34 protein-coding genes (1 of these 34 running past the window's edge) are annotated in these 55,117 nt (G+C 66.7%); 16 read left to right on the forward strand and 18 right to left on the reverse strand.

The genetic code is table 11. The features are described from left to right. Positions 1 to 293: the beginning of a sigma-54-dependent Fis family transcriptional regulator gene (locus BMY53_RS26740; protein WP_310732123.1), read on the reverse strand. Its footprint begins 829 nt before the window's first position; only the first 293 of its 1,122 coding nucleotides appear in the window; its start codon is at positions 291 to 293; the stop codon falls past the left edge of the window. A gap of 239 nt (positions 294 to 532) precedes the next feature. Here BMY53_RS26740 and BMY53_RS18380 point away from each other — a divergent pair, with 239 nt between their 5' ends. Next, positions 533 to 2,053: an acetaldehyde dehydrogenase ExaC gene (locus BMY53_RS18380; RefSeq protein WP_092947932.1), complete on the forward strand. Its 1,521-nt coding sequence runs from the start codon at positions 533 to 535 to the stop codon at positions 2,051 to 2,053. Between the two features lie 153 nt (positions 2,054 to 2,206). On the opposite strand, the gene BMY53_RS18385 is transcribed toward BMY53_RS18380, so the two are convergent. Beyond that, a complete protein-coding gene (locus BMY53_RS18385) occupies positions 2,207 to 3,778 on the reverse strand; it encodes a methyl-accepting chemotaxis protein (RefSeq protein ID WP_092947933.1) in 1,572 nt (523 codons plus the stop codon). A 353-nt stretch (positions 3,779 to 4,131) separates the two neighbouring features. On the opposite strand from BMY53_RS18385, the gene BMY53_RS18390 reads away from it, so the two are divergent. From BMY53_RS18390 to BMY53_RS18425, 7 genes are all read left to right on the forward strand, one after another. Beyond that, on the forward strand, positions 4,132 to 5,220 hold the full coding sequence (locus BMY53_RS18390) for a carbohydrate kinase family protein (RefSeq protein WP_092947982.1): 1,089 nt from the start codon (positions 4,132 to 4,134) through the stop codon (positions 5,218 to 5,220). Positions 5,221 to 5,374: 154 nt separating this feature from the next. Continuing rightward, the gene (locus tag BMY53_RS18395; protein ID WP_092947934.1) at positions 5,375 to 6,328 is read left to right on the forward strand and encodes a pseudouridine-5'-phosphate glycosidase; all 954 of its coding nucleotides are present in this window, start codon (positions 5,375 to 5,377) and stop codon (positions 6,326 to 6,328) included. Positions 6,329 to 6,576: 248 nt separating this feature from the next. Next, positions 6,577 to 7,833: an efflux RND transporter periplasmic adaptor subunit gene (locus BMY53_RS18400; protein ID WP_177200944.1), complete on the forward strand. Its 1,257-nt coding sequence runs from the start codon at positions 6,577 to 6,579 to the stop codon at positions 7,831 to 7,833. A gap of 10 nt (positions 7,834 to 7,843) precedes the next feature. Beyond that, positions 7,844 to 10,960, forward strand: a complete 3,117-nt coding sequence (locus tag BMY53_RS18405; protein WP_092947936.1) for an efflux RND transporter permease subunit — start codon at positions 7,844 to 7,846, stop codon at positions 10,958 to 10,960. A 34-nt stretch (positions 10,961 to 10,994) separates the two neighbouring features. Continuing rightward, positions 10,995 to 13,718, forward strand: a complete 2,724-nt coding sequence (locus BMY53_RS18410; protein ID WP_092947937.1) for a hypothetical protein — start codon at positions 10,995 to 10,997, stop codon at positions 13,716 to 13,718. A gap of 260 nt (positions 13,719 to 13,978) precedes the next feature. Further along, positions 13,979 to 16,558: a hypothetical protein gene (locus BMY53_RS18415; protein WP_092947938.1), complete on the forward strand. Its 2,580-nt coding sequence runs from the start codon at positions 13,979 to 13,981 to the stop codon at positions 16,556 to 16,558. A 71-nt stretch (positions 16,559 to 16,629) separates the two neighbouring features. Next, entirely contained in the window at positions 16,630 to 19,338 is a 2,709-nt protein-coding gene (locus tag BMY53_RS18425) for a hypothetical protein (protein WP_143074133.1), read from the forward strand. 69 nt (positions 19,339 to 19,407) lie between these two features. Here the strand turns inward: BMY53_RS18425 and BMY53_RS18430 are convergent, their stop codons facing one another. The 3 genes from BMY53_RS18430 to BMY53_RS18440 form a co-directional block, all read right to left on the reverse strand. Next, on the reverse strand, positions 19,408 to 19,887 hold the full coding sequence (locus BMY53_RS18430; RefSeq protein WP_092947941.1) for a low molecular weight protein-tyrosine-phosphatase: 480 nt from the start codon (positions 19,885 to 19,887) through the stop codon (positions 19,408 to 19,410). A gap of 2 nt (positions 19,888 to 19,889) precedes the next feature. Continuing rightward, positions 19,890 to 20,576 (reverse strand): ribulose-phosphate 3-epimerase, encoded by a 687-nt coding sequence (rpe, locus tag BMY53_RS18435; protein WP_092947942.1) that lies wholly within the window; start codon positions 20,574 to 20,576, stop codon positions 19,890 to 19,892. A 124-nt stretch (positions 20,577 to 20,700) separates the two neighbouring features. Continuing rightward, positions 20,701 to 21,477: a substrate-binding periplasmic protein gene (locus BMY53_RS18440; protein WP_177200945.1), complete on the reverse strand. Its 777-nt coding sequence runs from the start codon at positions 21,475 to 21,477 to the stop codon at positions 20,701 to 20,703. Positions 21,478 to 21,786: 309 nt separating this feature from the next. On the opposite strand from BMY53_RS18440, the gene apaG reads away from it, so the two are divergent. The 3 genes from apaG (at position 21,787) to BMY53_RS18455 (ending at position 25,551) form a co-directional block, all read left to right on the forward strand. Further along, entirely contained in the window at positions 21,787 to 22,128 is a 342-nt protein-coding gene (apaG, locus tag BMY53_RS18445; RefSeq protein ID WP_404947889.1) for a Co2+/Mg2+ efflux protein ApaG, read from the forward strand. Next, positions 22,128 to 24,140, forward strand: a complete 2,013-nt coding sequence (locus BMY53_RS18450) for a site-specific recombinase (RefSeq protein ID WP_092947945.1) — start codon at positions 22,128 to 22,130, stop codon at positions 24,138 to 24,140. Before apaG ends, BMY53_RS18450 begins: the two co-directional genes overlap by 1 nt. Before the next feature lie 289 nt (positions 24,141 to 24,429). Further along, positions 24,430 to 25,551, forward strand: a complete 1,122-nt coding sequence (locus BMY53_RS18455) for a murein transglycosylase A (RefSeq protein WP_310732124.1) — start codon at positions 24,430 to 24,432, stop codon at positions 25,549 to 25,551. Positions 25,552 to 25,573: 22 nt separating this feature from the next. Here BMY53_RS18455 and BMY53_RS18460 read toward each other — a convergent pair whose 3' ends face one another. Beyond that, the gene (locus BMY53_RS18460) at positions 25,574 to 25,855 is read right to left on the reverse strand and encodes a DUF427 domain-containing protein (RefSeq protein ID WP_092947947.1); all 282 of its coding nucleotides are present in this window, start codon (positions 25,853 to 25,855) and stop codon (positions 25,574 to 25,576) included. An 11-nt stretch (positions 25,856 to 25,866) separates the two neighbouring features. On the opposite strand from BMY53_RS18460, the gene BMY53_RS18465 reads away from it, so the two are divergent. Further along, complete coding sequence (locus tag BMY53_RS18465; RefSeq protein ID WP_092947948.1) at positions 25,867 to 26,121, forward strand: hypothetical protein; 255 nt, start codon at positions 25,867 to 25,869, stop codon at positions 26,119 to 26,121. A gap of 165 nt (positions 26,122 to 26,286) precedes the next feature. On the opposite strand, the gene BMY53_RS18470 is transcribed toward BMY53_RS18465, so the two are convergent. Then, complete coding sequence (locus tag BMY53_RS18470) at positions 26,287 to 28,014, reverse strand: GDYXXLXY domain-containing protein (RefSeq protein WP_092947949.1); 1,728 nt, start codon at positions 28,012 to 28,014, stop codon at positions 26,287 to 26,289. After that, a complete protein-coding gene (locus BMY53_RS18475; protein WP_177200946.1) occupies positions 28,011 to 28,955 on the reverse strand; it encodes a DUF2157 domain-containing protein in 945 nt (314 codons plus the stop codon). The genes BMY53_RS18470 and BMY53_RS18475 overlap by 4 nt, the downstream gene beginning before the upstream one ends. Positions 28,956 to 29,117: 162 nt before the next feature. Here BMY53_RS18475 and BMY53_RS18480 point away from each other — a divergent pair, with 162 nt between their 5' ends. After that, positions 29,118 to 30,578, forward strand: coding sequence for a M28 family metallopeptidase (locus BMY53_RS18480; protein ID WP_092947951.1), 1,461 nt, complete (start codon positions 29,118 to 29,120; stop codon positions 30,576 to 30,578). Between the two features lie 329 nt (positions 30,579 to 30,907). Here BMY53_RS18480 and BMY53_RS18485 read toward each other — a convergent pair whose 3' ends face one another. The 7 genes from BMY53_RS18485 to BMY53_RS18515 form a co-directional block, all read right to left on the reverse strand. Continuing rightward, positions 30,908 to 31,231, reverse strand: coding sequence for a methylglyoxal synthase (locus BMY53_RS18485; protein ID WP_255370276.1), 324 nt, complete (start codon positions 31,229 to 31,231; stop codon positions 30,908 to 30,910). A 212-nt stretch (positions 31,232 to 31,443) separates the two neighbouring features. Beyond that, positions 31,444 to 32,832 (reverse strand): glycoside hydrolase family 18 protein, encoded by a 1,389-nt coding sequence (locus tag BMY53_RS18490; RefSeq protein ID WP_143074134.1) that lies wholly within the window; start codon positions 32,830 to 32,832, stop codon positions 31,444 to 31,446. Between the two features lie 221 nt (positions 32,833 to 33,053). Then, positions 33,054 to 33,785, reverse strand: coding sequence for a hypothetical protein (locus tag BMY53_RS18495; RefSeq protein WP_143074135.1), 732 nt, complete (start codon positions 33,783 to 33,785; stop codon positions 33,054 to 33,056). A 50-nt stretch (positions 33,786 to 33,835) separates the two neighbouring features. Continuing rightward, positions 33,836 to 34,705, reverse strand: a complete 870-nt coding sequence (locus tag BMY53_RS25495; protein ID WP_143074136.1) for a hypothetical protein — start codon at positions 34,703 to 34,705, stop codon at positions 33,836 to 33,838. Positions 34,706 to 34,734: 29 nt separating this feature from the next. Then, positions 34,735 to 35,625 carry an EamA family transporter gene (locus BMY53_RS18505; protein WP_092947955.1) on the reverse strand — a complete coding sequence of 297 codons (891 nt, stop codon included), beginning with the start codon at positions 35,623 to 35,625 and terminating at the stop codon, positions 34,735 to 34,737. A 399-nt stretch (positions 35,626 to 36,024) separates the two neighbouring features. Continuing rightward, the gene (locus BMY53_RS18510; RefSeq protein ID WP_092947956.1) at positions 36,025 to 42,387 is read right to left on the reverse strand and encodes a YDG domain-containing protein; all 6,363 of its coding nucleotides are present in this window, start codon (positions 42,385 to 42,387) and stop codon (positions 36,025 to 36,027) included. Between the two features lie 30 nt (positions 42,388 to 42,417). After that, complete coding sequence (locus tag BMY53_RS18515) at positions 42,418 to 44,136, reverse strand: ShlB/FhaC/HecB family hemolysin secretion/activation protein (protein ID WP_218151262.1); 1,719 nt, start codon at positions 44,134 to 44,136, stop codon at positions 42,418 to 42,420. 208 nt (positions 44,137 to 44,344) lie between these two features. Between BMY53_RS18515 and BMY53_RS18520 the strand changes: the two genes are divergently transcribed. Together BMY53_RS18520 and BMY53_RS18525 are read left to right on the forward strand one after the other, a co-directional pair. After that, complete coding sequence (locus tag BMY53_RS18520) at positions 44,345 to 45,157, forward strand: response regulator transcription factor (protein WP_177200947.1); 813 nt, start codon at positions 44,345 to 44,347, stop codon at positions 45,155 to 45,157. A gap of 83 nt (positions 45,158 to 45,240) precedes the next feature. Beyond that, positions 45,241 to 47,598, forward strand: coding sequence for a sensor histidine kinase (locus tag BMY53_RS18525; RefSeq protein WP_092947959.1), 2,358 nt, complete (start codon positions 45,241 to 45,243; stop codon positions 47,596 to 47,598). A gap of 75 nt (positions 47,599 to 47,673) precedes the next feature. Here the strand turns inward: BMY53_RS18525 and BMY53_RS18530 are convergent, their stop codons facing one another. Together BMY53_RS18530 and BMY53_RS18535 are read right to left on the reverse strand one after the other, a co-directional pair. Then, positions 47,674 to 48,417, reverse strand: coding sequence for a class I SAM-dependent methyltransferase (locus BMY53_RS18530; protein WP_092947960.1), 744 nt, complete (start codon positions 48,415 to 48,417; stop codon positions 47,674 to 47,676). A gap of 95 nt (positions 48,418 to 48,512) precedes the next feature. Beyond that, a complete protein-coding gene (locus BMY53_RS18535; protein WP_255370277.1) occupies positions 48,513 to 49,019 on the reverse strand; it encodes an Lrp/AsnC family transcriptional regulator in 507 nt (168 codons plus the stop codon). 338 nt (positions 49,020 to 49,357) lie between these two features. Between BMY53_RS18535 and BMY53_RS18540 the strand changes: the two genes are divergently transcribed. Continuing rightward, a complete protein-coding gene (locus BMY53_RS18540) occupies positions 49,358 to 52,915 on the forward strand; it encodes an indolepyruvate ferredoxin oxidoreductase family protein (protein WP_092947961.1) in 3,558 nt (1,185 codons plus the stop codon). An 85-nt stretch (positions 52,916 to 53,000) separates the two neighbouring features. Here BMY53_RS18540 and BMY53_RS25995 read toward each other — a convergent pair. Then, positions 53,001 to 55,117: hypothetical protein (locus BMY53_RS25995; RefSeq protein WP_177200948.1), on the reverse strand; the 2,117-nt coding region annotated here is incomplete at its 5' end.

Raw genomic sequence — 55,117 nt, forward strand, 5'->3', positions numbered from 1 at the left:
TAGCCGAACAGTTCGGCCTCGATCAGGCCCTCGGGCAAGGCGGCGCAATTCACGGCGACGTAGGGGCCGTGGCGGCGGGCGCCGCTGTCATGCACGGCACGGGCCAACAGGTCCTTGCCCACGCCGGATTCGCCCTGCAGCAGCAGGGCAATCGGCTTGTCCAGCACCTTGCGCAGTCGGCGAAGCAATTCCTGCATCACCGGGTCCCCGGCATCCAGAGCGGTCAACGCATCCGAAGGCTTGCCGTCCTGGACAGTGTCCGATACCGCCGGGGCGGTCGCGCGTTGGGTCATGGCGTGTCTCCTCGCGGCGGTGGACCCGCCTGTTCCATCCTGGAACACCTGTGCCCAGCTGTTCCATTCCGGTACGGGCGATCCTGACCGTTCGCGGCCGGGATGAAAAGGGGCCTTGCGCCCACTGAAGGGGAATTCGGGGGCATGCGCTGGCGGGGCGCAGGCGCCTCCGGGCCAACCCTCACTGGCACGTTGCCTGCAACTCCAGGGAGGCATTCCAACCAAGACGGAGACATTCCATGATCTATGCCCAGCCCCAGCAGCCCGGCGCACCAGTGCAGTTCAAGCAGCGCTATGACAACTTCATCGGTGGCCAATGGGTCGCCCCCCAGGAGGGCCAGTACTTCGACGTCATCACGCCGATCAGCGGCAAGGTTTACACACGAGCGGCGCGTTCCACGGCGGCCGACATCGAGCTGGCGCTGGATGCTGCGCACGCGGCGGCGGCAAAGTGGGGCGCCACCCCGGCCGCCGAACGTTCCAACGTGCTGCTGCGCATTGCGGACCGTATCGAGAGCAACCTGGAGTTGCTGGCCTATGCCGAGTCGGTGGACAACGGCAAGCCCATGCGTGAAACGCTGAATGCGGACGTGCCGCTGGCCGTGGACCACTTCCGCTACTTCGCGGGCTGCCTGCGGGCGCAGGAGGGGGCGCTGAGCGAGATTGATGGCAACACCATCGCTTATCACTTCCACGAGCCGTTGGGCGTGGTGGGCCAGATCATTCCGTGGAATTTCCCGTTGCTCATGGCGGCCTGGAAGCTGGCGCCGGCGCTGGGCGCAGGCAATTGTGTGGTGCTCAAGCCGGCGGAGTCGACCCCGGTGAGCATCCTGCTGATGGCCGAGCTCATTGCCGACCTGCTGCCGCCGGGGGTGCTCAACATCGTCAACGGTTATGGCAAGGAAGCTGGCATGCCGCTGGCGCAGAGCAAGCGCATTGCCAAGGTGGCCTTCACCGGCTCCACGGCCACGGGCCGCATCATTGCGCAGGCGGCGGCGTCCAATCTCATCCCGGCCACCTTGGAGCTGGGGGGCAAGAGCCCCAACATCTTCTTTCCTGACATTGCGGCGCAGGACGACGACCTGCTGGACAAGGCCATCGAGGGTCTGGTGCTGTTTGCGTTCAACCAGGGCGAGGTCTGCACCTGCCCGTCGCGCGCGCTCATCCACGAATCCATCTATGACCAGTTCATCGCTCGTGCCATCGACCGGGTCAAGGCCATCCGCCAGGGCAATCCGCTGGACACTGAAACGATGATGGGCGCGCAGGCCTCGTCCATGCAGCTGGACAAGATCCTTTCCTACCTGGAGATTGGCAAGCAAGAAGGTGCGGAGTGCCTGATTGGGGGTGGGCGCACGCAACTGGGCGGCGAGCTGGCGGGGGGTTATTACATCCAGCCCACCCTTTTCAAGGGTAACAACAAGATGCGTGTATTCCGGGAGGAGATCTTTGGCCCGGTGCTCGCCGTGACCACCTTCAAGACTGAGGAGGAGGCGCTGGCCATTGCCAACGACACGCCGTATGGACTTGGTGCGGGTGTCTGGTCTCGCGACATCAACACGGCATTCCGCATGGGCCGTGGCATCCAGGCGGGCCGGGTGTGGACCAATTGCTATCACGCCTACCCTGCGCATGCCACCTTTGGCGGCTACAAGGAATCCGGCATTGGGCGTGAGACCCACAAGATGATGCTGGACCATTACCAGCAGACCAAGAACCTGCTCGTCAGCTACTCACCAAAGGCTTTGGGATTCTTCTGACCCATCACACCAATCAGCCACCCGCGACGCGCCAAGTGTTTCGTCGCACTACGCTGTGAAATGTTGATAACAACGTTCGGCGGCATGTTTCGTCGCCATGCGCGGTGGTTTGAATCAGGGCAAGGGGGCCCATTTCCGCAAGGAACCTCTGCATCACTCCCGCGAGCCGAGGTGGCCCCCAAGCCGAAAGACTGACACCGCCTGCACCAGCTGCGTTGCCTGTTTCTCCAGGCTATCGCTCGCCCCCACCGAGCGCTGCACCAATGCGGCGTTCTGCTGGGTGGTCTTGTCCAGGTCGCTCACCGCCGCGTTCACCTGCGAGATCCCGGCGGCCTGTTCCCGCGTGGCGTGGCCGATGGTCGAGATCAGCCCATTGACTCGTTGTACCTGCTGCACGATTTCCGTCATCGCGCGGCTGGCCTCCGTCACCTGCCGCCCCCCGGCCTCCACCCGTTCCACGCTGTCGCTGATCAGTGTCTTGATCTCCCGAGCCGCTTCTGCGCTGCGCTGGGCCAGCGTCCGCACCTCACCGGCCACCACCGCGAACCCACGTCCCTGCTCCCCGGCCCTGGCCGCTTCCACGGCGGCGTTCAGCGCCAGGATATTGGTCTGGAACGCGATCCCGTCGATCACCCCGATGATGTCGCCGATGCGTTTGCTCGACGCCGTGATGCCTTCCATCGTCGTATTCACTTCCCGCACCACGTCGCCGCCTTGCGCCGCCGCAGCACTGGCTTGCACCGCCAGCTGTTCCGCCTGTTGAGCCGCATCGGCATTGCTCTTCACCGTGGCGCTCATCTGCTCCATGGAAGCGGCCGTCTGCTGCAGGCTGGCAGCGGCCTGCTCGGTGCGCGCGCTGATCTCGTTGTTCCCGGTGGCGATATGCCCGCTGGAGGTCTTCACGGTCACCACCTGATCCGCCACGTCGTCGATCACCCAGCGGAACATCAGCCCCAGCTGGTTCACCGCCCGTAGCGCCAGGCCAATCTCATCCACGCGGTCCAGATGCAGGGATTCCCGCGACTCCCCGGCCGCCACGCGCCGGGCGTGGTCCGCAATGGCCTGGATCGGCTTCACGATCTGGTGCTCCAGGAACACCATGGTCCCGATGGCCACCACCACAAACGCCGCGGTCCATTCAATCGAGGCCATGATGCTGGCCGAACTCAGCAGCTGCGCCAGCACCGCCATCACCAGCAGCAACAGCAGCGGCAGCCGCAGGCGCCAGCTCACCGGCATGGTCTTGAGCCAGTTCGTGGCCCACCCCATTCCCCCCTTGAGCACCACGCCCTTGTGGAAACGCAGCCCCTTGGCCCGCCCTTCGCGGATGTCCCGGTACAGCGTCTCGGCGCCTGCCACCTCGTCAGCGGTCGGCTTGGTGCGCACCGACATGAAGGCGATGGGGCGCCCGTTGCGAAGAATCGGCGTGGCATTGGCCCGCACCCAGTAATGGTCACCGTCCTTGCGACGGTTCTTGACCAGGCCGGTCCACGACTGCCCGGACTTCAGCGTTTCCCACATGTCGCGAAACGCCTCGGGCGGCATGTCAGGGTGGCGCACCAGGTTGTGCGGCTGGCCCATGATCTCTTCGGCACTGAAACCGCTGGCCTCGATGAAGGCGTCGTTGGCATAACTGATGTGACTGCTGGGGTCCGTGGTGGACATCAGCGTGGCGTCTGCGGGGATTTCGTAGGCGCGTTGGGTCACCGGCAGGTTCTGTCGCATAAGAGTCCTCCTGATTAGCTCTCATCGGCCTGCGCCTAGCGGACGCACGAAACGGCGCCTTGTGCTGAACGCACGCCCAAGGGTATGCCATCCCCGTGCGGAATGGGAACCTGGGGCGTCCCCTGTACGGGGAGGGACCCCAGCCGCCAGTGGTGCCCCCAGCATCCCGTCCGGGAGGGTTGGGAATGCGCCGCACAGGGGCCGTACAGGGGCCGCCGCCTAGGGGCTATGTGGGCCGGACGTGAGCCGGCCTGCGTCGGGCATGTGTTGGGTATTTGTTGCGTATGTGCGGTGGCATTCGCTGGACATGGACATTTGTCCAATCACTAAGACAATTGTCTAGAATGCCGGCCATGAACAGTACCAAGGACCAGTTGCTCGCACTGGTCGAAGCCAACCCCTTCATCAGCCAGCAGGCCCTGGGCGACACCCTGGGCCTGTCCCGCTCCGCCGTGGCCGGCCACCTGGCGCAACTGGTCAAGGAGGGCCGCATCCTCGGCCGCGCCTACGTGCTGCCCAACCGGCAGCCGCTGCTGTGCATTGGCGGCAGCAACCTGGACCGCAAGCTGCGCGCGCACGAGCCGCTGCGCATGGGCAGCTCCAATCCCGCCCGCCAATTCGAGTCCGCCGGTGGGGTGGCCCGCAACATCGCCGAGAACCTGGCCCGCCTGGGCCTGCCGGTGCATCTGCTGACCGCCGTGGGCCGGGACGCCGCCGGCCAGGCCCTGCTGGGTGACCTCCAGGCACTGGGTGTGGACTGCACCGGCAGCCTCCAGGCGCCGGACCAGCCCACCGGCAGCTATACCGCCGTGCTGGACCCGCAAGGGGACCTCGTCCTCGCGCTGGCCGACATGGCCCTCACCGACCAGCTGGATCCGGACTTCATCCGCCGTTGTGCACCGCAGCGAGCGGCCGCCCGCTGGATGGTGGCCGACCTCAACCTCGGCGCCGCCACCCTGGATTTGCTGCGCCAGGAAGCCATCACACGCGAACAGCGCCTGGTGGTCGTGGCCGTTTCCGCACCCAAGATGCGCCGGCTGGGTGAGGCATTGGCCGGCATCGACCTGCTCATACTCAACCGCGCCGAGCTCTGCGCGCTGCTGGACCAGCCGCTCGACAGCGACGCCTCACTGACCGCCGCCTGGCGCCAGCTGCAGTCCCGGGGCCTGGGGCGCCTGGTCATGAGCGACGGCGCCCACGGGGTGCGGTTCAGTGATGGCGACGAGCTGCGCGCCCTGCCCGCTCCCAAGGTCCCGCGCGCCCGTCTGCGCGAGGTGACGGGCGCCGGAGATGCCCTGTCCGCGGGCATCGTCGCCGGCCTGCACCGTGACGCGGACGACCTGCGCGCCGCCTGCAAGCTGGGCCTTTCGCTCGCCGCCCTCACCCTGCAGACGGACGCCACCGTCAGCCCCGACCTCAGCCCGGCCCTGCTCGGCGCCTGACGCCGGTCAGGCGCCGCCAATTGCCCGCCAATTGCCCGCCAAATACTCCCCAATGGATCCCCAATTGCCCCAGCCGCCCACAGTCCCCAATATCCCCAGCATCCCGCCGCCTCCGCCGCAAGCTTCCCTCGACAGCCTCGCCCGAAAGCCCCCCATGACTGCCACCGCCCAGAACTTCCCCGCCAACGCCCAGTCGCTGATCGCCTTCTCCCCGGAAGTCGCCGCTGCACGTGAGGCCGGCCGCCCGCTCGTCGCGCTGGAATCCACCATCATTTCCCACGGCATGCCCTATCCGCAGAACGTGCAGACGGCCCGGGAGGTGGAGGCGATCGTGCGGGAGCACGGCGCGGTGCCCGCCACCATTGCCGTGCTGGACGGCCGCATCCGCATCGGTCTGGACAGCGAGCAGCTGGAACTGCTGGGCCGCTCGCCCGATGCGATGAAGCTCAGCCGCCGCGACCTGCCCTTCGCCATCAGCACCGGCCATGTGGGTGCCACCACGGTGGCCGCCACCATGATCTGTGCCCACCTGGCCGGCATCGAGGTGTTTGTCACGGGCGGCATCGGCGGTGTGCACCGCGGCGCCGAAACGTCCTTCGACATTTCTGCCGACCTGCAGGAACTGGCCCGCACGCCCGTGGCCGTGGTGTGCGCCGGCGCCAAGAGCATCCTGGACCTGGCACTCACACTGGAATACCTGGAGACCCACGGCGTGCCGGTGCTGTCCGTCGGCCAGGACAACTTTGCCGCCTTCTACACCCGGGACAGCGGCTTGAAGGCCGACTTCCGCATCGATGACGCACCGCAGCAAGCCCGCTTCCTGCGCACCAAATGGGCCCTGGGCCTCAACGGCGGCGCCGTGATCAGCAACCCCGTGCCGGTGGCGCATGAGATGCCCGCAGCCCAGATCCAGGGTTTCATCGACCAGGCCCTGGTCGAAGCCACGGCCGCCGGCATCAGCGGCAAAGCGGTAACACCCTACCTGCTGGCCCGCATCAAGGACCTCAGCAGTGGCGCCAGCCTCGTCACCAACATCGCGCTGGTAAAGCACAACGCCAAGGTCGGTACCGCGCTGGCGGTGGCCCTCGCTCAACAGCGTTCGGCATGACAGTTCAATGCGGCCGACGTGGCCGCCACGGAATCTCCTGAGCCCAACTGCGGCAGGACCGCAGCAACATGACATCCGGCACCCCCGCACCCGGGAAAACTTCCCGGCGCGGGCCCATCGTCTCGCTCCAATCGCACAGGATCGCCGGGACAATCGGATCATTAACGGAAGCGAAACAATCATCAGCAGACGCTGACCTAAGCTTTCGCGCCCCCCTGCCGTCGTTGTCGTTGGAGAAAGTGAATAGCATGCGCCGCAAGCCAGTCGTCCTGTCGCTGATCATCGTCCTGCTGGTAGCCGGGGGTGGCTGGTGGTGGAAGTCCCGCGCCGCCTCGCAGGCGGCCAGGGCAGAAGCGGCATCGGCACCCGCAGGCGGCGCATCCGGCGCCGGGGGTGCTCAGACCGTGGGCGTGGTGCTGGCCCGCCAGCAGGACGTGCCGGTCGTGGTGGAAGCCAGCGGCACGGTCGCCGCGCTCAACCAGGTGGATGTGCGCGCCCAGACCACCGCCATCGTCCGGGATGTGCTGGTGAAGGACGGCCAGTCCGTGCACAAGGGCCAGTTGCTGTTCCGCTTCGACGAACGCGCCGACCGCGCCAACCTCGACAAGGCCCGCGCCCAGCTCGCTAAGGACAAGGCCAGCCTGGCCGACCTGCAGCGCCAGTACGAACGCGCCAAGGAACTGCTGGCGCAGAAGTTCGTCGCCCAAAGTGCGCTGGACACGGCGCTGTCCAGTCTGGAGGGCGGCCGCAGCCTGGTGGTGGCCGACGAGGCCGCCGTGCAGTCCGCCGAGGTGGCGCTGAGCTACAACGAGATCCGCGCCCCCTTCGCCGGCCGTGCCGGTGCCGTGAACGTGTGGCCGGGCAGCCTGGCACAGACCAGTGCCACCACGCCGCTGGTCAATATCGTTCAGATCGATCCGGTCGGTATCACCTTCAACCTGCCGGAGACGGAACTCGCGCCGGTGCTCGAAGCCATGCGCCCGGGCGCTGGCGGCACCCAGGCCACACCGCCCGAAGTGCAGGTGGTGCTGCCCGGCATCGACAGCGGTGCCCGCCGCGGCAAGGCGGAACCCATCGCCCGCGGCAAGCTGATCTTCGTGGACAACCTGGTGGATGCCACCACCGGCACCATCAAGCTCAAGGCGGAATTCGAGAACAAGCAGCAAAAGCTCTGGCCCGGCCAGTACCTGCGCGTGCGCATGACGCTGCGCAGCATCAAGGACGCGGTGGTGATCCCGCAGGCGGCCATCATCCTGCGCGGCACCGACCGCCAGATCTACGTGGTGGGCCCCGACAAGACGGCCCAGCTCAAGACCATCCGCATGCGCTACACCTTCGGCGAACTGGCCGTGGTGGATGGCGTGGAGGCCGGCGCCACCGTGGTGCTGGACGGCAAGCAGAACCTGCGCCCCGGCGTGCCTGTGCGGGCCCAGCCGGCCGCGGTGGATCCGGCTGCGGCGGCGCGCCAGGCCGCGGCAGCCGGTCCGGAAGGCGCTGGCGCATAAGGGGATCACGATGAACCTGACCGAACTGTTCATCCGGCGGCCCGTCATGACGGTGCTGCTGAACATTGCCCTGGTGATCGGCGGCCTCGCCGCCTGGAGCAAGATCCCGGTGGCCGCGCTGCCAAGCTTCAACACGCCCATCATCAACGTGCAGGCCACGCTGCCGGGCGCGAGCCCGGAGACCATGGCCTCCTCGGTGGCCCTGCCGCTGGAGAAGCAGTTCTCCACCATTGCCGGCATCACCACCATCTCCTCCACCAACACGCTGGGCAACAGCTCGCTCACGCTGGAGTTCGACCCCTCGCGGGACATTGACGCCGCCGCCGTGGACGTCCAGGCCGCGCTGTTCCGCTCCCTGCGCGCCCTGCCCACCGAGATGACCACCCCGCCTTCCTACCGGAAGGTGAACCCGGCCGATGCGCCAGTGCTGCTGGTGGCGCTCACCTCGCCGTCGATCAACCTCTCCGAGCTGAACGACTTTGCCGAGAACCTGATCACGCCCAGCCTGTCCACCATCGATGGCGTGGCACAGGTGTCCATCTTCGGCCAGAAGCGTTATGCGGTGCGCATCAAGGCACGCAACGAGCTGCTGCAGCAGCGCAACATCACGCTCGACGAACTGCAGGCCGCCGTCAAGGGCGCCAATGCCAATACCCCCGTGGGCACGCTGGACGGCTCTCGTCAGACCCTGACCATCCAGGCCAACAAGCAGCTGCGTGACGCCCAGGCCTTCGGCAACATCGTGGTGGCGACCCGCAACGGCGCGCCGGTCTTCCTGCGGGAAGTGGCGGATGTGCAGGACAGCTTCGAGACCATCAAGTCCTTCTCCAACTTCAACGGCGAGCGCTCCATCGTGCTGGCCGTGCAACGCCAGCCCGACGCCAACACCGTCAAGGTGGTCGATGCCGTGAAGGACATGCTGCCGCGCTTTGCCGCGCAGCTGCCGGCATCGGTGAAGATGAGCACCCTGAATGACCGCTCGGTCTCCATCCGGGAGTCCCTGCATGACGTCTATTTCACGCTGCTGCTGACCGTCGCCCTCGTGGTGATGGTGATCTACCTGTTCCTGCGCCGCCTCGTGGCGACGATGATCCCCACGCTCTCGCTGCCCATCTCGCTGATCGGCGCGCTGACACTGCTCTACGCGCTGGGCTACAGCCTGGACAACATCTCGCTGCTGGGCATCACGCTGGCCGTCGGCCTGGTGGTGGATGACGCCATCGTGATGCTGGAGAACATCGTCCGGCACGTGGAGGACGGCATGGCGCCGTTCGAGGCCGCCATCCGGGGCGCGCGGGAGATGGCCTTCACCATTCTGTCCATCTCCATCTCTCTGGTGGCGGTGCTGATCCCCATCTTCTTCATGCCGGGCGTGATCGGCCTGCTGTTCCACGAATTCGCCGTGGTGGTGTCGCTCTCCATCCTGGTCTCGGCCGTGGTCTCGCTCACGCTGGTGCCCATGCTGTGCAGCCGGTTCCTCAGCCATCACCATGAGGCCAAGGAAAACGCGCTGGGCCGCACCTTCGAGGCCGGCTTCACCGCCGTGGTCAATTTCTACACCCGCACGCTGGACTGGGCCCTGCTGCACCGCTGGGTGGTCGGCGTGGTGGCCATCCTGAGCTTCGTGGCCAGCGCCTGGCTCTACATCACCATTCCCAAGGGCTTCTTCCCGGAAGAGGACATCGGCCAGATCCAGGCCAGCACCGAAGCGGCCGAAGACATCTCCTTCGCCGCCATGACGGTGCTGCAGGAACGTGTAGCCGAGATCGTGAAGAACGACCCGTCGGTGGCCAGCGTCTCGGCCGCCGTGGGCGGCGGCGGGGGCGGTGGTCAGGTCAACACCGGCCGCCTGTTCATCAACCTCAAGGCCCGGGCGGACCGCCCGGCGATGCCGCAGGTGCTGGAGAACCTGCGCAAGAGCCTGCGTGCCGTCCCTGGCATCGCGGTCTACCTGCGCCCGGTGCAGAACCTTCAGCTCGGTGGGCGCCAGTCCAAGAGCCGCTACCAGTTCACGCTGCAGTCGGTCAGCGCCGGCGAGCTCAACACCTGGGCCGAGAAGCTGCAGGACAAGCTGCGCAACGACACCATCTTCCGAGACGTGACCAGCGACTCGCAACTGCGGGGCCTGCAGGCCAACCTGGTGATCGACCGTGAACGCGCCACCCTGCTGGGCGTGCAGATGCAGGACCTGCGCAATGCGCTCTACAGCGCCTTCGGCGAGCGCCAGGTCTCCAGCATCTACGCCGAGAGCAACACCTACCAGGTGATCCTGGAGGCTACCGACGGGGACCGTCTCAGCGAGGACGCCTTCGACAAGATCTACCTGCGCGGCAAGAACAGCACCATGGTGCCGCTGACGGCGTTTGCGAGCGTGCGTCGGGAGCTTGGCCCCACGGCGGTCAACCACCAGGGCCAGTTGCAGGCCGTCACGCTCAGCTTCAACCTGGCGCCGGATGTGCCGCTGGGCCAGGCCACCGGCCGCGTCGACACCTACACCAAGGAGATCGGCCTGCCATCCACCATCATCACCAGCTATGGCGGTGACGCTGCCGTGTTCAAGGACTCGCAGGGCGGGCAGCTGATGCTGATCCTGCTGGCCGTGGCGGTGATCTATGTGCTGCTGGGCGTGCTGTACGAGAGCTACATCCACCCCCTCACCATCCTGGCCGGCCTGCCATCGGCCGCCGTGGGCGCGCTGCTCACGCTGCAGCTTGCGGGCATGGAGCTCACCGTGATTGCCACCATCGGCATCCTGATGCTGGTGGGCATCGTGAAGAAGAACGCCATCATGATGATCGACTTCGCCCTCGATGCCCAGCGCAACGGCGGCATGACGCCCGCCGAAGCAATCCGCGAGGCCTGCATCCTGCGTTTCCGTCCCATCATGATGACCACGCTGGCCGCGCTGATGGGCGCACTGCCCATCGCGCTGGGGCTGGGCGCCGGTGCCGAGTTGCGCCAGCCGCTGGGCCTGGCGGTGGTGGGGGGCCTGATCCTGTCCCAGGCCGTGACGCTCTACATCACGCCGGTGATCTACCTGGCGCTGGACCGCTTCAGCGGCACTGGTCCGGACACCCGTGAAGTGGCACCCACACGGCTCACCGAGCATCCGGCCCACGCGGACTGACGAACCCGCAAAGGCATGGCGTCACTGAGGCGCCATGCCTCTGGATCAGCTCTTCTCTGCCAACTTTCTGCGCGGCGGCCCGTTGGCCGGGGAGGCCGTTGAAGAGACGACGACCTCATCCTGCGCCGCCACGTCGGCCTCTGGCGCGCCGGTACGCTACGTGGCATCACACCACGGAACGCCTGAGCAGTTCATCACCGGGCCGGACGCTCCGGCCTTTGCCGGCCAGGTCAAGGCCGTGATCCGCCAGCTTTGCACACTGGCCCGGGCGCATCGCGGTGAGCTGGATGAGCGCCGTGTCTGTGGCGCACTCTCCAGGTTGGAAGCCGACATCCTTGGTTGCGATCCGCGCACAGGCGAGAACCATCGGTTCGGGACACGGGCCGATTCGATCTATGGTCCGGTCAAGGCGTTGCTCGACAGCATCGGCGTGGCCATGGCGAACGAGGAACTTCCCCTGTCCACCCGGATGCTCGCACTTCGCGAGTTGGCACAGGAGGTGAACGTCTGCCCCGATGGCATCCTGACGCATCTGAATCAATGCCTGAGATCCATCGACCGCCACCACAGCGGCTTGCTGGACGCGGCCCTCCGGATCAGCGACGCGCTGATGGACGAAGCGATCCTGACCATCGTCAATCTGCGGCATGCGGCTGAGCTCCGGAAACACCCTGGCGACCAGGTGCACTACGTCAACGGCCTGAAGCAAGTGATCTTCCCCGAGATCGGCCGACGGAGGCCGCCGGACCGCATCGCCAAGTTCCCCTCCCCCGAGGCACTGGAGAGCTGCCGGCGAGCCATCAACCGCATTCACGAGCCATCGACGCTGGCCCTGGCGCTCGCCAACCACGTGGCGGACCGGTTCCAGACCGAAGTCATCAAGCACGTGAATCAACCCCTCGCGGATCTGCGACGTGGCTTTTCGTTGGACGAAACCGCGCGCAAGCACGTGCTGGACGTCATCGAAAACCTGGCGCCGGAGTTTGGCAACCTGGACATGAGCCTCTTCATGGATTGGAAGGAGACGGATGGGCACTACCTGGCCCGACTGCACAACAATTCGACGCTGCTGGCACGCCACCTGTTCGACGCCCTGAAGCGGCTCGGTGTGTTCCGGGATGACATCCACGGCTCAGCCGCCATTCGGCTGCAGCGGGCCGGCGAAGGTCGAGGAACAATCTGGCTGCAGGCTCTGGGGCAGAACCTGACCTGGGTCCAAGAGGCTTCGCATCCGCGCGGACTACGCATCGCCGACCTCACCGCGCCCCATTTCGATTTCCTGCGCACCGATCCACAACCCGTTGCGAACACGATTGTGGAACTGTTCCACAACAAGAAATCGATGAAGGTCGACCTCCGACATCTGGCGCAAACCGCCCTCGAGAACGCTTGGCCGGAGGAATTGCCGGCATTCCCCGCCGAATTCCTGCGCGACCTGGACACCACACGTCTGCTGGTGAGGCGCATGGATCCCGAGCCCCTGCAGGAATGGCTGACAAGCAAGAGCGCAACATTCAGACCCATTCATCACCATTGGCTCCAGGAGGTCCTGGTGACCGAAGGGCGTGCGGACGCGCTGCGCCTGGACGCCCTGCAGGACTGGGCACCCTTCACCATCCCGAGGACCTCACCCCACCTGTGGCGGCTGGCTGCCAACGTGGACAACGAGCAGATGCTGTCGCATGTCGGCAGGCTGCTGATTCACGTCGCCGAGAAGGCCAGGGCGAATGGTGCCGGGGATTCCCGAGACACCACCGGTGCGAGATGGCTACTGTCTTGCTTCCTCGCTGAACATGACAATCAGGATCCTCCCCTCCACACCTTGCTGGTCGAACGGCCCCAGCGCGTCAAGACCGCCCTGGGGGTGATGGTCGAGGCCTATGGGAAGCAATTGCTGTCCCGGTTCGAACTCCTGACCCTGCTTAGAGGCAACAGGTCTGACGATCTCCTGGACCTTCCCTCGCCACTGGCCCTGTCCGTTCGCCTGTCCCAACTGTCGTCAAAAGATGCACTGATTAACTACGTGGCAATGTTGAATGAAGCGGATGTCACGCTCGATCTGACTTCGAACGAACTGCTGGGCTTTTTCCGCGAAGGCTTGGCCCCCGTCACCTTTGCGTTCGATCCCCCGGAAGCCATGGGCCCCTCGGTCCTGATGCACACATTCCTCAAGTGGCTGCAACAAAAACGGATTCAGCCGACCGATTGGATGAAGTTGATGACCCTGCCGCATGTACACGAAGTCGGCGAATCTCCCAATTTTGTCGCCCGCAAACTCTGCGCGGCGAACCCCCAGACCCTCAGCGACTATCTCCATACGGTCCGCACGGCCCTTTCGTCCGGGCGTATCAGCAGGCTGCAATTGCTCACCCTCCTGCAGAGCCGGTATCCGGGCCACCCCGAGGTCCCCACGCTGGCCCAACACCTGGTCACCGACCTGGATGCCGACCTGCCGCATTCTTCCGCACGGTTGCAGAACTTCCTGACCACTCTGGTGGAGCTCTCGATGCTCGGCCTGATCACGCGCCATGAGTTGCGTTATCTCCTGCTGGAGCCCGACAGCGCACCCCAAGGCCGCCCTTGCTGGGTATCGGATGGCCAGCTCCCGGCGCAAGTTTCGCGACGCAGAATGGTGGAAGATTGCCTCGATGTGCTGCACGGTACTGGCGAACTGACCGAGGCAGATGTCCGGGAGGTGCTCCGCGGTACGACAGCCCGCGCCGTTGAAGGCGCGGAACGCTCAGCGAGCGCCGATTGATACCAGCGAGACACCGCACGGACCGCCCCCCTCGTGAACCCTCGCGAGCATGGTGTCACTGAGGCGCCATGCATTTTCCCGACCTCTTCTCACGCGACTTTCTGCGCGGCCCTGTGGACCCGGGGGACGCATTCGTTACGTCGGGGGCGACATCGAGGCCAACATCGAGGCCAACATCGAGGTCTGTTGCGGGCCGCCCGCCCTCAGAAGAGTCGGTCCGGTTCAATGTCGTTAGACACGGCTCGCCGGAGCAATTTGCGTTGGGCCGGGAATTCATCAGCTTCGCGAATCAGGTCTGGACCGTCATCGACAGCCTCCACCAACTGGCTGCTCGGCATCCTCACGAGGTGGATGCCCAACGGATTGGCGAGTCGCTGCGACAGTTCGGGGATTCGATTCTCACCGTGGATGCGCCCACGGGTCTGAATGAGAGGTTCGGCAGCCAGGCGGGGCAGATCTACAGTACAGGCAAAGCCCTGCTCGATCGCATTGGGTCTGCAATGGCTGATGAGCGCTTGCCGCTTCCCACTCGCCTGAAAGCACTCCAGTCGCTGGCAGACGACGTGAACGTCTGCGCCGATGGCGCACTGCTCCAACTGAGCCAGTGCCTTCAGTCCATCGACCGCCGCCACGGTGGCCTCATGAACTCGGCCCTCAGCATCAGCAACGCCCTGATGCAGGAGGCCATGCTGACGGTCATCCGGCGCGTCAACGACTTGCCTCACGACGAAATTCACTTCCTGACCGGCGTACAGCAGGTCATATTCCCCAAGCTCGGCAGGGAACCGCCGAACGACAGTCTCGCCAAGCAGCCGGCCCCCAGCCTCGTCAAGGCATGCCAGAAAGCATTGGATGGCATCCACCTGCCATCGAACCTGGCGCTGGCTTTGGCGGACAGGGCGCGAAGCAGTCTGGAGGACAGCCTGTCGACGCGCCTGAACTTGCCCGTCGGCCGATTGCACCAGCACTTCGAATTCGACCAAGCAGCACGCGAGGCGCTGGAGTTCTGTAGGGAGGCGTTGGTGCCGGACTATGGCGAACTGCCGCTGGACGTCCTGATCGACTGGCGGGAGGCCGGGGACCAAACCGTCGCTCGGCTGCACAACGACTCGATGATGCTGGGCCTGCATTTGCTTCGAGGGTTGGAAAACCTCGGCGTTGTCCAGGAAGCCTGTGAAGCGTCCATCGGCATACCCCTGGCACCGCTAGCGCCCAGCGTGCGGCCGTATGACACCGCCAAGCTGTTGATACTGGACGGAAGACTGATCTGGGTGGAGCAGCAGGGGCGCCCACGTGCTATTTGCATCGACGACTTGCGCGCCTTGCCCAACCAGGACACGCCCCCTGGGTCAGCATGGCCTCAAGGCATCAACCGCCCATCAAGCGGGCTTCGACCTCTGCTCACGCAGATTGCCATCCAGAACGCCTGGCCAGACGAATTTACGGACGGTTCGTCATCCCTGCTGCTTGATGCCGCACTGGCCGGCCCGTTGATACGCGGCATGGATGACGTGTCACTGCAGGCATGGCTCAGGCGTGAGGGTCCGAGACTCACGCCCATCCAGCATCACTGGCTGCAGGAAGAACTGGTGACCCAGGACCGTTCGGACTTGCTGAGCCTGGCAGCGCTGCGCGAATGGAGCCTGCGCTCGCTTGAGGCCACCAGCCCCGCACTGTGGCATCTCGCCATATCGGTGGGCAGCGAATCGATCTTGCGCAATGTGGGCCTGGCCCTCATCCAGGTGAGCCGAAATGCCCGGACGCAAGACCACGTCCCTTCGCCCGACGAGACGGGCCCCGGCACCCCGTCTGTCGCATGGCTGTGCCGTTGCTTCACGAATGATGACAACGGTGCGGACCCCCTGTTTTCCAGGCTCCTTCATGAAAGGCCTGCGCTTGGTGCGGCCGCACTGGAGATCATGCTGAAGGCTGTAGAGGAGGGCTTGCTGAGCCGCCAGGAACTCCTGAGCCTGGTGACCGGCTGCCGTGAGGGCGACGCCACCACCCTGGCCATCCGGCTGAGCGAGCGGCCCTCAGCGGAATCGCTGACTTACTACCTTGACCTGCTCGATGTGATCCACAGCCGGATCAGCTTGACCTCTGAGGAACTGGTTGCATGCTTCTGCGGTCGGATGGACGGTCGCGTCTGCGGCGCCGCGGTGGCGTTCTCGAACCTGGATGGTGACGGGCCCATGCTTCTCATGCGCAAGCTCAGTTCGTGGCTGCAACAGAAGCGTCTCCAGCCAGCCCATTGGATGGACCTGATGATCATCCCGACGCCGCCCACCGTTGTCGTGGCGCCCACAGATGTGGCGGCGCCCCACAACATGCTGGCCCTGAGAATGACAATTGTCGAACCCAAGGCTCTGCAACTCTACCTGACGATCGCCGCCGACAACTTCAAGGCGGGTCTGATCGACGGGGACGAGATCCGTGCCCTGTTGCTGGCGCGTGGGAACGATGTCAGGGACGTGCCGACGCTTCCCAGCTATCTGACCTCGAACTGGAACTTTCCGGGGGCGGACCTGGCACCCGCCACGAGACGGCTGCAGCTGTTCATGGACACCTTGCTGGAACTTTCCCGGCATGGGCGGTTCACCTCACTAGACCTGCTAGATCTGCTGGCCGAGCCAAAAACCCTGTTGCACCGCCCCTGGGGCGAAATTCGCACCATGGCCCCGCATGACGGCCGCAGAAATGCGGTGGAAGCTGGCTTTGCCTCACTGATACGCAGTGGCGCACTGACCGAACAACAGGCCGAACTGCTGCTGCAAGACGAGGATCCCCGCCACCACGTTCCCGACACGGCGCCAGCGCAACAGCCAGCCCGCCCCACATAGACAAGTGGCCCGTGCCGTCTTGACACCACACGGGCCGACGAACCCGCGCAAACATCGCGCCACTGAAACCCATGCCTCTCGAACACCTCTTCTCCGCCAACTTCCTGAGCGGGTATGTGGCTACACAGGATGCATCCGTTGCGTCGGACCGGACATCGAGCCCCACAGAAGATTCAGTTCAATTCGACCCTGTTAGACACGGCACAGCCGAACAATTTGCGCTGAGCCGGGAGTTCATCGACTTCACTGCTCAGGTTCTCGCCGTCTTCGACAGGCTGAGCAAATTTGCCGACCAGCATCGTGGGGATGTGGACCCGCAACGAATTGACATGGCGCTCAAAGCCTTCGCCAAATCCATCCTCGGCGTCGATCAGTCCACTGGTCAGAATGCGCGCTTTGGCGACCAGGCAGGGCGGATCTACAGCGCTGGCAAGGAGCTGCTGGATCGCATTGGCCGGGCCATGGCCGATGAGCAGGTGCCGCTGAGTACTCGCCTGCGAGCGCTCCAGACGCTCACACAGGACGTGGACGTCTGCGCCGATGGCGTAATGCTGCACTTGAGCCAATGTCTTCAGGCCATCGATCCCCGCCACGGCGGCCTGATGAATTCGGCCCTCAGAATCAGCAATGACCTCATGCACGAGGCCATGCTGAAAGTCATCCGGCAGGCGCACGCCGAGCATCTCCAACGGGCGCCTGCCGACGAACTTCACTTCCTCGCGGGCATGGCGCAGGCGATATTCCCTCACTTCGGCAGGACACCACCGAGCGATCGGCTCGCCAGGCACCCGACCACTGAACTTCAGTGGAAATGCATCACAGAGATGGAACACGCCCACCAGCCATCCAATCTGGCGCTGGCCTTGGCAGACCAGGCGCGTGGCAGCCTTGAGGACGCCCTATCGGAGCGTCTTCATTTGCCGGTCTACAAGTTGCACCAGTCCTTTGAATTCAACACCGAGGCCCGCGCCGTGCTGGAAAGCTGTGTGCAGGCGCTGGAGCCGAGCTATGGCGAACTGCCTCTGGACGTCCTGGTCGACTGGCGCGAGAACGGGGACCAATATGTCGCCCGGCTGCACAACAACCCGATGCTGCTAGGCCTGCACCTGCTCCAATCGCTGGAGAAGCTCGGTGCTGTCAAGGATACGCGCTCGGAATATTCCGGCATAGTCCTGTTCCCGACCAGGCAGCGGCACCAGGCAGCCACGTTATGGACGCGGAGCGGAAACCTGCACTGGGTGCAGGAGCATGGGCAGCCACGTGGTGTCTGCATCGACGACTTGAGCGGGCTCCCACGCCAAGCCTCCCCCGTTTCAGGTTTGCCGTGGGCGCTCGACCTCCCGACGCTTGCGCGTCGTCTCACGCAGATTGCCATCCAGAACGCCTGGCCAGACGAACTCGCGGACGTGACGTCATCCCTGCTGCTTGATGCCGCAGTGGCCGGTCCGTTGATACGCGGCATGGATGACGTGTCACTGCAGGCATGGCTCAGGCGTGAGGGTCCGAGACTCACGCCCATCCAGCATCACTGGCTGCAGGAAGAACTGGTGACCCAGGACCGTTCGGACTTGCTGAGCCTGGCAGCGCTGCGCGAATGGAGCCTGCGCTCGCTCGACGGCATCAGCCAGCGCCTGTGGAATCTCGCCATATCCATGCAGAGTGAACCGATATTGCGCAGCGTGGGCGATGCGCTGGTCCATGTGAGCCAAAAAGCCTCCGTAGAAGCCCACCGAGTCGCGCACAGCGAGCCCGGCACCCCCGGTACGTTTTCCCCCGTGGAGACATGGTTGTTGCGGTGTTTCACGAGCCATGAGGCGGGCGGAGATCCACCGTTTTCCATCGTCCTGCACAAGAGGCCCGCACTGGCGGAAGCTGCGCTGGAGGTCATGCTGAAGGTCTTCCAAACGGGCGCGCTGAGCCGGGTGCTCCTGCGCGGCCTGGTGGCCGGATGGCGCGAGGACGACACCATACCGCTGGGCATTCGGCTGTGCCTGCTGCCGTCGGCGGAACCACTGGAACGCTACCTCGACCTGCTCGAGATGCTGCACGACCGGATCGGTCTGAGCGCCGAAGAACTGGCCGGCTTCTTCAGCCTCCGCGGGGATGGCATTAGCTCGGGGCTCGCCGTGGCGGCTTTATACCTGGATCATCAGGCGCCCCTGCTCCTGATGGGCAGGCTCAGTACATGGCTGCAGCAGCAGCGCTTCCGGTCAGACCAATGGATGGACCTGATGACCATGCCGAACCCGCCGCCAGGCGAGGTACCCTATAACAACCTGGCCCCACGACTGATGGCTGCAGAGCCCCGGGCGCTTGAGCTTTACCTCCGGGTCGCGGTAGACAACTTCAAGCGGGGTCTGATTGACAAGCTGGCGCTCCGTGCCCTGTTGCTGACGCGTCCGAACGATGTCCCGGGCATCGCGTCACTGCCCTCCCATCTGACCCTCCGATTGGAACTCGAGGCGCCGGCCATGGCAGCCGCCACGCAGCGGCTGAGGCTGTTCATGGACACATTGCTCGAACTTGGGCGGCATGGGCAGTTCACGCAAAACGACCTGCTGGACCTGCTGGCCGAGCCGGAGTCCGGCATGCCCCACCCTTGGGGCGCGGTGGGCCAGTTGCCCCCGGATCAAAGCCAAGTGGTGGAAGCCGGCTTCACGGCACTGATAGGCATCGGGGCGCTGCTTGACTGGCATGTCGACGCGCTGCTGCAGGGTGAGGATCCCCACCTCGTTTTTCCGGACCCGGCGCCGGCGCAACCAAGCGCAGCCTCTCCATAGGCCAAGCCGCCCTGGATGCCGTGGCGCATCGGTTCACGGGAGCCCCCGGCCTACGCTGAGGCGCTGGTTTCAGCGCACCGGAAAATACCGCTCCAACGCCGTGGTGTCCGGCCACGCCTGCACACGGGCCTCGATCAGGTCCAGCACCCGCTGGAAACCTTCGACCGTGCCGTAGTAGGGGTCGGGCACCTCATCCCGGCCCAGCCCGGTCATGCCGTGAAGGAACAGGCCCAGGCGGGCGCTGGACCGTGCAGGCCGGATGGCTTGCAAGCCCCGTAGAACATCATGGTCCATGGCCAGCATCAGGTCGTGCTGGTCGAAGTCATCGGTACACACCCGGCGCGAGCGCCAGCGCCGGTCCAGGCCATAGCCGCGCTGGCTGAGCACCTGCTGCGCACGTTTGTCCGCCGCCTGCCCGCGCGGGGAGGCCCACACGCCGGCCGAGGCCACCACACGCAGCCCCAGGGCGGCTGCGCGCGCCTGCAGCACCGCCTCCGCCATGGGAGAGCGGCACAGGTTGGCCGCGCAGACGAGCAGCAGCGAGGTCAAGCTCAGCGGGCCAGTTCGGCGCGCATCGCGTCGATCACGGCCTTGTAGTCCGGCTTGCCGAAAATCGCCGAACCCGCCACGAAGGTGTCCGCCCCCGCATCGGCAATCTCGCGGATGTTGTCCACCTTCACCCCGCCGTCGATCTCCAGGCGGATGTCCCGGCCGCTGGCCAGGATGAGGGCCTTGGCCTGTTGCAGCTTCTTCAGCGCCGAGGGGATGAAGCTCTGGCCGCCGAAACCGGGATTCACGCTCATGATCAGCACCAGATCGACCTTGTCGATCACCCACTCCAGCACGTCCAGCGGGGTCCCCGGGTTGAACACCAGGCCCGCCTTGGCACCTTCGCCCTTGATCAGTTGCAGCGTGCGATCCACATGCTGGCTGGCCTCGGGGTGGAAGCTCACCAGGTCCGCACCCGCACGGCAGAAGGCCTGGGCCAGCGCATCCACCGGCTGCACCATCAGGTGGACATCGATCGGCGCGGGCGTGCCGTCCGGCTTGACGGCATGCTTCTTCAGCGCCTCGCACACCATCGGGCCAAAGGTCAGGTTGGGCACGTAATGGTTGTCCATCACGTCAAAGTGGATCCAGTCCGCGCCTGCCGCCAGCACCTGGCGGACTTCCGCACCCAGGTTGGCGAAATCGGCGGAGAGGATGCTGGGGGCAATGCGGTGGATGGGGGGCGTCATGGCGGGAGGCGGTGGGAAGAACAACAGAAATGAGGCGAAAAGGAGAAATGAGGGCGGGGCAAAGATGTGATTGTAGGAAGCCCGGGACGGCGGGCGTGCGCGCCGCACCGCCTGCGAGCGTGTCTCAGCGGTAACGATCCACGATCCGCGCCAGTTCGCCGCTGGCCTGGAGCTGCCGCAGGCGCTCGGTCAGGCGCTCCACGACCGGCTCCGGCAAGTGCCTGGACACCACGGCGAACTGCGGCTGCTCCTCAAAGGCCTGCGGACCGAACTGGATGCGCCCTTCGTCGATACCGGCCGTGCGCATGGCGTGGCGCAGGGCCAGGTCCTGGCCGTAGACGGCATCGGTCCGGCCCCGCAGCAGCATCTGCAGCGCATCGCTTTCCGAACGGGCCGTCTCCACATGGGCCACATCGGCCTGCTGCAGGGCCACTGCCAGCTGCGTGCCCTGCACCAGCAGCAGTGGCTTGCGCCGGGCAAAGGCGCGCAAGGCGGTCCAGGTCTGGGGCGCGGGCTCTCCCGCACGCATCATGATCACGTGCCGCACACGGTACAGCGGCACGGGCAGGAAGCGCATCATTTCCCGCCGTCGCTCGGAGGCCAGCAGGCAAAAAAACACATCGAGCTCGTCGGACGCCAGCATCAGCTCCAGCCGGCGCAAGGGCACCAGCCGGTCCATGCCGTCAAGGCGAAGCTGCGGATCCACCCGCTGCATCGCCGCGGCGATTTCCGCGCACAAGCCGGGGCGGGCGAAATCCGCAGGCGCGTACTTGACCAAGGAGCCACTCTGGGCTGCGCTGCGCAGGGTCAGCGCTCCCACGGAAGGGGGCGCAGAAGCGGCATTGGCGCCAAAGTTGGCGTTGGCGTTGGCGCCAAGGTTGGTGCCGCCCCCCCCGATCACGGGGGGACTGCCCCCTGCGGAGGCGGAGGCCGGCCCCGGGGGAGCGGCTGGCGGCGGCGGCCGCGAGGACGCGGCGAACACCGTGCCGGCCAGCCCCTGCGCGCCGGCGCCAGCGCAGGCAGGCGCGGCCAGCGCCCATGTACAGAGGCGAAACAGCCACCCGCGTCGCGACACGCGGCGTCTGGATGTCTCATCGGCCAGTGATGCAGGCGTCTCCATACCTGGTGCAGATCTTTGGCAGTCAGCATAAACGATGCGCATCCTAGAATCGACGCAATGGCACATCCGCACTTTCACTGCAGCGTGGTCGTGGAACCACTCGACGAGCAGACCTTCCCCGACCGCGGACAGTACGCGTTCAGCTACACCATCACCATCGAGAACCGTGGCGACGTGGCCGCGCAGCTCATCGGCCGGCACTGGTCCATCGTGGACGCCAACGGCCACACGCAGGAAGTGCATGGCCTGGCCGTGGTCGGCCACCAGCCGCTGCTGCAGCCGGGCGAACGGTTCCAGTACAGCTCCTGGGCGCAGCTCGCCACCAAGCAAGGCAGCATGAGCGGCCGTTACCTGTGCGTGACCGACGCGGCCGAGGTGTTCTACGCCGATGTCCCCGAATTCCTGCTGGCCGAGGCTGGCTCGCTGCATTGATGCTGAAGTTTCGCGGCTGGGACCTCACGGCGCTGCTCAACGCCGCGCATCCTCAAGCGCCGCTGGCGGAGCGCAATCTCTGGCTGGTCCATCTGGTGGACTGGCTGCGGCGTGCACCGCTCAAGGATGTACGGGCGGGCGCTCCAGCGGCCTCTCGTCCGCCCCCTGGCGGAGACGTCACGCCACTGCCCGTCCGGCGCCTGCGGCATCTGCTGGGCGTGCTGGAACGCCATCCCGAACATGCACGCGCATTTGCCGGCGTGATCACCAGCGTGTGGGCGGAGACGGACGCCATCAGCCTCTTCGCCGAAGTCGGCTTTGCGCCGCGCATGGCACTGTGGGGGGAGTTTCTCAGCCGCCTTCGAAGGCGTGTCCTGCCCATGACGGCGGACACGCGTGACCTGGCCGAGCTCTTTGAACTGCTCTTCCACGACGAGACCGACGAGAACTGGATCCACGCACTGGATGACGACCTGCTGGAGCGCCTGAGCCTGCTCTTTGCCGGGGCACCGGAAGGAGACTGGCGCGACGAGATGCGCGCGGCCATCACCGTGCTGGTGAGTTCGGTTCGCGCGGCGGGCCTGTCTGGTGCGCTGCGCGTACGCATGGACCCAAAGCGGCTGGTCAGCCGCCCCTTCCGTCACCTGGCCATGGCCTGGGAACGGGTAGAGCATGCGCTCGATCACCCGGACCGCGCCGGCCTGCCCGCCCAGTTGCAATACCTGCGCGCGCTCCTGGATGAATGCCGCGCGGCGGTGGGCTCGGTGCCGGAGCATCTGGAAGAACATGGGGTCTCGGTGGACCTGATGTTCGGCGTGGAGCAGATGCAGGCACGGCTGCGCCGCATTGAGGAGCTGCTGGACTGCCTGCTGGCCGAACACCCCCGCCGCGAACTGCTGCGGCTGGTCGCCACCCTGGTCAAGGTGGTGCATGAACGGCGCAGCATCCGCACGCTCTTTGCCCGCCACTATTCGCTGCTGGCGCGCAAGGTGGCCGAGCGCAGCGCCGAGACCGGCGAGCACTACATCACCCGCAACCGTGAGGAGTACGGCGACATGCTGCGCCGCGCGGGTGGCGGCGGCCTGGTGATTGCCGGCACCACCTTTGCCAAGTTCGCCATCATGGCCGTTGGCCTGTCCGCCTTCTGGGGTGGGTTCTGGGCCGGCTTCAACTATGCGTCGAGCTTTGTGATCATCCACCTGCTGCACTGGACGGTGGCCACCAAGCAGCCGGCCATGACGGCGCCCGCGCTGGCCGAAAAGCTCCGCCACATCGACAGCGACACCGGCTTGCAGGGGTTTGTGGACGAGGTAGCCCACCTCTTCCGCTCCCAGACGGCCGGCATCATCGGCAACCTGGCGCTGGCTGCGCCGGTAGTGCTGGCAGTGCAGTGGCTGGCCTGGGCGGTCTTTGGCCGGCCGCTGGTGGAGGCCCCGGAAGCCGAACATGTGCTGCACAGCCTCACGGTCGTGGGGCCCACGCTGCTGTTCGCCGCCTTCACCGGCGTGCTGTTGTTCATCTCCAGCCTGATCGCCGGCTGGGTGGAAAACTGGTTCGTCTTCTTCCGGCTGGACAGTGCCATCGCCTGGAATCCCCGTATCGTGGCCTTCCTGGGCGGCACACGTGCCCGACGCTGGGCGCACTGGTGGCGCGAGAACATCTCCGGTCTCACCGCCAACATCAGCCTGGGCCTGATGCTCGGCCTGGTCCCCGCGCTGCTGGGTTTCTTCGGCCTGCCGCTGGAGGCGCGCCATGTGACGCTCTCCTCGGGCCAGCTCGCAGCGGCCGTCGGTGCGCTCGGCCTGGATGTGTTGAAGCACTGGCCCTTCTGGGCCTGCGTCATCGGCATTCTGGGGACGGGGCTGCTCAATGTGGGGGTGAGCTTCACGCTGGCCTTCCGGGTGGCGCTGCGCTCGCGGGGCATCAAGCTGGCAGACCGGCGTCGCGTGCGCGCCGCCGTCTGGGCGCGGATTCGCACCCGGCCCCTCAGCTTCTTCCTGCCACCCCGGTGACGGAACGTCTCAGACGTCGTGGTCGTCGGGGCGTTCGCCGCCCTTGCGGCCCGAGAACATCGTCCACCAGACGATGAAGACGAGCAGCGCCAACGCGCCAATAGCCTCCAGCAGAATCACGCTCATGATGTATTGCGGTCTCCTTCGCCTCGGCTCTGGCGCCCATCGAAACTTCCTGGTCAGGCCGGGTCGATCTTGCCGCCAGGCGGCGGTGCTGGCGATTCTAGGCCTGCTGGCCGCTTGCGGTTCACCGCCTGTCGTGCGGGAGCCCGGGACGCCCGCACCCGGCATGCCGGCGCCGCGGCCCGGTACCCCACCGCCATCGCCCTGGCCGTCATCACTGCCGGCCTCCACGGCCCGCCCGCCGGTGGACCCGGCCCGCCTGCTCAATGGCGAGACCGACGGCACGCCGCGGCGCACGCTCGCACGCGAACGTGCACGCTGGGTGGAGGCCGAGTGGAACGAGCTGCCCGGCTGGGGCCAGGACCGTGCGCTGGAATGGTGGCCGGCCCTGTTGCGCGGCTGCGAGCGGCCCATGCCGGGCTGGAACTCGCTGTGCGCAGCCGCCCTGCGCCTGCGTCCCACCGACGACTGGGTGGCCGCCACCTGGCTGATGAAGCATCTGCAGCCCTACCGGGTGGAGTCGCTGGACGGTGATGCCAACGGACTGGCCACCGGCTATTACGAGCCGCAGCTGGAAGCGCGTCGGCAAACGGATGGGGACTATCGGGTGCCGCTGCTGGCGCCGCCTCAGGACCTGGTGCCGCGCAAGCCCTACGACACGCGCCAGCAGATCGAGAGCACCACCCGGCTCAACCGGTTCAGCCTGGCCTGGGTGCAGGACCCGCTGGATGCACTGGTGATGCAGATCCAGGGCAGTGGCCGCCTCAAGGTAACCGAGGCGGACGGCAGCAGCCGCTGGGTGCGCCTGTCCTTTGCCGCCCACAATGAGCAACCCTACAAGTCCGTCGGGCAGTGGCTGGTGGCGCAGGGGGAATTGCGCCCGGGCGAGGCCTCATGGCCGTTGATCAAGGAGTGGGCACGGCGAAATCCGCAACGCCTGAAGGAGGCGTTGTGGGCCAACCCGCGCTATGTGTTCTTCCGGGAGGAGCCGCTGCTGGACCCCGCAGCGGGCCCCAAGGGGGGCCAGGGCGTGCCACTGACACCGGGCCGCTCCATCGCGGTGGACAAGGCCAGCATCCCGTTCGGCACGCCGGTCTGGCTGGACACCACCGAGCCCTTGTCCACCACCCCGCTGCGCCGCCTGGTCATGGCCCAGGACACGGGCGCGGCCATCACGGGCGCCGTACGGGCCGACTTCTTCTGGGGCTGGGGTGAACAGGCCGAGGCGCAGGCGGGCCGCATGAAGCAGCCGCTGCGCTTGTGGGTGCTGTGGCCGCGGGACAGCTGAGCCGGCGTGCCGGTGCCCGGCGTCATTCCACGATCTGCACGCCCTTCCAGAAGGCCACCCGATCCTTGATCTCGGCGGCGGCCTCGCTGGGCTCCGGGTAGTACCAGACGGCATCCGGGTTCATGTCGCCGTTCACCAGCAGGCTAAAGTAGTGAGCCTGGCCCTTCCACGGGCAGCTCGTGCGGTGGTTGCTGAAGGTGGTGTACTCCCGCTTCAGGGACGCGGTGGGGAAATAGTGGTTGCCTTCCACCACCACGGTGTCGTTGCTCTCGGCGATCACTTCGCCGTTCCAGATTGCTTTCATCAAAGCTCCTCGTGCTCAAACGTTATTACGCCCATCGGGGCAAAGACATCTTCATCACCTCCGGGTCTGCCAAGGACCTGGCCCCGGGCAGTTTCGGCGTATGCGCCATTGGCGGTGGCGCCGAAGGCTGGTCCGTGGTGCATGTGGGCCCGGAGGGTGACGTCGCCGACTTGGGCGGCGAGTACTACTTTGCCACCGCCGAAGAAGCCCTCGAATTTGCCCGCGAACTGGTGGATTTGATGGAGCCCCCGGCTGACCGGGCCTAAGGCCCGGTCAGCCCGCCCCCCGAGGGGGCTGCGGGCCACCTTGGGGCGGCCCGGCGGTGGCCCTCCTCGCTAATCACAGCCCCGCTTGAACAGCGCTGCGCGCGTTCGGCGCGACTCGATGCATAGAGGTGCCCTGGCGGAAGGCTTTGTCACAAGGTCAGGGATTCAAAGGGGTTTCAGGTCTTCGCCGACCAGGTTGACCAGGAGGGCGCGGCCGTCGGGAAGCAGGCGGAATTCGCCGTAGCGCGCGGGCGCCCAGCGTCCGCCTTCACCTTCACGGAAGTACCAGGCATCTGTCACCAAGGTCCAGCCGCTGCGCGTCGGCGTCAGTTGCAGAGGCACCATGCCGGCCGGCAGTGCCTCACCAGGCTTGAGCATCCGGGGCGACTGGACAATGCCGCGCTCGTCCAGCCGCACCGCCACCATCGGGCGTGCCCCCCACATCGGCCGCCCCGACACCGACAGCCATCCCAGGCCCGGCAAGGTGTAGCTCAGCTGCATGTAATCACCCTGCATCAGGGACCTCGGGTCCACTGGGCCCAATCGAACAAAGACCGGGCGGCCCTCCCGAATCAATTGCTCCTTCTGATAGATGAGCAGGTTGACCACCACCACGCTCAGAACGCCGAAGGCCAGCAATGCCGTCAACGCCCATCGCGCGCCGTCAGCAGGCGCGCCTTTCGCGGCGGCACGTGCAGCTCGCCCCACCGCGGCATCCCAGGCGGCCACGTCGGGAACACCATCCAGCGGAATACCGGCGGACTCGACACCCAGCGCCACCTCCTCATGGTCCTGGTCCGCGTCATCCACCGCTGCGCCAGGTCTGGCCATCCAACGGGCCCATGCCGCCATCAGTGCGCCCGCCGCCACGAGCACCAGCGCCTTCTCCTGCAACGGCAGCCGCCAGTCGTGATAGAAGCTGCCCAGCACCCACAGCCCAGCCGCCGCGGCCAGCAAGGCCAGGCGCCAACGCCGCGTGGCCAGCATCAGCGCCAGCAAGACCAGGCTGGCGCCCAGCGCAGGCATCTGCGTGGCCAAGCCCGCCAGCACCACCACGGGTGGCACCAGCCGCCACGGCTGAGCGGGCCGCCAGGCCCTTTGCAAGGTCCAGGCCCCGACCAGCACCAGCAAGGCAGACACGCCGGCCATGCCCAGACCGGCCCAGTCCACCGTCCCAGCCGCACCACTCACGGGGGCGCGATACCCCCACACATCCACCAGCCCGGCCGCGACCAGGAAGGTCGGGCCCGCACTCCACACCAACAGCCCCAGCACGACCACCCACCAGCCGGCGAGCACCGGCTCCAGCAGCGCCGCCAGTGAGGCCTCGCGGGCGTCCTGGCCGGCTCGATGCTGCACCCCCATCAGCAACAGGGCCACCAGGCCGACGACATGGCTCAGGCCCCACACCAGGCGGGGGGAGTCATGCTTCACGACATGCCACAGCAGCAAGGTGGTCAGCACTGCTGCGGCAGCGCCCAGCAACTGGCGTAGCCAGGAGGCCGGCAGCGCCACGATCAGCCCGCCCGTCATCAGCAGCCCGATGGCCTCGGCCTGCATCTCCGTCAGGTCGCGGTCCAGCGCATGGCCCAGGCTGATCAGGCCGGTCAGCAGCAGCGGCAGGCCCAGCTGTTCCAGGAACAGCGCGCGGCCACGGCCACGCAGCAGCACCACGGCAAGCCCGGCCAGCAGCAGGCCCACGACATAGTCCAGCGGCCCATGTGTCCAGCTCTCGCCAAAGAGCAGATACAAGGCAAACAAGAGGGGCGGCACGGCCAGCCACGCCGCCAGCCCGGTCAACAGCACCACCGGCCAGGGCCGTGCAGGCGTAATGCTGAGCTCCGGTCTGATCAGGCCCTGCACCCGGGCCTGCTGGATCCAGTCGGTGTTCATGCCTGCACCTCCACGGCACGCACCCGGCGCAGGATCAGCTGCACGGTAGCAGCCAGCAGTGCGGCAGCGAACAGTCCGGTGAACAGCATGTCCCACAGTGAATTGAACGGGATCCGATGGGCCACGCGGCCTACCAGCAGGATGTTCATGGCCAGCGCCAGCACGCTCATGGCGTAGACCTCCCGCCGCCACCAGGCCAGGCCCATGGCGATGGCCAGTACCACCAGCGACATCACGTACTGCGGCGGCACATGCCGGGTGAACAGCGCGCCGACGCCCAGCCACGTGGCCAGGAAGGTGGCCGAGACCACCGACATCCGCCAGGCCCAGGGCTGCCCGCACACGCTGGCGCGGCGCGCCAGCGCCAGGTTCAGCGCCACGCTGGCGCACAGCCCGATGGCGTGCACGGGCAGCGTCTCCCGGTCGAAGCGCCAGCCATGGCCGCTGGCGGTCTGTGTCCAGAGAAAGATGGCCAGGCCGGCCACCACCGTCCAGGGGGTCCAGACCAGGTCGGAGCGGACGGCCAGGGCCAGCGGCAGCGACAGCCCGGCCCAGAGTGCAAACAGGGTCCAGACATCGGCGCCGGTCTGGTAGGTTTGGCCGAAGAAGGCCAGCAGACCGCCCAGCGTCAGGAAGGCCAGCAGGCCCAACGGGCGGCGCCAGGACGGCTGGGCGGCGGCGCCCGCCAGGCTGACGATCAGCAGGGCCTGCAGCAGCGCGAAACGCGTGGGCCGGCCCAGGGTGTCCCAATTGGCGGCGACCCACAGGATCACGCCGAAGCCGATCAGTGCGGCGGCCAGCGCGCCCGCGCCGCGCCGCAGCAGGGTCCACAGGTCAGCGGGCGGCTGGCCGGCGCCGCTGAGCGCCCACAAGCGGCTGGCGCTGCGCGCATCCAGGCCGCTACGGGCCGTCCATTGGTACAACTGCTCGTGCAGATTCACTGCTTCCTCCCTCAGGATTCGTCCGCTGATCGCGGCCGTCTTGTCGATGCCGATGATACGGACTGGCGCTGAGCAAGTACGGGCCCGTTCCCGAACCGCCGGCCCAGCCACTCCCCCTGCCATTCCCCTTCAAGCCCCCCCACCTTTCTTCCACTTCTGCTCATGCGACCACACACTCTGGCCCAAGCGGCCGCTCTGACTGTTGCCCTGCTGCTGTCTGCCACGGCGCAGGCGCAGAACTCGGCCGGCTTCAAGCCCAATGCGGCGGACCCGCTGGACCCGCGCGTGGCGCCCATGCTGGCGGACGTCTCGGCGGCGCGAATCGCGCAGCACATCCGCACCTTGGCGGCCTTTGGCACGCGCCACACCGCGTCGGACACCAAGAGCGACACCCGCGGCATTGGGGCTGCGCGGCGCTGGATCGAGCGCCAGTTGAAGGACTGCAGTGCGCGCACGGGTGGGCGCCTGCAAGTCACGATGGAGGCTTTCATCGAACCAGCGGGCCGGCGCCTGAGCCAGCCGACGGAACTGGTCAACGTGGTGGCCACCTTGCCGGGTGCTTCGGCGGGTACGCCGCGTGAGCGTGTGCTGGTGGTCAGTGGCCATTACGACTCACGCAACACGGATGTCATGGACGCCAAGGGCGAGGCGCCTGGGGCCAATGATGATGCCTCCGGCACGGCGGCGGTGATGGAGATGGCCTGCGCGATGGCCCGGCAGAACTTTGATGCCACCTTGGTCTTCATGGCGGTGCCGGGTGAGGAGCAGGGTTTGTTGGGCGCACAGGAATGGGCGCGTCGGGCGCGTGCGCGCAACCTCAATGTCGAGGGCATGATCACCAACGACATCATTGGCAGTTCGCATGGGGATGGTGGTCAGCACGACCCGAAGCGTCTGCGGCTTTTTGCGGACGGCTTCGACCCGGTGCTGCGCCAGTTGGTGAACACCGGCAGCAATCGTCCGCCCAGTGATGACGAGGTCAACACCAACGCGGCCATCCGCTCCCAGCTCCAGCCGTTGGCGGTGGCGGGTGGTGGTGATGACTTGCCCACGCAGCAATTCGGGCGGCATCTCAAGGCCCAGGGCGAGCGGTATCTGCCGGGCTTCAGTGTGGACCTGATCGAGCGGCGCGACCGTTATCTGCGGGGTGGTGATCACCTGCCTTTCCTGGAGCGCGGTTATGCGGCCGTGCGCATTTCCGAGCCTTTTGAGGACTTCCGTCACCAGCATCAGGATTTGCGCACCGAAGGGGGTGTGGTCTATGGGGACCTGCCCGAATTCGTTGACTTCGGTTATGTGGCCGATGTGGCCCGTGTGAACCTGGTGGGGCTGGCCACATTGGCCTGGGCGCCTTCGCCGGTGAAGGATGCGCGAATCGATGCACGCGAGCTCACCAACGACACCACCTTGCAATGGACGGCGAGCGCTGATCCTCAGCTGGCCGGTTATCGCGTCGTCTGGCGCCGCAGCGGCATTCAGCAGTGGGAGGGCGCCAAGGATGTGGGCATGGTCACGCGGGTGACTTTGCCGCTCTCCAAGGACAACCTCATTTTCGGCATCCAGGCCCTCTCCAAGGCTGGCCATGCCAGCCTGGCGAGTTATCCGTTGCCGTTGTCCCGATAAACATCACCACAGGGGCGCCCGGGGGTGGCGGGGTCGCGGGGTGGCGGGGTGGCGGGGTGGCGGGGTCGCGGGGTGGCGGGGTGGCGGAGTGGGGGTGGTGGGGTGGCGGGGTGGCGGGGTGGGGGTGTACTCGGTGTTTGGAGCCAGGAGGCTTGGGGGCCCTTTTCCGTAAGTCAAGGAATGAATGGCCCGCGGAGCGGGACAGAAGGGACATGGAGGAAAAGGGCCCCCAAGCCTTCTGGCTCCGCGGCGTCCTGGCAGGTCGTTAACCGCTAACCCCGACGGTTAACGGCACCCAGCACCCAGCACCCAGCACCCAGCACCCCGCCTTAGATCGTCAACCCCCGCAACAACAACCTCGCACTCGACACATTCGTCGCACAAGGCACGTCGTGCACATCGCACGCCCGCACCAGCGCATTGATATCGGGTTCATGCGGCTGCGGCGTCATCGGATCCCGCAGGAACACCACCGCGTCCACGCCCCCCACGGCCAGCCGGGCGCCGATCTGCAGGTCCCCGCCGAATGGTCCGGACAGCATCCGTTCCACCTCCAGCCCCACCTCTGCATGCAGGCGTGTACCGGTGGTCCCTGTGGCCACCAGGTCGCACTGCTTCAGCAGCTCTGCGAACTCGGTGGCCAGCAGGACCATCTCGTCCTTTTTCCCATCGTGGGCGATCAACGCGATGCGCAGCCTTTGGCCGGCGACATCGGTGACCCGCGGCTCCGGCGCGCTTGAGGCAGCCAGCGACGATGAATCGGCCTCCATGAGGGCGGAGGGATCGGAAGACATGGAAGCCGTGGATGGCGTCGAGAGGGATGCAGTCATGGTCATGATGGTAGGCGCCCTGGCGCTGCTGCGGGTTACCGCACGGGTTCATTCTGCACGGCCCGTACCCTCCCCATCCCCAGATTCATCGCGTTCAGCACATCCCCGTTGTCCTGGCTCAACTCCCAGGCAAACACCCCGGCCAGCCCCTTCGCACGCGCCGCCTGCGCCTTTGCCACCACCGCACGAGGGTCGTCGTAACCCAGCCATTCCTGCCGGCGGGCATTGAAGAGCGACCACGCCTGTGTCTGCGGGTCCCATACCGCCTCGTACCCCGCCTTCCCCCGCCCCTGCCCATCCAGCAAGCGCCCCGCGATGTCCCGATACGGCATCGCCCCTTCCGGCCCCGGAAAGGTCCCCGTCTTCGCCGCCCCCGTGCGTGGCGCCGCGACACCCGTGAACCCGCGCCCATACATCGCCACCCCGGCCACCATCTTGGCGGCCGGTACCCCTGCTTCCGTGAGGTTGCGAATGGACCGGGTGAGGCTGTCATCAGCTTCTGGCGACGAACTCATCAGCGTGCTGTGATGGCCGGCCGACGCGGACCAACCACCGTAGAAGTCGTAGCTCATCATGAACACCAGATCCAGCGCCTGAGCCGCCTGCCGGAAGTTGATGCGGTTCACCACCGTGCTGGTGGTGTTCACCGCCGTGGTCACGAGATACCGGCGGCCGCGCTCCTTCCCCAGAGCATCCACGGACTGCCGCAGGTCCGTCATCAGATCCGCATAACCCTGCCCATCCTGCGAGCTGCCCAGGGCCACACCGTTGGAAGACCCGTTATCGCCCGGGTGCTCCCAGTCGATATCGATACCGTCGAAGGCGGGGTGATCCCGGAGGAAGCGCTGCACCGAGGCCACGAATACCGCGCGCCGCGCCGGGTCATTGGCCAGGTGGAAGAACGGATCCGACCCACCCCAGCCCCCCACCGAGGCCACGATCTTCAAGCTCGGGGCCCGCTGCTTGTAGCGGGTGAAGACCTGGTTGAAGCGCTGCTCCAGCGGGCTCACCGCCAGCTCGAAATCCGCACGCCCCTGGCAGGTCTGGGCGTCCTTGGGCAGTTGGCCCGGTCCGCAGATGCGCAGGAAGGCATAGAGCACATGGGTCAGGTTGCCGGGAGGCACTTGCTCGATCAATTCGGGCGCCATCCAGTTGGGCACGTATACGCCGACGACATCGCCGTCCCCATCGCCGTCCCCATCGCCCCTACCGCCCGACCCTCCGCCGCGCTGGCGCTGGAAAGGCCGGTGCTTGCCGCTGAACAACGCGGTCGGGGAGGCCACCGCTGGGGCGAACACAGCCGGGGCGGCGTTGGAGATGTTGGGCGATGGCGAGGGATCCGCAGCAAGCGCTGGCCCCGCCGTCAACCATCCGCCAGAGAAGCAACACACGGCGAGAAGGGAGAACAGGTGGCGGCGGGACATGGGCGGCAGCTCCAAAGCTGGGTCGAAGCGGCTAGCCTACCTCAAAACAGATACCACTCAAATACCAATCTACGAGGTTTGGCCTATTGGTATTTGGCAAGATGGTTCGCCTCACCGTCGCAGCCTGGCCGACACGGCCTTGACGAGGGACGCTCGCTCCACAACAAACTCGCGGGACTGATGCAGACGTCCCCGAGTGTCGCCATGCCGCCGTGGCGAGCTCAGGGCGCGAGGTCCACCCGCACCTGCAGTTCCCTGGTGCGCTGCACTTCAGCGTCCCGGGTGCTGTATTGATGGCTCGGGCTGCCCGCGTAGTAGCTGCCGGTGCGCGCGATGGTGACCCACTGGCCCAGCGGCACCTGCACGGTGCTCAGCACATTCGCATCTTCGGATGCGCCCGGAGGACGTGAGGAGGACGGGTCCTGCTGGCCATTGGGCCGGGTGGTCTGCTCCTGGGTACGTACCTCCACCGTCACTGGCTGGCGGCCGCCCGGCCAGATCGGTTTCACGGTCACGCTCCGGGTGCGTTCCGCCACGCCCTGGCGTGGCGTCACATAGAACCGGTCTTCTCGACCCTGCTGGCGCTCCATGCCCACGTCCACCCATTGCATGGGTGTCACTTCGTTCAGGCTGACTGAAGCCTGCTGGCCGTTGAGCATCATCAGCCGGGGCAAGGCCTGTTCACGCTGACTGCTGCGTTCGGTGCTCACCGTCACGCCGCCGCGCGGCGAGACCGAACCGCCGGTGCTGACGACCACGCTGCCGTCCCGCACGCCGGCCGCTGCCGCACCGCTGAGTTCCTGCGCCACCCAGCGCAACTCCACCCAGAGGTTCTGGCGTGGCGGCTGCGCATGAGCCGTGGGCGACGCCATCACCAGGGCCGCCACCATGGCCGTCGAGCCCATCATTGGCGCGCCGAGCAGGCGCAAGGTCCATCGCCGGTTCGTGTTCATGCCGTCAGCATACGCCTGCAAGCGCGCTACGGTGGTTCGCCGGCCCTGGTTTAATGCCGCAGCGCAGCAGCCCCATTCAACGCCCGGCATCGCTCGATGTCGCAGGCGGTCGGCAGCATCGAGCGGTATTCCACCACGCTGCCCCAGGCCGATGCCTCGCGCAGGGTGCAGCGCTGGCCCTTGCCGTTGTCGTAGTAGGACATCACGTCCACACACCGGCGGGAGTGGGCCATCAGCCCATAGAAGTGCCCCATTTCATGGGAGAGCACCATCTGCAGCGTCTGCTCGGCCGGATACCGTGGGTTGCGCTCCCGCAGCAGGCGGAACACACCGGGCCCCAGCGACAGCGTACGCACCGGCACATTCGCCAGGCCGAACTGGCCCTGGCTGCCGGTGTCGCTCCACAGGATCTGGATCACTTCCTCCGGCGCGGCCTGGCTCCGGCGCAGGGGCTGCACCGTGGCTGCAACACCGCAGCCGGCCCAGGCCTGGGCCGCACGCCGGGCCAGTTCCAGCACCTGGACGGGGTCAAACCAGGCTGGCGCTCCCTCATGGCGGTAGATGAACTGCAGGGGGCTGGACACGGCCGCGCGGTCGCGACCATCACCCCAGGTCGTCCATTCGCCGGGCCGGCAACTGGTGATTTCCTGGTCGCGTGCGGAAGGGGAAGCAGTAGGGGTAGCAGCAGGCCGCGCGGACGGGAGGGAGGAACGAGCGGCAGGAAAAGGCGCTGAAGGTGGCGACGGTGGTGGCGATGGCGGTGACGTCGCCGGTCTCGCGGACACGGGGTCCGGTGCGCGCTCGGCGTGGCTGGCCTGCGGCGCCAGACCCACGGTTGCACCCAGGATCACGCCCAGGATCACGCCCAGGATCTGGCCCAGAGTCAGGCCCCGGGTCAGTCCCGGACCCAGGGCGAGCATCGGCGCCTGGCGCACCGTCCCCGCCCCTCTCAGGCGGAGCGAAGCCGCCAGGCGGCGCGCAACCGGGGCCACAGCAAATTGATGGCCAGGCCGCTGATCACCAGTGCGGCGGCGGCCAGCTTCCAGAGCGGCAGCCCCTCACCCAGCAGCAGGGCAGAGCAGCTCATGCCGAACACGGGCACCAGCAGGGCCATCGGCACCACGGTGGCCGCCGGGTGGCGCGAGAGCAGCCAGCTCCAGGCGCCATACCCGAACAACGTATTGGCACCGGCCTGCCAGACCACGGCGCCCCAGGCGCCCAGCGTCGCATGGCTGAAGGCCTCGCCGATACGCGCCGGCCCCTCGATGGCGAAGGACAGGGCCAGCAACACGGGCGCCGCAACCGCACTGCTCCAGACCACATAGGCCAGCATGTTCACGCCCACGGCCCGTTTGCCCACCACATTGCCGCTGGCCCAGCACAAGGCTGCCAGCAGCACCATGGCCAGCCCCAGCACGGTGGTGGAGCCGTCGGTATGGGAGGCGATCACGCCGATGCCGCAGGCGGCCATCAGCAAGGCCAGCCACTGGAAGGGCTGTACGCGTTCGCCGCTGGTCCGCATGGCCAGCAGCAGGGTGAAGAACACCTGGGTCTGGATCACCAGCGAGGCCAGCCCCGGCGAGATCCGGGACCCCATCGCCAGATAAAGCAGACTGAACTGCCCCACTCCCACCAACGCGCCGTACGCCGCCAGGTTGCCCCAGCCGACCTTGGGCCGGGGCAGCAGGAAGATGGCCGGCACGGTGGCCAGCGTGAAGCGCAGCGCTGCAAACAGCAGCGGCGGAAAGGCATTGAGGCCCCAGCGGATCACCACGAAGTTGCTGCCCCAGATGGCGACAACGGCAAGGGCAAGCAGGAAGTGGCGAAACGAAAGCGTCATGGCGGCGCCTGGGGAGGCATTGAAGGGGGCTCAGGACTTCTGCCGGTGTCCCAAGGCTGACGCGGACGGCCGCAACGCCTGGGGAATGGCTTCAGAGGTCCTCTTGAGCTGACTATGCCAGCAACAAGCGGGGGGCAGCCCATACAGATTCCGACCTTGTCTGCCAATACAGGCAAGAAACGACAGGTCGGAAATGACAGGCCGGAAATGAAGAAGCCCCTGGGCCGACAACGGCACAGGGGCTCGGGACGCCCGAACAAGGCGGATCGCTTGCGCGGCCCTCCCGGTTCGCCCTCCCTATACGGTCTACGTATTCAGTCTACGTAGGCGGTCTACGTATTCAGTCTACGTAGGCGGTCTACGTATTCAGTCTCCGTAGGCGGTTTCCGTCGGCCCGGCTTATTGTGCGGCGGTAAAGCGCAGCACCACCGCGCGCACCTTGTTCACACCCACGCCGGTGCCGGCCTTCAACGCGCTCAGCGCATAGGCGCTCAGCGTGTCGCGGCTCATGCCGGCCAGCGTGTCCGGGGCTTGCACCAGCAGCGTGCCATCAGCCAGCAGCGTCAGCTGCATCAGGGCACGGCCGCCGCCATCCACAGGCAACCAGGCCTGAGCACGCAGGCTCGTCGGCCCGTTCAGCTGAGGCTGTCCGCCCGGCTGACCGTTCTGCCGTTGCAGCGACAGGCTGCTGCCCTGGTCCACCACGCGGTACTCGCCCTGGAAGCTCAGGCCATTGTCCGCGCCGGCCACGAAGATCGGCAGCACGGTCTCGGTGACGGCGTCACCACCATTGCCCGCGCCGTTGCCGTTGCCGTTGCCGTTGCCGTTGCCGTTGCCGTTGCCGTTGCCGTTGCCGTTGCCGTTGCCGTTGCCGTTGCCGGAACCAGTATCCGCGCCCGAGCCGTTAGCGGAGCCAGTGCCAGAACCGGATCCTTCGCCACTGCCAGCAGTGCCGGTGCCGGTGCCGGTGCCGGTGCTAGAGCTAGAGCTAGAGTTAGAGCTAGAGCCAGAGCTGTTGCCCGTGCCGGTGCCCGAACCGTCACCCGTGCCGGCGCTGCTTCCATTGCCGGCGCCGCTGGAACTCGTGTTGGAACCGGCGCTGGAGCCGCTGGCGGTGCTGATGCTCACGCCATCGGCAGTGTGGAACTCGCCTTCCGTGCTCAACTGCACGGTGGTGTTGCCACCGGCCGAGCCCTGGGAAGTGCCACTGCCTTGGCCTTGTGCACCACCATCGCCCAGCGCGCTGGAGGTCGAACCGTTGCCATTGCCATTGCCGCTGCCGCTGGAAGCGCTGTAGCTGGAGCTGGAGTTGGAGCTGGATTCGTTGCCGGAGCCAGAGCCAGAACCAGAGCCGGAGGCATTGCTGGAGCCACTACCTTCGCCAGCGCCAGTGCCGCTACCTGTTCCGGTGCCAGTGCCGCCGGAAGAACCGGTGCCGGTGCCCGATTCGGTGCCGGTGCCGGTGCTAGCGCCCGTGCCGTTACCGCTGGAGGAGCCGGTACCCGTGCCGTCGCCGTTGCCGTTGCCGTTGCCGTTGCCGTTGCCGTTGGAGGAGCCTGTGCCCGATCCGGTGCCGGTGCCAGACGATCCGTTGCCGCTGCCGTTGCCGGTGGCGCCCGAAGTGGCGCTGCCACCCGAGCCATCACCGCCGGATGCGCCGTTGGACGACGAACCGTTGGTGCCACCCGCATTGCTGCCCGTGCCGCCACCGCCGTTGCCATACAGCTCGGTGCTGCCCGCCGTGCCCGGCAGCAGCGTGGAGCCGGTGCCGCCCTGGCCGCCACCATTGCCGGAGCCGGTGGTGTTGTCCGACCCCTGCGTGCCGTTGCTGCCGCCACCCTTGGCCACCAGGCTGTCCAGCGCGCCGGAGGCGGCGTTCTGGCTGATGGAACCGAGGGCCGACACCTGCGTCGTCGCAAGCTGGTAGTTGCCGGCGTCAGCACCGGTCAGGCCCAGCCCCACCGTCACGGCCTTGGAGACCCCCACCGCCGCGTTGTCATAGCTGCCCGTCAGCGTGGTGCTGACCGAGTCGCCGCTCACCACGCCGGAGAGCGCGCCGCCGGTGACCACGGCCACCGTGGTGCCGTCATAGACCTTGGTGGTCACGGCCACCGCGCCGGCCGAGATGGTCTTGGCCGACACATCGGCCGTGCTCGTCAGGCTGCCCGTCTGGAACACGTAGTTGCCGGCATCGCTGCCGCTCAGCTGCAGGTCCAGATTGACCGTCTTGCCGGTACCGGCATTCTTGTTGGCGAAGCTGGCCGAGCCGCTGGCGCTCAGGTCATCCCCAGCCACGACGTTGGACAGCGAGACCCCATTGAGCGTGGCCGCCGTGGTGCCGTCGTAGACCTTGTTGGCCACATCAGCGCTCACCGTCACGGTACGCGCGGTGATGCTGGCCGTCGCCGAGGTGTCGAACACGTAGTTGCCGGCGTCCGTGCCTGTCAGGGCCACGCCGCTGATCGTCACCGCCTTGTCGCTGCCGACGTTCTTGTCGGAGAAACTGGCCGTGCCGCCGCCGGCGGCGACGCTGTCGCCCGCCACCAGGCCGCTCAGCGTGACCGTGCCCAGGGTCGCGGCGGTCGTGCCGTCGTAGACCTTGTCCTGCACGCTGCCGGTGGCGGCGCTGACCGTCTTGGGCGTGATGGTGCCGATGGCGCCGCTTGCGGTGGTGTTGTTCAGCGTGTAGCCGTACACCACCACGCCGCCATCGCTGGCGCCGGTGATGGCCACGCCGTCCACGCTGACCGTCTTGCCAGTGGCGACATTCTTGTCCGCATAGGCGGCGGTGCCGCTCACGGCAAAACTCACCGTGTCGCCATCGATCGCACCGGTGCTGGTGAAGTTGCCGCTGCCCAGGGTGGCCGACGAGGTGCCGTCATAGACCTTGCTGATGCTACCGGTCAGGCTCACCGTGACGGTGGGCGCCACGGTGTAGAGCAGACCGTTGCCGGTGCCCAGCACGGTACTGGCGGTGGTGGCCTGGTACTGCTTGAAGTCGGGCGTCAGGCCGCCACGCACGTCGTCGGTCGGCGTGGTGGAGTACACCAGCCAGCGGCCGGCGTCAGCCTGCAGCGCCGTTGAGCCGGCGTTGTTGATGAAGTTGCGGCCGGCCGCCAGCAGGATGGCGGTGGTGGCGGCACCACTGTTGGCGGCATGAACCGCTTCATTCAGCGTCAGGTCGGAGGTGCTGCCGCTCAGGCGCAGATCCACCGTCTTGTCCACCGTGACGCCGCTGACGCCGTCCACGGTCCCGACCGTCAGGCTCTTGCCGTTGATCAGGGTGAGCGAGCCCGCCTGTGCGGCCACAGTGCTGACCTGCTGCGTGCCGGTCAGTGCCACGTTGCCGGTGCCGGCTTCGATCGCCAGCGTGGCGGCCGTGACCACGGCGCTGCCGGTGATGTCCTGATCGGCCGTCTGGAGGATGACGCTGTCACCGGCCGTGAGGGCGGCGTTCAGCACCAGGGCATCCGCCGAGTTCAGGCGCAGGCTGCCACCGTTGGCGGTGACGGCATACGGCAGGCTCAGCGAGTCGCCCACCAGGGACAGCTCATGCCCCACCGTCGCGGTCAGCGCGGCTTCGGCCGAGACCGTGGTGCCGGCGCTGCCGATCACGATGTCCTGTGCGCCATTGAACTTGGCCAGCGAGGCCTGGCTCAGGGCGCTGGTGGAAGCGCCCACGGTCAGGGTCTGGCTTTGGTCCACGGTGTCAAAACTCACCGTGGCCAGGCCCTGGCCGCTGACGGAAGCCCCCGTGGCGTCAAAGCTCAACGCCCGCAGGTTGAGCGTGGCATCACCGCCGCCCAGTTGGATGCCCGCGTTCAGGCCCAGGCTGGCCTGGGACACCAGCGCCACCGTGGTGGGGGTACTGGTGGAAATGGTCAGGCCGCTCACGCCGTCCACCGTGCCCAGGTTCCAGCCGGTGCTGAGCCCGGTGGCTACCGTGGTGTCACCGCCCACGCTCAGCGCCAGCGTGCTGAAGTTGAAGGTGCTGCTGGTCAGCGTGGCGCCGTCCGCCGCCGTCACGGCGAGGTTGGTCGCGGCCACACCGCCATTGATGCCCTCCACAGCGCCGCCACTGATGATGTGCACGGAGCTGGCGTTGGTGCTGATGTCGCCATCAAACACCACATCGCCGCCATCCGCCCGGCCGATCACCAGGGTGGCTGCGTTCACGGCGGAGGTGGAACTGCTGGCCAGCGAGGACCCCAGGTGCAACGCCGTGCCGGCGCCTTCCTGGCGAAGCGTCACGGTTCCGTTGCCGCCATTGGCGGTCACGGTCTTGACGATGTTGATGTTGTCGCCACTCAGCGTCACATTGCCGCTGGTGTTGGTCAGCGTGCCGGCGCTGATGTCGATGTTCTTGTTGACCAGTTCCAGCGCACCGGTGGCGCTGAAGCTGAAGTCATTGGCCAGGGTGATGGTGCCGGTGCCGTCTTCACGGCCGATGGTCAGGTTCTTGATGCCCTGCAGCATCGCGAGCTGGGTCACCGAGGCAAAACCGGTGGTGTCTCCCAGCACCATGCTGGTGGACGCATCACCGGGCTCCAGGCGGATCGACGCCGTGCTGAGGTTGTTCAGCGTGGCGCCGGTGAAGTCGATCGCGCTGCCGCGCAGGGTCAGCACCCCGCTGCCGGTATTGAGATCGACCGTGCTGGAGAAGGTGATGACGCCATCCGTCAGGATGCTGGCGCCCGCATTCATGGTGAACGGCGAGTCGATGTCCACGTCACCGCTGGCGCTGATCACGCCACCCAGGTAACGGGTGCCGGTGGTGTAGCTGCCGTCGGCCTTGAAGTACAGGCGGCCGCTCCCCAAGGTCATGTTGGAGTTCAGGTAGATCTCGCCTGTGCCGGCCGAGATGTACAGGTTGCCGCCGTTGGTGGTGACCGGCGCCGACAGGGTGAGGCCGCCGCCGCTGGCGTTGTCCGAGTCGGCCCAGATGCGCACGTAGCCGCCATTGGTGGTCAGCGAACCGCCCACCGTGACGCCGTCCGCGCCGTAAAGCGTGATGGAGCCCGCACCGGGCGTGCCGCTGCCCACCGAAGTGACCGAATGCGTCGGCAGGGTGGCGGGGTTGGTGCCCGCGCCCCAGGCGATCAGGTTGGCGATGTTGGTGAGCGTGCCGGAACCCGTGCTGCCCGCCTGCATGTAGATGCTGCCGGTGCCAAACACTTCCACCGTGTTGTCGGCGTTGGTGAACGAAATGACGCCGGTGCCGGAGGTGCCGGCTTCCACGCGCAGGCTGACGTTGTTGGCCATCGTCAGATGCCCGTCACCGCCATTGAGGTTCAGGTCGGCAAAGGTGATGTTGCCAGTGGCCTGCAGGGTGACGTTGGCGAGCTGGGCTTCCAGGTCGTTCACATACACCGTGCTGCCGGTGATGTCGCCGGTGCCGCTGCCGGCGCTGATGGTGACCGTTGCAGGGTCCAGCAGCAGGTCGCCGGTGTTGCCCTTGTCGGCGCGTGCGTCGGTGACACCGCTGTAGCTCAGCGATTGCTTGCCCGACACCTCGGCCTGGCCGCCATCACCCCCATTCGCACCGCCGCGCACCTCGATACGGCCGGCAAACCGGGTGGTGTCGTCAGACCAGAACACCACCTGGCCGCCGTTGCCGTTGTCCGTGGCGCTGGCCGTGGCCTTGACCGTGCTGTCCGCGCTCACCGTGGTGGCGTTGAGCAGGCTGGTGTCGGCGCCCTGGTAGCCGCCACCCACCAGGATGGTGCCGCCGCCCGTGGCGCCGTTGGCATTCAGCGTGGCGCCGCCATCCAGCGTGATCTGCTGGCCGGTCACCGTGACGCTGCCGCCCTGGGCGCTGGCCGAGCTGGCGTCCAGCGTGCCGGACACATGGACGGCACCGTTGCTGCCGCCGTCCAGAACAATGCGGCCGCCGTTGTCGGACAGGCCGGTCGCTTCGATCACGCCTTCGTTGTTCACCACCGTGGCCATGGCAGTGCTGGCACTGCGAGCACTCAGCGTGACGCTGTCGGCAGAGATGCTACCGGTGTTTTCCACCAGCGCGTCCAGGGTGGAACGGTCAATCGTGAAGCCCAGCAGGCCGTCACCACCGAAGTCCAGCGTGACCTGGTCACCGGCCGCCAGCGCCACGCTGGAGGCAGCGATGCTGCCGCTGTTGCGCACCACCGGTGCGATCAGCGCCACCACGCCACCTGCCGCGTTGATGCTGCCGGCGTTGGTCACGGCACCGGCCGTGCCGTTGCTGGTGAAGCTGTAGTTGCCGGAGAGGAAGTCGTTGTCCGACAGGTTCAGGGAGCTGGCCACCAGGCCGCCCACATTGACCTGGGCCGTCTTGCCGAAGATGACACCGGCGCTGTTGAGGATCCAGACATTGCCGTTGGCGGTCAGCGAACCCTGGATCTGGCTGGGCACGCCGCTGTTGACGCGGTTCAGTGCAATCGCCGAGCTGGAGGGCTGGGTGAAGGTGACGCCCGACGCGGAACCGATATCGAAGCTGTTCCAGTTGATGACCAGCTTCTGGGTCTGCTGGTTGACCGTCAGTGCATTGCCGCTCTGCGTCAGCGTGGCCGCCCCGGCGGCGATGCTGCCGCCGGTGGGCAAGGTACTGGCATCCAGCGCCAGCGCGGCCTGTCCGGCCAGGCCCAGCACCAGGGCTGCGGCGGCGCAGCGGACGGCGCCGGAGGCGCGCTTGCCGCGGGCGCGGGTGGTTTCAGCCACCGCCACATAGGCGCCAGTGGCCTCGTTCCAGACCAGGCGATAGGCGTGATTGATGGAGTTCTTCATGTGTTGCTCTTTTGCTTGGTGTGGAAGGGCTCAATACGCGACGTTCAGCTGCACCCAGGCGCGCTGGCGCTCGGCACGGCCGTCCGCATCCAGGCCGGTGCTGCTGCGGCCGGGGTTGTTGCCGATGGTGTGCGCCCAGGCACTGCGCACGCTCCAGCGCTCACCCGACAGGTTGAAGCCCAGGCCGGCACCGGCCAGGCGGTAGTGGTTGGTGGACGGGTCCGCGAGGGCGCCGTTCCACGGGGTCTGGTGCTGGGTGATGCCGCCCACGTCCACGAAGCCCAGGCCCTGGGCACGCAGGCCGTAGACGCGGAAGTCGCGGCGCAGCTCCATGCTGGCCAGCCAGCCGCTGTCGCCCGAGGCTTCACCCACGGCATAGGCCCGCACACCGGCGGGGCCGCCCAACTGGAATTTCTCGGAGGAGTCCAGGTTGTCCGTGGCCAGTTGGCCATTGGCCGCCACGAACAGCGTCCAGCTGCCCAGGGCCGGCAGGCTCTGGTTGCGGGCCACATGCCAGTTCAGCTTGGTAAAGCCGCCCTGGGTGGAGGCGCCGGCAGCATCCGCTGCGGCGTCGTCCGCATTACGCGCCAGGCTCACCTCGCCGGAGGCCACGGCCGCGCCCCAGTCCGTCTGGCCGCCACCCAGCAGTTCGTCCCAGGCGTTGGCACTGAAGCCCGCGCTCATGCGGTCGACCCGGCGGCGATGCAGGGACACGCCCAGGGATTCGTCATCCAGGCGGCGCTCTTCGGCGTCCAGGTTCAACCAGACATTGCGCTCGCGCGAGCGCTGCAGCGGGAAGCTGAGGCCACCGCCCAGGCTGCGGGCGGTGCCGCGCAGTTCCAGCGGTTCCAGCTCCAGGCCCACGCTGTAGCGCATGTAGGACGCATTGACGTTGGCACGCAGGCCCTTGGGCGACAGCGCCCAGGCGTAGGAGGCAGCGGCCTGGCTGGTGTCACGGGTCTTGCTCAGCGACACAAACGCCTGGTCTTCTCGTTCCAGCGGGCGGTTGAGAACACCGCGCACGGTGGCACGCACATCACCGGTGTAGCGGTTGGCGAAGTTGTCCAGGGAGGCGGAGGCGCCCCAGTTCGGTTGCTCTTCCACCTTTGCTTCGATGCGGCTGGTGCCGGGCTGGTCGCCCTTCTCCAGCGCCGAGCGCACGGCAACGCCTGGCACGTCGCGCATCAGCAGCAGCGCGCGTTCGAGGTCCTCGGCGCGCACCGGCCCTTCCGGCAGGTTCGCATCGGCGATGGCGCGCAGGCGGGCCTGCAGCGCAGGGTTGCCACCGGTCAGGCCCAGGCGGCCAGCGCCTTCCTGCAACCGACCGGCCACCACGGCGATCTGAAGTTCGCCGCCGCTGAGATCCTGCTTCGGCAGATAAGCGCGCGCCAGCAGATAACCCTTGGCCTGCAGGCGGGCGGTCACCCGGGCCGCCAGGGCCTGCATCTGCGCATGGTTGAGGCGCTGACCGACACGGTCGGCCACCCAGGCCTGCAATTCGTTCTCGCTCGCCAAGCCATCAGCGCCCGTGAAACGAACACGCTGCACCAGCGCCGTCAGCCCCTGACCGCCCACGGGGGCGTTCACCGCCGATTCCGCCTTGGGTTCAGCGGCTGGACGGCCCATCGGGGTCTCGACGCGTTGACGTTCGTTGAGCAGTTGGCCGGCATCCGGCGGCGCAGCCATCGTTAACAAAGGCGACATGCTCAGCAGTGCGGCTGCCATGCGCAGGTTCTTGATTTCGTGCACCTTGGTTCCTCGGTATGTTCGTGTGCTGGGCCGCGTTTATCTGCCTGCACGGCGGGGCCAGGTTTTGCGAAAACGACCAAGCTCTTTGCCAAAAGGAATCCAGGGCCACATTGAGTGCAACCATGTGAAATTTTTACGAGGTAGTTGTGCGCGCAGCGCGACATCGGAACGGGTGCGGGCCTGGTGGCGGCCGGACAATTCGAGGTCTATGACGGAGACTGACAGCGCCGGCCTTCCAGGGGCATCGGCGCCACTGATACTGCTGATCGACGATGTCCCCGAGGACCTGCGATGGCTCAACGAGCTGTTACGCAAGGAATACCGGATGGCCTTCGCACACAACGGCCATCAAGGCTTGCAACGGGCGCAGGCCTTGCGGCCTCAACTGATCCTGCTGGACATCGGCCTGCCCGACATGGATGGGTTCGCGTTGTGCCGCCTGCTCAAGAGCGACCCGCTGACCGCGGCCACCCCGGTGCTTTTTCTCAGCGCGTACAACCGGCCCGATGACCGCGTGAACGGGCTGGGGCTGGGTGCCGTGGACTTCATCAGCAAGCCCTTCTGGCCCGAAGAGGTGATGGCCCGCGTGCGGGTGCATCTGGCGCTGGCCGCACAGGCCGGCGGCAAGGACGTGGCGCAGGCCGCAGCGGACAGCGCGGGCGCCGAAAACGCGGCGCGCAATCCGGACGGCCTGCTGGTCCAGGAAGCGGTGCGCTACATCCAGGCTCACCTCGCCGAGCTGCCACCGGTGCCCGAACTGGCACGCCGGCTGGGGCTTCATGAAAAACGCCTGCTGGCCCTCTTCCGCGACCACCTGGGCCAGACGGTCTCCGGCTTCCTCAGCGAGGAGCGCATGCGCAATGGCGCCAGGCTGCTGGCCGAAACTGCGATGACGGTGCAGGACGTGGCCCAGACGGTGGGCTTCAACAACCCGGGCAACTTCGCGACCGCGTTCCGTGCGCGTTACGGGCAGAGTCCTGTCGCCTACCGGCTCGCCGCGCGCGAGCGCTCCATCTCTTGACCGGCGCGAAGCCAGAGGCGCTACGGTCGCTGCAGGCGCCACATGCGCTAGAGGCGCTACAGGCGCTGCTGATTTGTCTTCGGATGGCGAGGCAACGCGGGCTGAAGGCCCTGACCGTCGTCCTGTTGCTGTGGGCATTCGCAGCGGCCGCACAGCCCCAGCGGCCGCCCGTGCTGGAGCTCGAGCCGCATCAGCCGTCGCTGAGCCTCGCGCCTTACCTCGCGCTGCACGTGGACCATCAAGGCGGTGCGGGGCTGGACAGCATCCTGCTGGTGGATGACTTCGCCGCCGTACGGCCCAAGGATCTGCAGCCGGGCTACAGCACCGCCGCCTACTGGCTGCGCCTGCGTGTGCACAACAACACCGACACACCCTTGCGCCGGCAGCTGCAGGTACCACCCGCGCGCCTGGAGCAGATCAGCCTGTTCATGAATGTGGAGGGAGCGGGCTGGCGCCGCTCGGATGCGGGCACGGCGGTGCCGTTTGACGCACGCGAGTTGCCCCGGCGCATCAGCACCTTCTCCGTCGAGCTGGCCCCCGGCCAGCATGCCGAGCTGTTGCTGCGCATCGCCAGCCGCAGCTCCATCGGCCTGCAGCCCCGGCTCTGGGAGACACCGGCGCTGGCCTTGCGCCAGCAGCGGGAACTGCTGGCAGACGGGCTGATCCTGGGCATGATGAGCCTGCTGTTGCTGCTCGCCCTGGCGCTGGCCGGCATCCTGCGGGAGCGCGCCTACGCCTACACCGCGCTCTACCTGCTCAGCTACATGTTCTACGAGGCCGGCATGCGGGGCACCAGCTTCATGCTGCTGTGGCCCGACGCCACCGACTGGGCCCTGCGTTCCCTGTCCACCTTCGGCATTCTCACGACGCTGCTGCAGGTGCTGGCCATCGTGCGCATGCTCGGCCTGGCCCGATCCCAGCCGCGTCTGCAGCGGGTGTTGCTCCTCATCGCGCTGGCCGATCTGCTGAGCATGTCCCTGTGCATATGGGGCAACTACCGGCTGGGCACCTTCATCACCACCCAGTTCAACACGGTCCTCCTGCTGGGCATGACGGTGGCCGCCTGGCGGGCGTGGCGCCAGCATCATCCGTTGGCCAAACCGTGGCTGGGCATGCTGATCGCAGGCATGGCCGGCATGGCGCCGCGTTACGCCGAGCTGTTGGGGCTGCTGCCTTACAACGCACTGAGCGACTACGCCCCGCCCATTGCCAGCCTGCTGGGGACGCTGCTGGTGCTGGGTGGGCTGCTGCGCCGCATGCAGCGCCAACGGGCCCGCCAGGAACTGCGCCTGGAGCTGGCGGTGCGTGAGCGCACCCTGGCACTGGATGAAGCCCGCGAGCGGGCGCAGCGCAGCGACATGGCCAAGGGCCGGCTGCTGGGCTACCTCGGGCACGACCTGCGCGCACCGCTGGCGTCCATGGTGCAGGTGGCGCGGCAGCTGCAGCCGGACAGCGACTTCGAGGCCGGCCGCCACGCCATGGAGCACAGCAGCCTTCTGGCGCTGGAGATGATCGACGAGATGCAGCATTTCTCGCGGGCGCCTGAATCCGAAGCACGGCTGGAGATCTTGCCGGCACCGCTGTATCTGCACAGCTTTCTGCGGGAGATCGTCATCCAGAGCCAGGCCCTGGCGCGGGCGGGCGGCAACAGCCTCACGCTGGACCTCGCGCCCGGGCTGCCCGCCATCGTCCAGCTCGATGCCCGGCGCCTGCGCCAGGTGCTGGTCAACCTGATTGCCAATGCCGCCAAGTTCACACGTGGTGGCCGCATCGTGCTGGAGGCCGCCCTGACGGCGCAAGGCCAGCTCATGGTCGCTGTCCAGGACAACGGGCCGGGCATGGCGCCGGAGGACCTGGCGCGGGTCTTTGAACCCTTCGTGCGCGGGCAGGGATCGGTCTTCCGGCCAGGCATGGGGCTGGGTCTGAGCATTGCGCATCAGTTGGTGGCGGCCATGGACGGCAGGATTTCGGTCACCAGCCAACCGGGTTACGGCGCACGCTTCGACATCCGGCTGGACTGGATGGCCGCCGAGGAAGCGGACGTGCTGTGGCCGCCGGCCCGGCCCTGGCTCGCCCGACCGCTGGGCGACGGCCATGTGGCGGTGCTGCTGGACCCCTGCGCCAGCGTCCGCGAGGCCTTGCGTGAGCGCCTGGTCCTGGCGGGGTTCGAGTGTCTCGAAGCGTCGGATCACCACGAGGCGGAAGCCTTGATGCGCCAGCAGGTGGTGCGCCTGCTGGTGGCTGAGCCCGAGGCCGCGCCGGACATGGACAGCTGGCTGGCGCGATGCCGGCGGCAACGGCCGACGCTGGCCCTCCTGCTGTGCAGCCAGCGCCACGCCACGGCGGCCGACGGCTCGCCCCGCCTGCTCAAGCCGGCGGTGGAGAGTGAATGGTGGCCGATGCTGGCCGGGTTGCTGCGGCACGAGGAAGTGGGGATCTGACCCGCAAGATGACCCGTGAGGTGACCCGCGAGAGGACCCGCGAGAGGACCCGCGAGATTCGCGGCCCCAATCCGGTCACAGTCCCGAGCCTGCCAGTGCAGACGATGGCGGACGGGAGGCGAACCACAACCGCTCGTCGTCCAACCCTTCGGGCACTGAAAACCCTTCGGCCGCGAGCAGTCTCGCGATGGACGGCTCCTCCAGCGCGATCACGCTGAAGGTATGGGTCCAGCTGTCACCAGCGATGCCGTAGCGCAGCGTCATGCGCACCTGCACACCCTCGGTGTCCGGCGCTCGTTCCACGGCAAGCACCTCCAGGGACTGCGCGTCAGATCCGGAGCGCTGTCCGACCTTCGCGGATGTCAGCCAGCCGGGATCCTGACGTTTCAGAATCAGCAGTCCCGAGGGGGAGACATGCCGTGCCGCTGCGGCCACAAAGGCGCGGCGTATCGCCGGGTCGGCATGGTTGATCAGGCCGCTGGGCAGCAGCACCACATCGAAGCGGTCTTCCAGCGCCAGTTGCTCGATATCGGCGTGAACGCGCCGCACCTGGTCGGAGACATGCGCCAGCATGTCCGCCGAGTTGTCCACCCCGGTCACCACGCAACCGAACGCCAGCAGGCGGTGGGACAGCAGCCCCGTCCCGCAGCCCAGTTCCAGCACACGCGTGCCGGGCGCAAGCCAGGGCCGCAGGTGTTCGATCTCCCCGGCATAGGCCGAACGGCGATACAGCTCCACCGAACAACCATCCCTGGACTGGGCACCCGGGCCCGCGCCGCTGAATTCGAATGGCAATGTGACTGCCGATGTCAGATTCATTCTTCGTCCTCACTCAAGGTTTTCAGCAGGCGCTCAGGCGCGGCCGCCAAGTGTTCCGGGCCGTCTTGAACGTCATGGCTTCATGGCTTCATAGCTCATGGCCGCAGGTGCCCCAGCGGCAATGCCCCGCCGGCCTTCACCTCGCCCAGCGAGAAGCTGGTGTGGATGTCCTTCACATTCGGCAGGTTCAGCAGCGTGTCGATGGAGAACCGGCTGAAGGCATCCAGGTCGGTGGCCATCACCTCCAGCTCGAAGGTGCCAGCGCCGCTGATGTAGTGGCAGGCAATCACCTCCGGCAACTCGCGGATGGCCTCCTCCAGCTGCCGTGTGGCCGCGCCATTGTTGCGGTCGGCATCCACCCGCACAAAGGCCAGCACGCCCAGCCCCAGCTTGCGGCGGTCGATCTCGGCCCGGTAGCCGGTGATGAATCCCTGCTCCTCCAGCCACCGGACCCGCCGCCAGGTCGGCGCCGCCGACAGGCCGATGCGGGCCGCCAGCTCCGCGTTCGACAAGCGAGCCTCGCGCTGCAGTTCCGCCAGGATGGCCACGTGGTAACGGTCCAGGCCACCGGCGCCGGCGCCCTCTTCCGTTTCGGCCGCCAGGGGTGGACGACCACCGTCCGGATGTGTCAGGGTTTTCCCTTGACGTTGATTTCGCGATGCCAATGGATAGCTCCAGCCTTGTCTCCAGCAAGATTCTTGCTCAAGTCAGCCGCCATAGGGCACAAAGAGCAAGCACTCGCCGCAGGCTATTTCCTACACTGAGGCGCGGGTTGCCCCGGCCGAAAGCAGGGGGACAACCAGCGTGACAACATCCGACTGAAAACATTCAGCTGAAAACAATTCAGCGGCAGCGATGCAGCTGTACATGGCAGCACGGCTTCGGGTCTCCGCCACAAGTGGGGATTACGGTGCCGGCCACCAACAGGAGACACCCCTTCATGAATGCCCCCTTGCCCGAACACATCCTGCGTGCGCTGGAATCAGTGACGCTGGACGACAAATACGCGTTGGACGAGGGCCGCGCCTTCATGAGCGGCATTCAGGCGCTTGTGCGCCTGCCCATGCTGCAACGCACACGTGACGCCATGGCCGGCCTCAATACCGCCGGCTTCATCTCCGGCTATCGCGGCTCTCCGCTGGGCGGCTACGACCAGGCCCTCATGGCTGCGCGCAAGCACCTGTCCAGGCAGCACATCGTCTTCCAGCCCGGCGTGAATGAGGAACTGGGCGCCACGGCCGTCTGGGGCACGCAGCAACTGGATCTCTTCCCGGAGAAGAAGAAGTTCGATGGTGTGTTTGGCATGTGGTACGGCAAGGGCCCTGGCGTGGACCGCTGCATCGACGTGTTCAAGCACGCCAACATGGCCGGCACCGCCAGGCATGGTGGCGTCATCGCCATTGCTGGCGACGACCACATCGCCAAGAGTTCCACCGCCGCCCACCAGAGCGACCACGTCTTCAAGGCGGTCGGCTTCCCGGTGTTCTTCCCGTCCAGCGTGCAGGACATCCTGGACATGGGGCTGCACGCCTTCGCCATGAGCCGCTTCTCCGGTCTGTGGTCCGGGCTCAAGACCATCCAGGAGATCGTGGAGTCGTCCAGCAGCGTCAGCGTCGACCCTGACCGCGTCGACATCATCCTGCCCGAGGACTTCGCCATGCCGTCCGGTGGCCTGCACATCCGCTGGCCCGACCCGCCGCTGGACCAGGAGGCCCGCATGATGGACCACAAGTGGTACGCGGCCCTGGCCTACGTGCGGGCCAACCGCCTCAACCACAACGTGGTGGCCACGCCCGACGACCGCTTCGGCATCATCGCCAGCGGCAAGGCCTGGAACGACACCCGCCAGGCCCTGCACGATCTCGGCCTGGACGACAACACCTGCCGGCGCCTGGGCATCCGGCTGCACAAGGTCAATGTGGTGTGGCCGTTGGAGGCCACCATCACCCGCGACTTTGCCCTGGGCCTGCAGGAGATCCTGGTGGTCGAGGAAAAGCGCCAGATGATCGAATACCAGCTCAAGGAAGAGCTCTACAACTGGCGCACCGATGTCCGACCCAACGTGCTGGGCAAGTTCGACGAGGCCGAAAACGACATGAGCGGCGGTGAATGGAGCCAGCCCAACCCCAGCGCCAACTGGCTGCTGCGCCCGCAGGCGGACCTCACCCCCGCGATCATCGCGCGTGCCATCGCCAAGCGCCTGCTCAAGCTCGGTGTGGACGCCGACACTGCGGCACGTCTGCGTGCCCGGGTGGCCCTGATCGAAGCCAAGGAGCAATCGCTCAAGAGCGAAGCGCAAACCGCCGGCGGTGCGGACCGCACGCCCTGGTTCTGCTCCGGCTGCCCGCACAACACCAGCACCCGGGTGCCGGACGGCTCACGCGCCGTGGGCGGCATCGGCTGCCACTACATGGTCACCTGGATGCCGGGCCGCAACACGGCCACCTTCACCCAGATGGGCGGTGAGGGGGTGCCCTGGGTCGGCCAGGCGCCCTTCACCGACGAGAAGCACATCTTCAGCAACCTCGGCGACGGCACCTACTTCCACAGCGGCAGCCTGGCCATCCGGCAAAGCATCGCCGCCGGGGTGAACATCACCTACAAGGTGCTCTACAACGACGCGGTCGCCATGACCGGCGGGCAGCAGGTGGGTGAGCGTCCGGAGGGTCACAGCGTCATCCAGATCATGAACAGCCTGATCTCCGAAGGCGTGGCCAAGCTGATCATCGTCACTGACGAGCCCGAGAAATACGACGGCAAGCCCCTGGCTGCCGGCGTCACCGTGCACCACCGCGACGAGCTGGACGCGCTGCAGCGCCAGTTCCGCGAGATCCCCGGCACCACCGTCATCATCTACGACCAGACCTGCGCCACCGAGAAGCGCCGCCGCCGCAAGCGCGGCAAGTTGGTCGATCCGGCGCGCCGCACGGTGATCAACGAGGCCGTCTGCGAAGGCTGTGGCGACTGCTCCGTCCAGTCCAACTGCCTGTCGGTGGAGCCGCTGGAGACCGAATTCGGCCGCAAGCGCCAGATCAACCAGAACACCTGCAACAAGGACTTCTCCTGCGTGAAGGGCTTCTGCCCCAGCTTCGTCACCATCGAAGGGGGTGAGCTGAAGAAGCCGAAGAAGGACCGCCGCCTCAGCCCGCTGGACGCCAGCCTGCCCCCCGTGCCCCCACCCGTCGTTCCCAACGCCGAACAGGCCTGGGGCATCGTGGTGGCCGGCGTGGGCGGCACCGGCGTGATCACCATCGGGCAGTTGCTGGGCATGGCGGCCCATCTGGAGGGCAAGGGCGTCATCACGCAGGACGCCGCGGGCCTGGCGCAGAAGGGTGGCGCCACCTGGAGCCATATCCAGATCGCCAACAGCCCGTCGGCCATCCACTGCACCAAGGTGGGCACAGCCGAAGCGGACCTGGTCATTGCCTGCGATTCCATCGTGGCCGCCAACAAGAGCACGCTGGCGGTGATGCGCGAAGGCCGCAGCTTCGTGGCGCTCAACACCCACGGCTCCCCAACCGCCACGCTGGTCAACAACCCGGACTGGCACTTCCCCGGTGGCGCCTGCGAGGCCGCCATCGCCAAGGCCGTCGGCCAGGACCATCTCGGCATGTTCGATGCGGAGGAGGTCGCGGTGAAGCTGCTGGGGGATTCGCTCTACACCAACCCGCTGATGCTGGGCTTCGCCTGGCAGAAGGGCCGCGTGCCGCTGAGCCACGCCGCGTTGATGCGTGCCATTGAACTCAACGGGGTACAGGTCGAGAACAACAAGGCGGCCTTCGAATGGGGCCGCCGTTGCGCCCATGACCTGGCGGCCGTGCGTTCGCTGTATGCGGCGCAGCAGGTGATCCAGATCGTCAAGCGCCAGGGCGTGGACGAGCTGATCAACCGCCGCGTCGAGTTTCTCACCGACTACCAGAACGCCGCTTATGCCGCCGACTACCGCGCCTTCGTCGAACGGGTGCGAACGGCCGAGGCACCCTTGGGAGGCACCCGCCTCACCGAGGCGGTGGCCCGTTATCTGTTCAAGCTGATGGCCTACAAGGACGAATACGAAGTCGCCCGGCTGCAGACCGATCCAAAGTTCCTGCAGAAGATCCGGTCGCAGTTCGAAGGCGACTTCAAGGTGGTTCATCACCTGGCACCGCCACTGTTTGCGAAGAAGGACGCCCAGGGCCAACCGCTCAAGTCGGCCTTCGGCGGCTGGATCCGCCCGGCCATGGGGGTGCTGGCCAGGCTCAAGGGGCTGCGTGGCACGGCCTTCGACCCCTTCGGCCGAACCGAGGAGCGCCGCACGGAGCGTCAGCTGATCCTGGATTACCGCGCCAGCATCGAGGCGCTGATGACCAAGGGGCTGACCGCGCAGCACCTGCCATTGGCTCTGGACATCGCCCGCCTGCCCGAGGAGATCCGAGGCTACGGGCACGTCAAGGCGAGACATCTGGCGAAGGCCCGGGCGCGCTGGGAGCAGTTGATGTTGCAGTGGGCGGCCCAGTGAATGGGCTCACCGGCCAGCCCTGCAGTGGATGATTCAGCGTCCACGCGCGGCCACCGGCATCGGTGGCCACCCCCACCTGCGTACCCTACTGATCCGGCGCAAACATGCGCTCCATCGTTGTCTGGAATATGGTGCACAAATCGAACACATTGGCACCCAATCCCTCAAGCCGCTGGGCATAGTCGAGGTCCGCTTCATGGGCCTCCTGCTCATTGAGGCGCATCAAGCTCTTCAGCTCGGAAAGCTCGGCAAGCTGGCGAATGCACGTCGCAACAAACGAATCGACACCGGACATGGCCTTGATATCCTCGTCACTCAGCGGGCAGGACTTCAGGTCCGCCTCCAGAACCAGCCTGCGCGCGTATGTGGCATTGGATTCACCAGGGCGGTGGGGGACGGCCCTCAAGAGTTCCGCCTGCCAGGGCAGTGAACGACGGGATGGGGCCTGAGCAACGGACTGCACGTTGCCCAAGCCCGGCCTTTGCACCTCCTCCCCTTGCGGCGGCTCATCCAGATGCGCTGCCATGTGCGTCGTCCGGCCCAGCGCGCTTGCCTCCCACCCAGGCGGGCAAGATGCACTCTCCGCCAGCATCGGCCGAGGCAGTATGGGTCTGAGCGGCGCATCGGTGGGCAACTTCACGCCAGAGATCTCCTGGCCCGGTGGCGCGCCCAACCAGTCAACGGCTCTGGCACGTGTTTGGCCGAAGAGCAACTTGTTTTTCGATGATCTGAACACGAGGGCCAAATCGGACGGCCGTGCGCCAAACCCTAAAAGCCGCTGGGCATAGTTGAAATCGGTTTCATTGATCTGCTGCCCATACTGGTGCATCAGCCCGCTCAACTCGGGAAGGGTGGCCAACCTGAGAGTGGCCCGCGCAGTACGCTCCCCAATATCGCACATAGCCGCGAGATCCAACGCACTCATCTCGCCGGGCCTTCGGTGCTTCTCCAGCACCAACTTGCGGGCGTGTGCGCTGGGGGATTCATCTTCCAGGCGGGGGACCGCCTTCAATAGTTCCTCCTGCCAGGGCTGCAGGGAACGGACTTCTGTCCTCACACGTGCCCACTTTCCTCGACGCGGCAAGAAGGGCGGCAAATCGGAGGAGGCGGCCGCTTCAAAAACCGTCTTGCGAGACCCCGGTACCTTAGGAACAGCACCCCGCTCACATTGCATGTCGATAATCAGGTTCTTGTGCATGCGGAACACGCGGCTCAGTTCGTCCGCCCGGGCGCCACAACCAAAAAGCCGATGGGCATAGGCGCGATCGGTCTCAAAGTTCTGCTGCTTATTCAAGCGCATCACGCGCTGAAGGTCGGGAAACTCGTTCAGCCTGGAAATTGCCGTCGCAACGTCCCAACAGACATCAGTCGTAGCCATGAGACGCTCGGCAAGCGCCTGGTTGGGCCACTTTCGAGGCGCCAGTTCCAGTGCCACCCCACGGGCGGATGCGCACTTGGATTCATAGAACCGGCGGGCATCGGCCTTCGACAATTCCGCCCGCGGGGGCTGCAGCGAGCTGGTACGGTCCTCGGTGGGCCCACCAGCACGCAATGACTGAAGCAACTGGCGCACTGTTTGCCCGCCACGCTTGATCCCGCGTGGCCCTTCGCCCGGCTGATCCGGTCCGAGCGCGCGTTTGCGGCTCACCGGGTCGGCCGTGGCCTGCACACGGCTGGGCGGTGCTGGTCGCAGGCCCCCCTCCAGCATCTTTGGAGCGGCCTGCGCGCTTTCCAAGTGCGGCAGTGTTTGCGCCTGCAGGCTCACTGTTACCCTCGAACTCGCCAGAGGATGAAATGCCGTCGGCCACCACGATGGCACTGCCAAGCTCGGCGAGGCCAGCGTTTCCACCTCCTCCCCTGGCCCCGGCTCATCCACCTGCGCTGCCATGTGCAACGTCCGGCCCAACTCGCGCCTTAACCCCGCAGACGCGCTGGAGGCCCCCGCCTGCGGCAGATCAACCTCCATCTCCTGCTTGATCTCCGTCTGTCTAACCGCGTCGCTGGCCTTCTGGTCATCAAACTCCTGCAAAAAGTCGGGCCCGTAGTCCACCCGGAACTCCCGCGTCGGATTCCCGCTCCCGTAGGCTGACGCCGTGGCAATCAGCGCCACCACCGTCGCACGGCTTGGCTTGCCTTGGTTGTCGATCAGTCCCACCCGAAACGGCATGAGGTGGCTGTTCAGCCGCTCCCGGTCGTACGTCG

Origin of the sequence: Roseateles sp. YR242, assembly GCF_900109745.1 — a bacterium.
Classification (GTDB): domain Bacteria; phylum Pseudomonadota; class Gammaproteobacteria; order Burkholderiales; family Burkholderiaceae_C; genus Roseateles.

Coding starts and splice junctions, on each gene's coding strand:
- BMY53_RS18380 (WP_092947932.1), top strand. CDS start 533: ATGATCTATGCCCAGCCCCAGCAGCCCGGCGCACCAGTGCAGTTCAAG.
- BMY53_RS18385 (WP_092947933.1), bottom strand. CDS start 3,778: ATGCGACAGAACCTGCCGGTGACCCAACGCGCCTACGAAATCCCCGCA.
- BMY53_RS18390 (WP_092947982.1), top strand. CDS start 4,132: ATGAACAGTACCAAGGACCAGTTGCTCGCACTGGTCGAAGCCAACCCC.
- BMY53_RS18395 (WP_092947934.1), top strand. CDS start 5,375: ATGACTGCCACCGCCCAGAACTTCCCCGCCAACGCCCAGTCGCTGATC.
- BMY53_RS18400 (WP_177200944.1), top strand. CDS start 6,577: ATGCGCCGCAAGCCAGTCGTCCTGTCGCTGATCATCGTCCTGCTGGTA.
- BMY53_RS18405 (WP_092947936.1), top strand. CDS start 7,844: ATGAACCTGACCGAACTGTTCATCCGGCGGCCCGTCATGACGGTGCTG.
- BMY53_RS18410 (WP_092947937.1), top strand. CDS start 10,995: ATGCCTCTGGATCAGCTCTTCTCTGCCAACTTTCTGCGCGGCGGCCCG.
- BMY53_RS18425 (WP_143074133.1), top strand. CDS start 16,630: ATGCCTCTCGAACACCTCTTCTCCGCCAACTTCCTGAGCGGGTATGTG.
- rpe (WP_092947942.1), bottom strand. CDS start 20,576: ATGACGCCCCCCATCCACCGCATTGCCCCCAGCATCCTCTCCGCCGAT.
- BMY53_RS18450 (WP_092947945.1), top strand. CDS start 22,128: ATGCTGAAGTTTCGCGGCTGGGACCTCACGGCGCTGCTCAACGCCGCG.
- BMY53_RS18455 (WP_310732124.1), top strand. CDS start 24,430: ATGCCGGCGCCGCGGCCCGGTACCCCACCGCCATCGCCCTGGCCGTCA.
- BMY53_RS18460 (WP_092947947.1), bottom strand. CDS start 25,855: ATGAAAGCAATCTGGAACGGCGAAGTGATCGCCGAGAGCAACGACACC.
- BMY53_RS18470 (WP_092947949.1), bottom strand. CDS start 28,014: ATGAACACCGACTGGATCCAGCAGGCCCGGGTGCAGGGCCTGATCAGA.
- BMY53_RS18480 (WP_092947951.1), top strand. CDS start 29,118: ATGCGACCACACACTCTGGCCCAAGCGGCCGCTCTGACTGTTGCCCTG.
- BMY53_RS18485 (WP_255370276.1), bottom strand. CDS start 31,231: ATGGTCCTGCTGGCCACCGAGTTCGCAGAGCTGCTGAAGCAGTGCGAC.
- BMY53_RS18490 (WP_143074134.1), bottom strand. CDS start 32,832: ATGTCCCGCCGCCACCTGTTCTCCCTTCTCGCCGTGTGTTGCTTCTCT.
- BMY53_RS18495 (WP_143074135.1), bottom strand. CDS start 33,785: ATGAACACGAACCGGCGATGGACCTTGCGCCTGCTCGGCGCGCCAATG.
- BMY53_RS25495 (WP_143074136.1), bottom strand. CDS start 34,705: ATGCTCGCCCTGGGTCCGGGACTGACCCGGGGCCTGACTCTGGGCCAG.
- BMY53_RS18505 (WP_092947955.1), bottom strand. CDS start 35,625: ATGACGCTTTCGTTTCGCCACTTCCTGCTTGCCCTTGCCGTTGTCGCC.
- BMY53_RS18510 (WP_092947956.1), bottom strand. CDS start 42,387: ATGAAGAACTCCATCAATCACGCCTATCGCCTGGTCTGGAACGAGGCC.
- BMY53_RS18520 (WP_177200947.1), top strand. CDS start 44,345: ATGACGGAGACTGACAGCGCCGGCCTTCCAGGGGCATCGGCGCCACTG.
- BMY53_RS18525 (WP_092947959.1), top strand. CDS start 45,241: ATGGCGAGGCAACGCGGGCTGAAGGCCCTGACCGTCGTCCTGTTGCTG.
- BMY53_RS18530 (WP_092947960.1), bottom strand. CDS start 48,417: ATGAATCTGACATCGGCAGTCACATTGCCATTCGAATTCAGCGGCGCG.
- BMY53_RS18540 (WP_092947961.1), top strand. CDS start 49,358: ATGAATGCCCCCTTGCCCGAACACATCCTGCGTGCGCTGGAATCAGTG.